Consider the following 57,671-nt stretch of genomic DNA (forward strand, 5'->3'; position numbering starts at 1 on the left):
ATCACAATCGTTCCCAGATCGCGGTTGTCAGAGTTGCTACCAGGAGAGATGGCACCCCCGGTGCCGGGATTCGCCGGGTACGCGGTAGCAGTGAGCGACATCTCCCACACACGAAGTTATCTCGAAGAGAACGGTTTACCGATAGCGGAGACGAACTCGGGTGACATCTTCGTACCGGCGGCCGCGGCGCTTGGTGCTGCTATCGTGTTCAGAAAAGCGTAGTCGCGAAAAGCAAACAATCCGTTTTAAATTGAAACAGAGGTAGATTAAGACTTAAAAAATACTAATTTCCTGTAAGTGTTTTAAAAGATACAAAACAACAGTTTACGGTATAAAAATAGTGCTATCACCAAGAGGAATTTTTCACTTTCCCTTAGGATAGCACTATACTACATTAATATAGCTTAAATATAATACCATGAAGTGTTCGCATAGTGGCTGCTTAATTCGATTCAGAAGTTGTGTAGTTTTTCTTAACGATATCTTTTATGTTGATAATTAAGGATATAAGAAATCCAGCAGCTAGGATGCCGTTAACCCAGTAATATGTATTCCCTGATGTGAATTTATTATAAAAGGAATCGACATTATAATATACTAATCCTGCTGAAAGGACGGTAGCAATTACTAACGTACCAAAACTTTTCATATTTTCCACTCCGTTTCTAAAGATTAAGATTCTTACAAAAATTATACAGGGAAATTTATAGATTTAAAATATTTTATGAAAGAATTACCATACGGAGGGGTTATGACGAATTTCTTCCTAAATCGAAGTAATATGCCGAGAGTAGAAGAAGATTGGAGATAATTCCAGTCTTCTTTTTGTTGGGACGCTGCCCCTATCCAATGAAAAGGAAAGACAAATCAAGTATCTATTGTATATTTTTAATCAAAGTGGATACCCCTTTAATAGGAGGTGTTTTCATGCGAGAGAAAGTAATTAAAATGTATGATTGCTCTTATTACATAAATGAGATCTCTGAAGAATTAGAAATTACACTTGATGATGTACTAAATGTTCTTGAAAAAAATATTAATGGTTTTCAATACAATGGAGCAAAAAGATTTTCTCAATCTCATTTAAAACGTATCTTAATTGAGTATGTAGACAAAAGGATAAGTTCTAAAATAATCTCCAAAAAATATGGACACTGTGCTAAAACCGTATTAAAAATACTACATGAAAACAAAATATCTTTAAGATCAGCAGGTACTAAGAAAATATTTATAGATGATGAGCCTGCTATCATAAAGAAGTACTTAGATGGAACGCCAACCAGAATTATCGCCTCACATTATAATGTTAGATCAGGTACGATACTACAAGTCTTACATAAAAATAATATTGTAATTGAAGAATACAAACCGACTTTAGAATCTAGACAAGCTTTTCGTAAATATAATTGCAACACTAGTTATTTTGAAAAACTTGATTCGGCTGACAAAGTATATTTTTTAGGATTGTTTGCAGCTGATGGTTTTTTTCGAAAAAACTCAAAAACAGGTGTATTAACAGGAATAAGTATATGTCTTAAAGAATCATCACATAACATTTTAGAATTGTTTTTAAAACATATCGATAGCACTGATGAACTACGAGATGGATCTTATAAGTATACCTATAAAGGAGTGACTAAACTTTTACTATGGAAAAAAGCAATTGTTCATTCGAAAATTATGGCCGAAGATGTTCGAAAACAATTAGAACTACCACTGATATTTCATAAAACGTTTGATATTAAATACCCGACAACCATTCCACCTGAATATGAACGCCATTTTTGTAGAGGGCTATTATGTGGGGACGGTAACATAAATCCTCAAAGTAAAAAAGTTACATTTTATGGGACAGCAAAAATTTTAGAAGGCGTACGTAAAGCGATTTGTAGAAATTGCTCCGTAAGTTATATGAAAATCAAACCTAAAGTTACAAAAACCTCTATTTCGGAAAATACCCTCTATGAGTTAGCTTGGAGTGGAAAAAGGCAAGTGTTGACTATTTTAGATTGGTTGTATGAAGATACAAATTTGTTCATCAAAGAAAAATATAATACATACCGTTCTATAGATAGACAGAAAGGGATATTGGATATTACAGAAGTAATTAGCATAGAAGAACTTATTTCACTTCGTAAAGATTTAGGTTTAAGTCAATTAGCTGTATCGCGAGCCATATCATGTTCTAATAATGTTATTAGTGAACTTGAAAGGAAGATTAGAACATCTATGAACACTCCCATAGCTAAAAGATTACTAGACCTTTATCAAGTAAAGTATGACCAAAACCTACTTTTTTATTAGCTATGAATAAAAAATACCAAGCGTCTAATCATAAGACGTTCTTTTTTTTGATTGGAAAACTCAAAATAACAGTAACAACCGTTTTTGATAATTTTAACAAGCATTAAATTTTTAATCATCAAGATCTTTACTTTATTTTTATGAAAAACACCTTATTGTTAGGTATAGTGAAGCAAAAATACAGGTTGTTGCCGTTTCTGTTCTGTTACTACACAAACCCCTACTTCTTCATCATGTGCTCTTATATCTTTTTTAAATTGATTCACAACATCTTTATTAAGATGGGGCTTTATGATTTCCTGTAATTTTTCATCTTTATCGAAACCAACTTCTTCTTTATTATTAACTTTTATTTTTTCTAACTCTGAGTTTTTTCTTTCAACTATATTTTTTAATGCTTTTTCAATTACAATTGCTTGTGCTGCGGAGAAGAATAAAGAATAGTCCTCTTTACCATTTCTCACAATAGAAAAATCTACACCTAATTTTTTAAATTCCTTTTGATAATCCTTTAATTGTTCCTTAGTTAAGTTTTTATCTAAAGCAATAACACCACCAGTGTTACTATGTTTTTTAATAAGCCCATTGAATTTTTGTTTACCATCTTTTGTGTTTCCATCAAGGATATAATCTTTTGGATCTTGTTCTTTATTTTCAAGTAACTTTGTCAATGCTTCTAAAATCCGTAATAAAGCTTGCTCCAATAATTTAAAGGTTTGTGCTACGACTTCGAATGCAACCTGTGTATGTTCATCTATATTCAGATACCAATCCCTTTATAAATTATTTAACTAAATTATACCATATTTCGGTTTAAGGTGTTATAATTTTCAGAAATATTTATTGAGGTTTTAGCAAAGGGCAAGCTACGGGATTACCATGGTAATCCCCAAAAACGTTGTTTTTGACTTGGTAGGAGATTCCTACGACCTTTACAAATATATATAAGCGATTTTTTACAAAATCACTTATATATTTGTTGTCGCTTCGCTCGATTAATTAAAAAATTGGTGGTGAAATTATGGGATTTATTCATAAAACATATTTACAAATAACGTTAGATGAAAAAGATAAAGAAATGATTAAAAATAAAGCTGTAGAGTTAGGATATAAGTCAACTTCAGCATTTATTATTGATTCAGCAAAAACACATTTTAAACTTAATGTTGATATGAAAGTTTATAGAGATTTAACTAAAGAAATTAACTATATTGGTAAGAATATAAATAGCTTAATTAGAAGGATCAATACAGACGGAATTTACACTGATAGTGATATTGATTTTCTAAGAGTTAATCAGAAAAAAATTGTAAATTTAATCAATACCGAATATGACCGACTAATTGATTTGAAAACCAAGTTTAATAGCGATAGCTTGAGTAAAAAACAAAAGGAAAAATTAATACAATCGTTAGCCGAAAACCAAATACAGATACCAAAAAAATTAGTGCTAGAAGAAGTGTATGAAAAGATAAAAGAAGATTTTGTTTATATCATAGAATGTATAGAAAACTCGCCTGAACAGAATAAAGAAGTAACAGAATATGTTTGGCAATATTTATATGGAGATACGCTATATAAGTTAGATGATAATCAATTAATAAAATTGGCCGATAGCATTTTTATTTTTGCGCAGAAATTAAAATTTAAGTTATCCAAACTTGATAATATTTTTTCAGATGATGATTGGTTTGAGCTGAAAGATATATTAGATGAATATGAAATTTATTAAGTAGGGATTGATTACAATGTCTATTGTGAAAATACAAAAAGTCAAAGACTTGAAAGCTGTCATTAATTACAGTATGCAACCTCATAAAACGAATGAGGAATTAGTTACATCTTATGAGTGTTCTATAGAAACAATAGATAGGGATTTTAAAAGTGTTTTAGTTGATTACAACGAAAAGAATAATAGTGATAAAAACATGAGCGCAAGAATGATAATTCAATCGTTTGATAGTAATGATAATTTAACGCCGGAACAAGTTCATCAATACGGCGTTGAATTTGCTGATAATTATCTAAAAGGCAATCACCAATATACAGTCATTACACATACAGAAACAGATAATTTACACAATCATATTATTTTCAATGATATTGATTTTAATAAATTAAAAATGTTTGATTCAAAGCGGGTAAATACTTTGGATCGATTACGTGAAGAAAATGATAAAATCTCTGAAAAATATGGTTTGTCCATAATCGAAGAAGGAAGAAAAGAAAGAAAAAAATATTTAGCTTTTACCGAATATGTAGCTAGATCAAAGAAGGAATCCTTCAAAGGAAAATTAGAAGAAACAATTGATAAAAACATATCAAAATCAAGTTCGTTTGATGAATTTTTAAGCTTGATGCGGAAAGAAGGATATGAGCATAAACAAGGGAAATATCTATCGTTTATGAATCCGAAGTCAGGGAAGCTTATGCGAACTAAAACAATGGGGTTTAATTACCTTGAATCCTCTATAAAATACAGAATAGAAAATAAAGGTTATTCACCGATCAAAACAAATGTAATTAACAGACAATGGATAGATAAGTCACAAGAGAAATTTAAAAATAATAAAGGGCTACAAAGATGGGCTACTAAACAAAATATTAATTACCTAAATGAATTAAGCTCTAAGCTATATAAACAGAATATTTCACTTTCGGAACTTAATGAAATTGAAGAAAATAAGGAAATGTTAATTAACAGCTTTGAAAAGCAACTTTTAGGTATTGATAATGAAATTTTCAAATTAAAGAAAATGAAGGGTTGTTTCCAAACTTATAAAAAGAGCTATCCTCTAATCGTGGCGTATAAAAAAGCTGAAAGTAAAATGGCGTTTAAACAAGAACATTATCATGAATTTAAACAGTATGATGTTGCCAAGCGTGATATGAACTATCTAAAAAAGAATTATGATATAACTGATGAATCTGAATTACATTATAAGTTGTCATTAATGACAAAAGAACGAAATTTACTTTATGGAAGTTTGGGAAAAGAAAAAGAAGTGGGAGTAAAAAGACAAGAGCAACAAAAACAGCAGCAACAGCGTAGGAAAGAAAATGAAAGATAAAAAACTATATGACATCAAAAAAGGATATTGTATAGTACCTTGTGAATGGATTGAACTACCCCCACTTAACAGTCTAACGAACAGTTTGAAGTGGGGGATTCCTACGAACACCAAGATATCACTCGACTTTATGCGTAGGCAATCCCCGTAGTCTCTACGGTTATAAGCCTTAAGGCCTCTTTTCTCAGATTCTACTTTTCTAAACCAATCACATCCTTTTTTAGAATACTAGTATCAGTATGGCCAAGTTTAGGAAATTACTTGCAAGAGCTTTAGAGTTTTTGCACCAGGACTCTTTTTTCGGTTCTGGTGCAAACATTTTTTGAAGATATAAAGAAGTAAAGAGATTCCTAACGGAATCCGCTTTTATGCTAGAATACCGAATATTTGATGAATGAGGTTCACTTGATTTTGGACAGACTTCTCTTGAGAGGTTTGTCCTTTTTTCATCATATGTATGGCTTCAATTCCAGCAAGTATCCATTTGGCAGTCCGAAAGGACTTTAAACTTAACATAGTACGTATGCGTTTCTTGATAAAGCGGTGATCCTGTTCCACAATGTTATTTAAATACCGAATTTGCCTCACCTTCACACCTATCGGCATGCTTTTTTCTTCATGTAATGCTTTGATAGCAACAGGATATGCTGGGTTCTTATCAACTGTAATCACTCGAGGTGTTACGGTATGACAGGAAGCCAAGGCTTTCTTCAAGAAGCGCTTGGCTGATTTAGCATTTCTATTCTTGCTCAGATAAAAATCAATGGTATTTCCTTCAGAATCCACAGCACGATACAGGTACATCCATTTTCCTTTGACTTTTACATATGTCTCATCGACTCTCCAAGAATCATTGGTTTTCTTTAAATAGCGTCGAACTCTTTTGCCTAACTCAGGGCTATATTGATGTACCCATCGCATGATGGTAGTGTGAGCAATGGACAGACCTCGCTCCTCCATCATTTCCACTAAATCACGAAAACTTAGATTGTACCGTAGATACCATCTTACTGTTAGCAAAATAGTATCAGGCTGATAGTGCTTCCATTTGAACGAATTTTGCTTATTCACACTGAACACCATCCCTTTTCTAGATTGATAGTATCAGTATGTTCAAGTTTAAGAGATTTTTTGCACCAGAACCCTTTTTTCTATATTCTAAAACATTTTTTAATAAGACAACTTTATTTCAAAGCAACAGCATAGCGTCATACCGGTTCTAATTGATGAAGAAGAGCAGCATAACGTTATGCTGCTCTTTTGTCTATTAATATGTATCATTTAACAATTGTTGAAATGGCTTGTTTATAGATTAATTGTTGTTGCCTATTAACCATCATTAGAACAGTATATTTATCCATTGCAAGGACTTGTCCACGTATTGGAACACCACTCTTTAAAAATATGGAGATTTCTCCCTTTTCCGATTTCAACTTTTCGTATAAATCTTTCTATAAATTCTGCATGTAACTCCCTCCCTTTTTATAATCGTATTTCTGTAGGTGTGTAAAAATTATATATTAAGTAATAGTTTTTCGTTTGTGAGTCCTTGTAACTTGTATCAGAGAGAGAGTATTGACGAATAATAAAAAAAATTCGAAATCTTTTTTATGGAGTGATTCCAAAAGATTATTTTCAGTGACCCTTTTTGATTGGTGCAGCCATTGAATAAAACTTTCCACATCGTATATATAGCGCTTAATCGTAGAGGGCTTTCTTCCTTTGTTTAATAAATAAGAAGAAAAGCCTTGTTTTGTATTTTGGTGTTCTCTTGTAATGATACTGATTTTTACCCCTCCCTATTTTCATATCTTTTTATAATATTAAACTGTCTTGTTTGCAAGGCATCTTAGGAGAAATAATCACTAATTTTCAAAAATATAAATCTAGACTGTAGAATTGCTTCTTTACAAGAAATACCATAAAATAATATAGTACAATTAATAATTATATTTTTATATGTACAGAATTCATAATATGAATGCAAGGTTTCAAAGGTCTGTTTGTTTTTTTCAGACCTTTTTCTATGTTTTAACGATGAATATTATAGTATGTAAGTCTGATCCATTCATAATTAATCTTTTGGAGGAAATACCATGCAAAATGAAACTAAGTTTTCTAGGGGACAAAAAAGTATAATTGCCTTTGTTTTTGTAGTGCCATTATTAATCAGTTTATTTGTTTGTTATATGATTTTTGGTGATTTAACTGAAGTTGTTTCAAAAATGTGGGGCTATAGAGGGAAGTCTAATATTACGGCTAGTTCTGTACCTGTAACATCCCTTTCATACATATTTACAATTTTGATTGCATTTTATGCTTTATGTGCCACATCATTGTTTAGTTGGTTAGTATGGAAGGTAAGTAAAGGAAGTTTAATAGTTTCTCAGCAATTACAGGAGTTAGAGAATAATCGTGATAAAGAAATAGTTAGAGAAAATGCACTTATTGTTTATTATGATCTTCAACGAGGTATTTCAAATTTACGAAATATATATATAAATTGTGTGTTAAACGGAACTGAAGCTAAACTAAATAGAATTTATTTTAGCACCGAATGGATTAAAAATGTAGCCAACTTAAGAGATGGACTTACAAATCAAGAGTTGAATAGGGTTTACAAATTGTATGAACAATTTTACGCTTTGCAAAATATATTGGAAGAATATAAAGTAAATGAATCAAATGATGAATTAATAGAATTTATTGAGGAACTATCCAAGGAAGTATTCGCTGATTTTATTCCAGTTGCATTAATGGATAAACTTAAGGTATCTTCAGTTGATGAATTAGTTGATATTGATTTGTATATTATATTACAAAAAATTTATAGTTTAACCTTTATATCTTCTGAAGAATCTAAGGAAAATGTAGTAAACGGAAAAACAGTTTATGAAACATATATAAATGAAGTGCTTTTCTTTGTAGGTGATAGCAAAAAAGCATTTGTAGGTAATGGAGAGCTTTATAATACTAATGGAGACATAAAATGTTCTGGTCATTTTAATTCAAAACAGTTTATTAAAGATACTATTTATGGATATTACGAATCTACAAAAAAATGTTATGAGATTACATATGAAGCACAATTAATAAAAAAGGGGTCTTTATATAAATTGACTGATGATGGTGGTAAAGAATATTTCTATAATGGTGAATTTAAAAATGGTAAAGTTTCTAATGGAATCGCAACCTTATTTCATAAAAATAAAAAAATTAGTTACCAGGGAGAAATCAAAGATGGTTATAGAGAGGGTCAAGGTACAGATTATAATGAGCTAGGTCAAAAAATATTTGAGGGTATTCGGAAAGGGCATGCTCATTATAATGGTATCCGCTTTGAAAATGGTAAAGAGATATTTAATGGTGAATTTAAAAATGGGCTACCATGGAATGGAACAGTTTATGGGCTAGATTTATCATACAAAGTTAAAAGATTTGAAGGAGAGATATATGAAGGTCAGCCTACAGATGGAAAAGGCATAATTTTCAACGGAGACAAGGAAGGTAGAAATTTAGTTGACATAGAAGCGTATGAAGAGTGGCTAGAGGAATCAGCGGAGGAACAAGTTAGAGTTCAAGAAGACCCAAAATATATGGAGTTTCAGGCTGAAAGTCATGCAAGTAGGGAAAATAGTAATCGACGTCGGACTTATGATTATTGGACTGAATATATTAACGCTGAATGGAATGAAGGTATTGTAACTAAAGCTGAGGATAAAGAGATGAATAAAACAGTATTATAAAATTGCATTTGACACATGTTGCATAAATAATATGATGATGTAATCATTTTCAATCTGAATTAGGGTGTTTTTGCCCATCTCCTCGAAAAGGGGGAATAAGAAAAAATAAAAATCTTTTTAAAAAATGAAAGTTAATAATTTTGTAAGAATTACTGCAAGAAATTTTGTTAATTAGGATTATTAAATTTATGGTTTTTCATGTTATGATTAAATCAACTGATATCGTTAGGGCGGTCGGATTGCTATCCTTTCTCAAGGAGAGGGGGTGCATATATGGAGATCGCTACATTGATTGTGCTAGAAATCTTAAAAACTTTCATTAAAGAAGTAGTTACTTTCGGATTTAATAAATTTACTTCTAAAAATAAAAAAAAGAAAACTTCCCGTCAGCCTGGTAAGCAAAGGAAGTCTTCTAAACGAAAATAATATTTAGCAACCGATCGATTTACGATAACAGTTACTAGAAGAGGTGTTGGCGCATCTCTTCTTTTATTATGGACAAACATATACTACTGTAGTACAAACATAAAATACTGTAGTTTAAACACAACAGCTATTATACTAAACATAATAACATACAAACAGACTTTTTTGTTACAAAAACAGGCTAAATACATGACAGACTGTAGAATACAAGCTTTAAACATAAAAGAGATGAAGCTCTTCTTAATACACAAATTCCCCTTGTAATAACGCTCGATTGATTTCCTCTAATGTTCTAATAGCGCGTGGACCACGTTCTTCGCTTTTTCTAAGATGATATGTAACTTTTCCCCCACAGTGATTTCTTTCTCCATTTGTAATTCCCTCTAGTTTATTGGTATATTTTGGTGGTTGTTTTTTAATCGTTAGATATTAAATCAGTCTTTCCCGAAAAGTAGGAAAGACGCTGCTAATGATTAGCAACTTCTTTCGAATCGATTGTATGTAGTTAATGAATATAGTATAGTAACTTATTAATTCGATCATTGAAACTTACTATTAATTATTGATATTAGTAAGTGTATTAACTTACTTTTATTATTACAAAGCTACATCTTTTTCAAGTAAGTGACTTCACATTTCAAATTAGATTCGGAATGTATCAAGTACATTATCTTTTTCTTCCGCGGTTAAGATTGGCCGAGTTACTTTGTTTTTCTCCTTGATGATTTCACGTATACCAGCAAACTGTTCAGGCATTGCTGCGAATGGAGACCATTTGACCATACCTCTTCCTTTTGGCATATTAGCGTTTTTCACGATTTATGTCCCCCTATTAGTGTGTTTCTATGTCTAGCTGTAGCGCTATGCGTGTAGGAAATCCCTCTTAAAATACTGTTCTTCCCAAATCTTGTGCGTATTTCATCCATTACTTTTGTTAACCTCACTTCTTGTTCTCTCTTTGGTACGTTATCGAAAAGAGAAATTTGTTCTTCTCCTTCTTTAAGTAAATTTGTTAAGGATATATTTATACTGCGAATGGGTTCACCAGTATATTGTTGATGTAAAAAGTATGTACAAATTTTATAAATATCCATTGTTAAGTTAGTTGGACGGCTTAAAGTATGTGTTTTGCTAATGCCACCGTTATAACTCTTGCTATAACCGACAGAAAAATGAACGGTTTGGGCAAGTTTATTTTGTCTTCTAAGCCGATAACAAACTTCTTCTATATGTTCCAGTAGAATAATTGGAAATTCTTCTATTGTGTAGTCACGCATTAAAAGTTGGCTTTTTCCAACAGAAGTTGTGGCAGGAACATATTTTTCTGAAATGCGACTAAAGTCGATTCCGTGGCTATGTAAGTGTAATTCTTCCCCAATCTTGCCAAAGCTCTGTTTTAAGTATTTAAGGGGATAATTGGCTAAATCTCCAATAGAGTATATTCCCTTTCTATTTAACTTTTCTTCTGTTTTATATGATATACCCCAAAATATATTAAGGGGTCGTATGCTCCATAGTTTGGTAGGTATATCCTCGTACTGCCAAAAAACAATTCCATCTTTGTTCTTCTTAGCTTCAATGTCTAGGGCAACCTTACTCATGAGTGGGTTAGGGGCAATTCCGATGGTACATTCAATTCGTGTATGATCGTATATTTCACGCTTGAATTTCATGGCGAATTCATATGGATCTTGGGAAAATAAATGAATACTATCCGTAATATCCATGAAGAATTCATCAATGGAATATTGGTGAAAATCCTCAATAGGAACGTATTGCAAAGCTAATTTTGTTATGTAATTGGAGCATTTAATGTAAGTACTCATAATTGGATTTACAACAAGAATGTCTTTTCTACGAGGAATCTCGTATAATCTTGCCATCTTCTTTACACCTAATGCTTTTAATGGTGGGGTTGCAGCTAGAACGATTGAACCATTTCTATTCACATCACCTACTACAGCCAATTTTGTATGCATAGGATCTAATCCCATTTTGATGCAACTAACTGAAGCGTAAAAACTCCGTAGATCCACACATAAAATGATTCTATTCGGTAAGATTGAATAGTCATACACTGTGACTCCTCCTTAAATAAAGAACGTCTGTTCCTATTATACACGAACTTACGTTCTTTTATGAAGGGGATTTGCAATATAATAGAAAAATTTATAAAAAAATTCATGATTAATTAATGGATGCATTAAACTTCTAAACAAGGTATGGTTTTGTCTGTATAGAAAAATAGTTATAAAATATATATTTAAAATGAATAGAAATTAAACAACTTTAAAGAGCCTTACTACAATAAAATGTAGTAAGGCTTTTATTTTTTTATAATAAAATTAAATAATTTTATTATTACTTTACAATTGGATTTATGTAAATGTGTAAATATTTTTTGGATAAGAGCTGTTAATTATTTGAGTATCCTCATTAGAAAAGATGAAAGGTCATTCTAAGAATAAAAGTTACAACAATAGTTGCAACTTTTATGTGAAATATTAATCTGCCTTAATCTCTTCCCAGCACTCATCACATACTTTGTCCGTGGAGGAATTCAATGTTTTTCCACATTTCTTACATTCCCCTACACGGTTAGGATGCTCACAATATAGGCAAGTGCCTATTTCAAATCCGTTATCTTCTGATAAATTGATACTGTATTTATTACATTGTTCACAAGGAAAAGATGCTATGTTATCTTCTTCTATTTCAGGCATAAAATTCTCCATAAAATAGCAAATCTCTGTTTCAATTTCTTCGATGTCGTCAATATCAAGCTCTGCCTCATTGTCTGGCATATATGTTCCTTGATCATCATCAAAGTATGAACTCCCGTTTGTGAATGTGATTTTAAAGGTGGTTTGCGGAGTGTTGTTATAAAATAATATAAAGTTCACTGTACTTACACCACATTCAGAACTATCAATTGTTACTTCTGTTGCCATGTGTAGTGTACGATCAAAATAACTATTGGTGATTTCGAACGATTTTTCATTATTTAATAAACTTTGTTCTTTAAATTCTACCTCGATATCACTACGGTAATAGAACATTTCTTGTAAATTTTCAAACGCTTCAGAGACTATCGCTTTAAACTTTTCTAGGATTTCATCTTCTTCTAGGATTTCTACTGCTGCTTCTTCACGTATTTTTCTACGATAATGGAGTTCTGCTTCATAATCTCCCATCATTTGCATAACTTCTTGTTCTTCTAGTTTTTCAAGATATTGTTCCATTTCCGAATCTAAATGGGTATTGAATTTTTTTTCGGCTTCTATAATAATTCCTAATAACTCTTCCATGTTTTTTCTGTATTTTTTAAACAGCTTTATATCAATTAATTTATTATGAGCTACGTGATTTCTATCCGCGCAAAATCCTTTCCACTTGCCTATAAAGTAATCTAAATTACAAGAAAACCATGGTTCAAAGAATTCTTTACCAAAGTCCTTATCTACTTCCAGTGTATCCTCTAAAATATCTGTTAATTTTTCTTTATGTATATCTAATTTTTGCCCATTTAATATATCACTCATAATATATTGAAAATCTTGAATACCCAGATTGTTTGTATTTGGAGAAGCGAATAAATTAACTTCTTTTACTTTATGTGTTTTAAATGTCAAAATACTTATTAGATCTCCGGTATCTATAGACATTAAACTTGTATGTATATTTTTGAAACTATGTGAACGATTTTTAAATTGTTCATCTCTCTTTTTATATCCATGTACAAGATTGGTAGGCATATATGTTTCCCACCAATTCCCACCTAAATTATAGAATAAAATTGTGTTAATTAATCTTCTTAATGCGTTCTCAACTTTATGAACCTTGCCGTATAATATATCTGAAAACTCTTCAGCTTGTATATCTTGTAGCCACAGACATTCTTCCCATTCAACTAGCATTAGATCTTTTAACTGGGTTTTTAAATTATGTAGATTCGAATCTAAGCGATTCAAATCATCTCCAGATATCTCCACTTTTAATTGTGAAATTGTATTTGATCTGATATAGGTGAAAGAGATAATAAATTCATATATATCATCTATCGTAATTGAGCATTTTTTAGTTTTAGTATTGCTCGAAAAAAAATTAAAATCATTTGTCCTCAAATCTTTTTTGATGTTTTCTAAAAGCTTTTTCGTATAACTTTCGAAATCAAACTCTGATCTTGAATTCTTTAAATTAATCATTACGAACTGTACTAATTCGCTCATCATGTAGTCCCCCAATAAATTTTTAAAAATAACATGCACTTAATGAAAGAATATAGAAACCTCTCATTCCCCTATCGGTTCTATTTTCTTTATTTGTATTTGGAAAATGTCGCTATCCGTTATGTCTAATACTCGCATTTCTTCCTTTAATGAACGCCAAGAATCAATTTTAATAGATTTGATGGTTTTGTCTCGCAAGGTGTATTCATGTTTATAATATGACTCCTTATTTTTCTTCATATTAATACCCCTTCTTCTTATGTAATATGACCTAGAAAAACTGTAGATATATATAAATTATATATTAAGTGCAGAGAAAGTCGTATCGTTTATATCAAAGATGTACCGTTTTAAATAAATTTTGATTATATGAAATTCAATATTTTCAATGAAACTTTGATATGTTCATATTTATATTTTCGGTATCTTTAATAATTATCCCTTTTTAGAAATTTTAAATGGGTATAGCGCTATGTCAGAAGCAGAGATAGTATATACCAGCAATGAGGTTTATAGTCGTTTAGGGGTAAGCGGCAGCACACTTAGAAAGTATTCGGATGTTCTTGAGCGTGAAGGTTATGATGTAAGAAAGAATAGTAGGGGGAGAAGAGAATATACAGAGTTTGATGTTGTACTTATTGAACAGTTAGTAGAGTTGAGTAAGCAGGATGGTATGACTTTAGAAAAAGCAGCGAAAATGATTGCGAAGCAGTTTGGAATCGCTGATAGGAAAGAAGTGCCCCAGGGTACAGATCCCGTTCCTTATCAAATGCAATATCAATTCCAACAACAATATAGCGCTATGATAGAAGAAATCAATAAGGTGCAGCAAGCAAATCTATTAGAAATGGAAAAGAGACTAGGGGATCGTATAGATCAAAAAAATAAATTAATCGAAGAGGATATTAAAGAGAGAAATAAATTAATAATGGAAGATATGAAGGATCGGAAGGAACGTGAAGAAAGGATAGAAAAGAGGTTGGAGCTAAGGGATGATAATCTTATGAAGATGGTCAGAGAGATTCAAGAAGCAAAACGTACTATTGTATCGGCCCAGGAAGAAATAGCGGTAGCAAAAAAGAAATCCTGGTGGAAGTTTTGGAAATGAGTACATTCGTTGCTGAATGTACTCATTTTTATTGAACAAAAGGGCCATTTTCTCGAATAAGAATTAACATGCGGATTGGTTAATTACACCAACCTATAGAGAAGATTTTAAAGATATTTATTTAGCACTTGTAAATATAAGAAGGGCTTAATTAACCTATTTTAGAAAAAGTTTTCTTTATATCTGCTTTTTAATGGTAAAATTGCACTACAAAAATATTATATGAAAGTAGGCACTCACTTGAAAAGTAAAAAGAAATTTTTGGCACTATTAATTATTCTAATCTCATTTGTTTTACTTCTTTTCATCACCACTAATGTATGGAATATTAAAGTTGATTGGAGTAAAATAATTGAATTGTTTTCAATACCTACAGCGGATATTGGAAGTTTAGCAACAATAATATTTGGTATTACTGGAGGAGTCTTAGCTCTAATAGGTTTAGTAGCAATATTTATTTCAATCAATAGTCAACATAAAGTTCAAAAATGTAGAGAATTGTACTGGAAGATAATAAATTTATCATTTAAAAAAGAGGATCCTTTTGATTTATCTGAGGAAATGATGAATTTATTATGGGAGTATTCTAAAATGTCTGCGTACGATGATGAAGAATTTGTAAATAACATAATAAAGGGTGCTCAAAAAACTATACTATATGTTTTGATTGTTTGGACGTTATTTACTCTATTTGCAATTTTTAGTTTTTTAATACCGGGTGCTATTATAATAGGAATTGGATATATTGGTGGTATCTTGGTATTAATTTTCTTCCATAACATTTTGGGTCGTTTAAAAAACTTGGTGGATATTGGGAATTTGAAAGGGACAGATAAAATTCTTGATTTAGCTGAAAATCAAGATTTTCAAGGCTTGTTTCTATTGGTAAACAATATTCATTTAGAAAGAGGAATTACAGGACGTAATGATTCAATAATTTGGCCTATACTAAAGTCTCCAATTCAAGGATTCAAAGTAACACTAACCGGTATTCGATATATAACTTGGGAAAGTGCACATGAAACTTTAGAAAAACAAATTAAACTTAAATCTGAGAGCCTAATCGAAAAAAACAAAACACATCGAACCATCAGAATTGATCAGTATGGTGATACTGATATACTAGATATTGAGTTGGATATTGAGGACCATAGTGATGCGATAAAAAACTGGATTCATAATGGAATGTTTTGGTCATTAGAATCGGAATCATTTCTAAATATCCATCGGATTAATGATAGATTAGGATTTACTAAAGACGATGGAGAACCTAGGTATGAAATAATTACGACTAAAGATAAATCAGGGACTGAATATAAGACTGTTCGAGCTGTTGTTCCAGATAATACATATGCTATAAGGCTTTCAACTTACATAACCCTAAAAAAGAGTGGTGGAAGTGACCAGTATTTGGAGATTATTTGGGAAATCCCAATGGATCTATCTGTTGATCCAAGGGTAGTTGCTGTCCGTATTGGTGGAAATGGAAGGGTGCTTGCTAACAACTATTGGGATGTTAATCAAATAGAAGAAGACATTAAAAATATTGAAAAAAAAGAAAAAGAAAAAGAAGCACGATGGTCTTGAAACTGATGAGTTAAAGGTAAAATTATTATCCTACTGTACTTAATCAACAAGACGCTTTATTCAAGAATCGGGCGCGATTGTTGAAGAAGACTTAGATTTTAAACGACTTTATTGTTATTCAATTTAAGCAATATAATTCACAATACAGAGATATTAAACAACTATTAAAAACACTGTCTAAGTTAGCTGGACGGTGTTTTGTGTGATTATAAGGGCAGAATTAAACATCTTTATTGGAACTGATCACTTTTTTCATTTTTGGAAACAACGAATTTTTTAAGTTAATGAGAATGTGGTGCGCCCCACTATCAAAAACGATAGAATTGTTGAGTTGTTATATTTTTAATAATTTCACATACCCTATCAAAAATTAATTTTAGTAATTGACACAATAATCTCTAGAGTGCTACGTTTTTAATGGTAATGTAATAAGAGGTTTGTTATTTAGATTCAACATATATAATGTGAAAGGTACTGGAATCCGTGTAGAGAAAGAGAAAATCCATCCTCACATCCATTAAAATTCAATATATAGATAATATAATGATATGAACCGTACATGTAGAGAGGAAGAAAGTAAGATGTTTAAAAAGGTTACATCGGTTGTTGCTTCTGTTTTATGTGCTAGTTTTTTACTAACAGCTTGTAGTAGTGGAGAGAAAGAAACTAAAAATACAGCAAAGGCAACGGATAGTGAATCAATGAATGTAATGCGTAATGTGTTTGAAGGCCTGTATACATTAGGAGAAGACAATAAATTAATTCCTGGCGTGCACAATCTTATGATGTGAGTGAAGATAAAAAAACGTACACGTTTCATTTGAGAGAATCGGAATGGTCAAATGGAACGCCTGTAATAGCTGAAGACTTCGTGTTTGCTTGGAAAAGAGCTGTGAATCCTGATACAGCAGCAGAATACTCATTTTTATTCTTTGATATAAAAAATGCAAAGAAGATTAATAGCAAAGAGTTACCTGTAGATCAGTTAGGGGTAAAGGCAGTAGATAATAAAACATTAGAAGTACAATTAGAAAACCCCGTTTCTTACTTTATAAATTTGACAACTTTTCCAACGTTTTTACCAATAAACGAGAAATATTTTGAATCAAAAGGTAAGCAATATGGTCTAGAAGCGGATCAGTTAATTTATAATTGAGCATTTACATTAGATAGTTGGAAGCATGAGCAAGGTTTTCAATTTAAGAAGAATAAAAGCTATTGGGATGCAAAAACAGTTAAATTAGACGAAATTAACTTTGTTAATCCACATTTTTGGGGCTCTACCCCTTATTAGCATATAGGCTACATAAATAAAATTATGTAGCCAAAGGGACCCCTTTTAAATAGTCAATTTTCTTCTCTATTCTTCCTGAATTATTTTCCTTTTCTATTATATCTAGTCCACTTCGATTAAAAGCAGCAATAATTTCCCGTTTCTTCTCTTCATCATGCCAGTTACTATTTATAAGATTCTTTACTGAGGAGCCATCCTCAATCCTCCCTATTGTTTTAGGAAGGTTAATTTTTTGTTTTTTAATTTTATTTGCAATGAAAGTAGCCTTTTTTTCAATGACCTGTCGGAATTTTGTCATACTCTCTACAGGGGAACGCTCAAATTCCACCTGATAATTTAACATTTTTAACAATTTATCTATGATATGATCGAAATTAGTAGCAATAAAAATATGTACTTTTTCATAGGATTCCCCTAATAAATTTCGTATATTACTTCGATAAATAATTTGAAATAACTCACTCAATAAACATTCCTGGTATATTTCTTCAATTCTTTTATCCGCAAACCACATTTCTTGTTTCTTTTCTTTTTGATTCATCGATAAGTTTAATGGGACTTCACTATTTTTATATAAACTCACTGCTATTGCTTTATAATGTACAGCTGGCCTGTTCGGTAAGGATGTCAAATACAAGCTTTTTTGATTGGCCAGATAATTTTTACCTATTGTGTTTAAGATATTTATGGGTAATACATTTTCTTCTAATGACGAAACGAAATATCGTTCGTAGTCTTGTTTGCTAATAACATTTAAATTCAGATACTCTTTAACTTCAAACTTATTCATTAATGGAAAAGGATTAATACCTTTACTTTGTATTTTTTTTATATCTTTTGCGATTAATCCTTGGATAGACAATCCCAGTTTTGTTTTTCTCCGTCGAGCTGATGTATTAATAGATCTTTGAGATATGAATAATCGCTCATATTTCGTATGATTAGATAAGGAAGTAATTATATATTCATTGTTATAAATCCGTTTTGTATGAACTGCAGTGCCGTCTAAAATTAGTATTGAGGAATTTAATTGGCGATAATCAATTCTTTGGCTACAGATAATTTTTTTATGATCTGAGTAATTATCCAAATAAAGTCCTGAATCAATGTACCCACTCTTTTCCTCATTAAATAGTTTCTTAAACCATCGATACATATTAAGACTGTCTATAGAAGTTATTTTATCAATATGATAATCTATATCATTAAAAAAAGTATTTAAAGTCTTAGCAAAACGTTGACTATCTAAATGTTTTTTTAGTGCGTTTGTTAATGGGCCTTTATTTTCGATTAATTCTGTAGCCATTAATATCTGTATGATACTGCGAATTCTAATTTTGTCTTCACTAGAAAATACATTCTTTGCTGCTAAAAAACAATCGTCTAACCAATCTAAGGATTTATCTAATTCAAAAATGGAGCTATCAACAAAAGGGGGAGCTTCATCTATAATGATTACCCTCTGTTGATCTTTCCACTTTGTAAAGTGGTGAAGTTTCTTGATGTTTTTTTTTTCTAAAGCAATATTCTTTAATCTTTCATGAGATATGATAATGAATTGATATTTAGGTATGTGTGCTTGAACCTCCTGGTAGTTTTCACTATCTATATATAACACACCGTACTTTTCATCAGATACAAATTGTTCCACTTCTCGCATTTGTTCCTTTTCTCGTAAAACGATTATCCCGCCCACTGAATGTTTATTTTCAATTAATTTTCTTATAAAAATCTTTAGAGCTGTTGTTTTACCATGACCGGGATAAGCATTTAAAATTTCATAAACAGTTTTTTCAGATTGCTTCTTTAAGAATACTTCAAAATAATCCATTATTTCTAAAACTGACGGTATGTGCAAGGTATCTAAATATTCATTTGAAAAAAAGGTTTCCCAGCCTTCATACCAATTTTTCTCTGTAGAAAGCATATGTTATCTCCCTCTTTTGATATAAAAAGTGAATTAATGTTCTCTATAACAATTATTTGTATAATCACTTTTTTATGTTTTTAATTTAAATTTGGTTTCCCCCATCCGGGGGGCTTATATGAAAGTATAACATTTAATTATTCATATATGTAAATTAAAATCATTAAATGTATATATTTTTTATTTATCTCGTTCAACGATGGATAAAGAACCCACTCGCTAGCGCGAGGTGTTATGTAAAAATTAACAGTCAAATTATTAGGAGGAATAACAATGTATCATTTACCTATTCAGTTTGCTCAGAAACTAGAAGGAAAAACTTGTTTCGTATCACGCGTTAAAAAAAATATCGAGTCGCATCAGGAATTCCCTCTTTTCACCTTGCATCAAATTGTTTATAAGATTTTACGAAAAGGAGAAAAAGCTAATTATTATACAAATAGATTAGCAGGCGAGACTACTTTCTCTAATGTTGAAAATGCAATATCCTCAGTTACCGGCCATATACCAAGCGACTCAGCAGTAAAAAAAATATATTATCAAATTCGCGCTCACAAAAATCAAAATATAAACCTTAAAGAGTTCAACAATGGATCAGAATATCTACAACAATACCAAGCTCACTTAGGAGATGAGCTAGATTGGGAAGATAGTATGCAAACAGCTACATGGTTACTTAACCACGGAAACGTCTCATCTTTGTATCGTTTTTTATATAAAAACATTATCTTGGTAAAGCCCGAATTATTGGATTTACCAACGAACAAAACAGCTAAAAAATTTTTTCTAGCATGGTGTGAATGGATTTCTAATTATACGAAGTGGAACATTTACGTAGTTGATCATCGGGGCCAAATAAAACAATACCAAAATGGAACTTTTGTAACTACTAAAAACAGCGATTCGAGAGAATCGCTGTTTTTATGTTAATCAAAAAATTAGGAGGACTTTTACTATGACTATTACAAAGCATGTAATCCAACGTTTTCAAGAACGCATTACCTTCGAATCACCAGAGTGGATTTGTTGTTTCATTCAGTCCGATTTAAAAGATAGTACATCCCTTTACCGTTTAAATAATATCGAAAAAAGAATAAACAATGGTGTTATTTATGTTTTAGATTACACAAAAGAGACAAATCCCAAAGTTGTTACATTATATCTTGCTCATTAAAAAATTAAAAAAGAAGGTTGTGTTCATTATGTTAATCAAGCCATTTAGAAAATATGTTGTTGTATGTAGAGGAGAGGATTCGGATATCTATCGTTGGCATTTAAAAGTTGAGCCTTGGTATAAAGCATGGAAAGTGGCCAATTACAGTATAAGTGTTGGAGATGTATTTAAAGGATACTTTATTTTATATATAGACGATGTAACGTATAAACCCTATGGAGAAAAATTTGATGATCTTAAATTATGGGGAAAAACTACATCAGAAAACGATTTTATTCTAGAAGATTCCAAGAAGGATCAAAAAAATAGTTTAGAATTTTGGGAAGTTCCTATATCTGAATATGAATTCGATTTTGCAGTAGAAACATCTAATATAGGGTTTGCAGCATATCCATCCTACAGTCAATCCTTTAGATGCCAAATATGTGGAGGCGTTGTTGCTAACGATATTTGTACAGATTGTATGTTTGATTGGGACAGTTAATTTATAATAGAGGTATCACCAGCAAATCAAAAAATACGTTAAGATTGTTTTGATGCAATACAATTAAAAATGCTGGTGTTACCCTTTTCTGTATTGTTTTCTAATGTATTAACAAGTGATATTTAATGATAAAGAAATGGATTTTAGATACATTTCAATTTCATGATTAATATTAAAAAGGCTAGGATAAATTAATAAGTCAGCTTTTTTACCTGTATTATCTATTCTTTTAATAGTGGGGTAGCAGCAAGGACTATTGAACCGTAGCTATTTACATCACCAACAACAGCAAGTTTTGTATGCGTTGGATCTAATCCACGTTTAACACAAGATACACTGGCATAAAAGCTTCGTAAATCCACACACAGAATGATTCGATTTGGACACATTGAATAGTCATACACCGTGATTACCCCTTCATATAAGAATGTATGTTCTTTTATGAAGGGGTTTTTTCAAAAAAATAAAAATAGCCACACTCATACAAGTGAAGGCTACATCCAAAATTCATCTTCATTTATGTTTTTACCTAACTTCTTTAATCCCCTTGCGATTTGGGATATAGTCGAAAATTTAGGTGTGTATTCTTTATCATTACATACTTTTGAAATCGTACCTCTGCTTAACTTAGCTGCCTTTTCTAATTCCCCTTGTGTGATCCCTTGTTTGTCTAGCCATTTACCAAATTTACTTCGTTTTTTGCCTAATCCAAACACCCCTATCACCTCAAATATAGCTTGCCCTTTTCGTCATTTTTTTAAACTCGAGAAAAAAACTGACATAAAGACCAAACAGTACAAAATACCTTTTACCATACCAAACAAATTACGATTATCACTTCCAATTTGATAGCCATTTAAAACTTCGTTTCACCTATTCCAAATAGAATTCGTTCACAGAATACTGCTTCAGACATTACAAGATTAGTATTTTCAATGATTCATAGCTGTTATTATCTCTTCTAATCTTCAGGGACTATTCTTGCAGAATACATAAAGAAGGGTGGTGTTTGAACATTGATATTTGAGTTAGTAAGTTCAGCTGCAGTCGGTGGTGTAGTCTTTTTATCAAAAATGCATCAAAAAGGAGCTACAAATGACGCTTCCAAGATTCAAAGAATTTGCGCGAACTGCGGATTAAAAGTAAAAGAAGGAAAAGAGACTAGGACTATACAGCTGCTCCGCAAAAAGAAAAATGATTGGGGACTTGAATATGCGTATAGGATCCCTCTTGGACTTAGCTTCTCCGATTTTGAACAAAAGATGCAACATTTAGAAGATGGATTAAATCATAAGAGCAAAGTTTATGATTTCAAACTGCAAGACTTCAAATCTCTTCGACTGCGAAAAGATATCTTAAAACAAATACGAAACATCATAAACAAGAAAAAACTCGTTAGAAAGGAAATTGAGCTGTCTTACGATGGGTTACTAAAAATACGTGTTTACGAGAAGGGGATTCCTGATTTCGTGAAGTTTGAAGAAGACATGATGAAGCAATGTAGAGGCTGGGAGGTTCCGATTGGTTATACGAGGGACGGATTGGTAAAACATGACTTCGATCAACTTGCACACATGATATCGGCTGGCATGACGGACATGGGTAAATCAAATGTATTAAAACTAATAATCACATCCCTGGTACGTAACCAATCAGAAAATATAAAGTTATTCCTTATCGATTTGAAGGGGGGGCTCTCTTTCAACCGATACAGGTTCCTAAATCAAGTCGAATCAATTGCGAAGAATCCAGAGGAAGCCCTAGAGACTCTAAAGGAATTGCAAGATAAACTGAATGCTAGAAACGAATATTTACTAGAAAAAGGATACGAAGATATAAAAGAAGCCGGGGATTCAACCAGGTACTTTGTGATCGTAGATGAAGCAGCCGACATAGCGCCATATCAGGAGTGCAAGGACATTATTGTTGATATAGGTCGTCGTGGCAGGGCAGCGGGATTCCGCTTGGTATACGCGACACAATACCCAACCAATGAAGCCGTGCCATCGCAGTTACGACAAAACATAGGTGCTCGAGTTTGCTTTAGATTACAGACAGAAGCAGGGAGCCGTGCAGTTTTAGATGAGGGAGGTGCAGAGAGTCTGCCCAACATAAAGGGAAGGGGTATATACCAAACGAATGAGAAGAAGGTCCTACAGACGGTTTATATCGATAATAAGCAGATTGATAACATTATAAAGCCACATATCAACATAAGAGCGAGGAAGGAGCATGAAGATGCAAAAAATAGCCATGAAGGAAGCGCGAACGGAAAGTATACTCTTGAGCTTGAAGAAACTCGGCTTTCTTAGTAGGAAGCAAATCCAGGTACTTCATGATCTTGGTGGTGACAGGAATGCTTCTCGTGTAATGAAGGGGCTTGAAGATTATGTATCTAGCTTTAGGGACGGGGAGAAAGTGTTCTATTTGAATAAAGAAGGGCGCGAACGTATTGGGAGTAAGAAAATACTCAAGCGTTCGAATCAATTTCGCCACTACATCATGCGAAATGATATCTACATCGCTTATGAATGCCCGAAGACGTGGAAGCAGGAAGTGAAGATGAATGTAAAAGGTATCGTTTCTATAATTGCGGACGCACTATTTACGGACAGTGGCCGTTACCACATTGTAGAGGTGGATCATGAGCAAAAAATGAGCGCGAACCGTATCAAGATGCAGCAGTATCGCAAATTGATGGAATGCAATGTATTCGAAAAGAAACCTAAGTTCATTTGGTACACCACGACTGAATATCGCAGGAAACAAATCCAGAAGCTTTGCGAGGGTTTGGATTGCAATATATTTACGGTTACTGATTTCCATTAAAAACAAGGAGATGGTCCATATGGCAACTGAGACGATGAGCATCAAAGATTTTATGGATGGTAACTATGGAGCGAAGAAAAAGTGGAGCTTGTTCAAAAAGAAAGCGAAAAAATACGCACCTGTCGCAGTGCGCGTTTCATTAGTAATCGGTAGTGCTATTATATTCAGTCAAATTATAGATATTCCGCATGTATTTGCTGATGGGAATAATCCAGATGTGAATGAAGTATTTAAAGATGTACAGTCCAACGATGGAGCAATAAAAAATTATATAGATGGGCAATTATACAATCGTATTGTAAATGCGTTTGAACCGGTTATCTTTTTGATTAAAGCAGTGTCATATCCAATTGCGTCCGTTGTGGCGCTATGCGGTGGATTGTTTATTATGGTGGGTAGTCAGGAACGGGGATTCTCGTTAATAAGTCGTGCAGGAATAGGTTATATTGTGGTTCAAATGATTCCATTGTTTATGAGATTACTTGTTGAGATCGCTAAGGCAATATAGTAGAAAATGGATGATATAAAAAAGTCTACTCAAATATGAGTAGACTTTAAAAAAATAATGTACTATTTACAGTGAATACAATATAAATTAACTGGTTAATCTGTTAGTGTTGCGCACCATATTCTTTCAGTATTCTATAAACACTTCTAGCTTCGTCACTGTTTCTACCGAAGTTCTCTAAACCCTCTATTCTATTTCCTATAAATCCTATAGTGCTAATATTATCATTTCCTCTTAAATTAGGATTAGCTCCATACTCAAGGAGTAATTTTGCTAAAGAATAGCTATTCCAAGTTAACATTAGGGTTGTTTCTTTCTCATAATTTCTTACGTTAGGATTCGCCCCAGCTTCTAACAACGCTTTAATAATTTCAGGTTTATTTTCCTTAGAAAACGATTCTACACCCATATCTCCTTCGATCGCTACGATTAATACTGGCACATTAAGTTCTAGAGTTTTTTTTGCATTTTCTGGTACGATATAGTTTACATCTGCGCCATTTAGAATCGCTTTTTGTGTAGCTTCAATATCTAGTTTTCTTACAGCATCAACCAATTGTTCATTAGGTTTCATAACTAACTCTCCCCTTAAATATCAATAAACTTCTTTACTATCAAATTTAATATAAAATGTTATTATTTTTATATTACAATTAATTGTTAAATGTGTAAAATTTATTAATTTATTTGAACTTGAATAAATTGCATGTTGAAATTTATAAAGCTATTAATTCCTGCATAAGTAGGTCTTTCTTTGCAGGGATTTTTAACCCATCATGGAATACTCTCACTAGGAGGTGTCGTGACGTTATGACGGACGAAATTGTTTATTCTGCTAGTGAAGTATATAAACGACTAGGAATAAGTGATAGCACCCTTAGAAAGTACATGGAAGTATTGCAACGCGAAGGATTCGCAGTGAAGAAGGATAATCGTGGCAGACGCCAATACACAAACAATGACATTATGGTAATTGAGAAGTTAATTGAACTCAGCAAGCATGACGGTATGACGCTAGAGAAAGCAGCGAAGATGATTGCGCAGCAAATAGAAAAAGTTAATCCGGATCTGATTCAAGAAGAGGCTGAGGAAACGGACTTAGTGCCATTCCACATTAAACAGCAATTACAGCAGCAATACAGCGTTATGGCGCAAGAAATGAATCAGAATATGTTGGCAATGGAGAAGCGATTAAGTGACCAGGCAAAGCAAAGTAATGAGGAAATTAAAGCGAGTGTAGAAGCGCATAACGAACGAGTGGAAAAACGATTGGAAGCGCGGGATGAGACGCTTATGAAAACACTACGTGAGATGCAGGAAACGAAGAGGTTAATGCAGGAGTTTCGGGATGAGGTTGCTGCTGCGAAAGAGAAGAAGCCGTGGTGGAGGTTCTGGTGAGAATTCGTTTATAAGCTATGAGAAAGGCAGAAAATTGTACATTTCTGCCTTTTTTATTTTGGTTTTTATAAATTTTACAAAATAGTGATAAAAAAAGATGAAAAAAGTAAAAAATGCTTTATCTTTATCAAAAGATATATTAATATAATGAAGTTGAGAGTTTAATCATATTAAAGAAAGGAGAGATTCCATTGAACTTTATTAAAAATATGCTAAATGGTGTGCAGACTCAATACTTAGTGAAATCATATATTATTTCTTTTATTCTTACAGGTTTTCTCTTTTATAATCCATCACCATTTCCCTATCCAGTAGTGATGACTATTCACTTTGTATTAGCATGTGTGTTATTTCCTTTTGCAACAATTGTGTGGGATGACCTTATTAACACTATGATGGGAAACACGGAAATAACTGTTTCTATTTGGCTTATGTTTACTTGGAAAATATTCAAAGTACTATTCTTGTATATTTTTAGCCCACTTATTGCTCCAATTGGCATGATCTATGTTTATTTAGCAAACGGTTATCATAAAAACTAATATTAAATCTTTATTTTTAGTCAGGAATTAATTATTTAAAAAAAGCGAAGGGATTATTCCCTTCGCTTTTTTTAATACACATATGAGGATGAGATTGCTACTGCAAAGGGTCGTGATGGAGGTTTAAAACGTGAAGCCTTACAAGGAGTAGAGCCTATTCTCTAGTAGAAAGGGAAAAGTAAAAAAGACAATGATGGGTTAAAGTCCCATAATTGTCTTTTTATTATTGAAAACATTTCGTATCAAGAACATACGCTGTAACATGTCCGTCTCGGACATCTGTTAGTGTGATAGTATAAGATCCAGCATTCATTTTAACTGAAACCCCGTCTCTCAATTGATACGGCTTTGTTTTACCATTATCATGTTTAACAACCATCGTATCGTTTGTTATGCTCTCGATCAGTAACTTATCAATTTTATCCCCAGCACGTAATGTAAATTCCTTATCATATCCATTACAGTCTATTTGTAAATTTTGAAGTACAATATTTTGCTTTTCAGAAGAGCTCTCTTCCTTTTGAGCAGGTTGACCGCTTGCCTCATTATTTTCTTCTTGTATCCCTTTTACTTCTTGAGCAGCATCCTGCTTATCTGATTGTTGAGTCTCTTTTGTTTCTTGTACGGCATCTTGCTTATCCGATTTTTGAGTCTCTTTTGTTTCTTGTACGGCATCTTGCTTATCCGATTTTTGAGCCTCTTTTGTTTCTTGTACGGCATCTTGCTTATCTGATTGCTGAGTCTCTTTTGTTTCTTGAGCAGTATCCTGCTTGTCCGATTTTTGAGTCTCTTTTGCTTCTTGTGATTCACTTGCTGTTTTTTCAACATTTCCACAAGCAGCTAACATTAAACAAGCAATCAGAAGAAATAATATCCCTGTCTTTTTCACACTTAACACCTCTTAAAAATTTTTTCAACTCACCTATTATATATAAAAACATTAAATCAATATATAAAATTAGATTCATTATATGAAAAAAACTTTATTTTTCTGTATGAAACACTCCCTACCACTTAATTTCCTTTACTTTACTGTCTACTCTGCGATTAGAGGTTGTATTGTATTTCTATTATTATATTTCAGTGTAACAATATACCTTGGTGGAAATTCTGGTGAGGATAAGAAGAACCCCCAGCCAGGGCAATACCTTACGAAAATTTGATTATATAAAAATGCGGATTTCTACTCTTACAAGGTATTCGTTTTTTTTCTTTCTATCGATAATGAGACGTTGTGTTAACCGAGTATGTATACAACCAAAATCAAACAACATATCACCTCTTTTAAATGGTAAAATAGGGAAGAGTATATGGAAGAAAAAAGAAAAAGTAAGGGAGGGGAATAAGTGAAATATATTAATGGATTGTACATATCACTTATATTAATGATATTTATTAATTTACTTAATACTACAATATTTGATAATGAATATTCAGGGATAACAATGTATATCTCTTCCGTTATATTCGCGATTGGGAGCGCATTTTTCATAAATGCAAAACGGCTTAAAATTAGTGAGAAAAAATAAAACAAAAAGTTTCAATAACGATAATTATGTAAATGAGCTAGTAGTGGTTCTGGAAAGAACTTAACTACTTAAAACGATAAGCCCTACTAAAAGTAGGGCTTATTTTTTATCAGAAACTATGTCATTTAGGATGTTTTGCTCATGTGCATTCAATTTATTAGTAATGTAGTAATCTAATATTTCATCAATAAGCTCATAATATTTAACAAAGAGAATGATGCAGGAGTTTCGGGATGAGGTTGCTGCTGAGAAGGAGAAGAAGAAGCCTTGGTGGAGGTTCTGGTGAGTGGTTTAGAACAAACTTCTCTTTTATTTCAATGAATCCCATTTAGTCAAAAAGTAAAGAAAATAAATAAAAAAAGACGATAGGGAATCCTGTCGTCTTTTCATTTTTGTATAAATAGTAATTGCTGCTTTTGTCATTGTAGGTGCTGGTTATGATGACTTTATAAATCTAAACTTGCAAATACTCCGGCGTGATCGGACGGCCAGAGACCTGTTGACGTTCTGTCATGCTGTTCTTCTCCTACTACATCCGCCACAATTGGGTTCCAACCGTTTTTAAACAAAATAAAATCTATTCTTCTGTTTAGAGAGGACACAGCATTCAATAGATCAGGATTCTGGCAGCATGTAAATCCCTGTCCTTTACCAACTTCAGTCCAAACATCTTGAAATCCAGCATTGATTAAATTCCCGTATGTTGGTGTGCCGGTTCCGGCAGCGTTTGAATTCAAATCTCCTAGAAGAATCAGAGGTAGATTTGTATTGGCTGGTCCAGCTAGTAATTCGTTTCCTTGGGCGACTTGGACTGGGGGGGAAAGTGGTTCTAAATGGGTATTGATTACCCGGAAGATACGTCCGTTTGCGCTAACGTCGATAAATGACCATCCATGAACAATCGTGAGTGGTTGTCCACCAATTGGTATCGTCAATTTTGCTTCATAATTGGCATTTTGACGCTGAATAATATTCAATCCAGAATTCTTTCGGATCAATATGACGTCCCTGTCTAAAAGACCAATAATATTCCCGTTGCTGCTGGGCAATTGTACGGAGTTATTATCGTTTTGAGCTGCTACTTCATAATGTAATCCGAATGTTCTTAACTCGTCTAGCAGCAATTCTACAAAATCGTATGTGACCGTTGGCAAACCCGGAATAAACAGTTGCCAGATTTCTGCTTCTTGTAATCCAATGATGTCAGGTTTTTTCAAAACGATTTGTCTGGCAATTGCTTCTACACGGACAGGAAAGTTAGTTGCAAGAAATTGTCGAAAAACTTCAGTTACCGCTTGGCGTAATTCTGCTGGCGTAGCAGTGAAAATCGGTGTTAAATCTGCACCTAAATAAATATTCCATGTCATGACCGTTAGTGGTCCTTGGGGTTCTGGAATCGGAGGGACAGCAGGTGGAAAAGCAGGATAAAGTCTACGACAGCATTTCTTTTGTTTAAAAAAACATGAGTTCAAAACAGTTCACCCCCTTTTTTTAAAACTAAATATAATTATTTATATTCAAATCAAATAAATTTGCTTGTATGCTTGTCCCTTATACACCACGTGAGATGCAGGAATTTCGTGATGAATTTGTGGCTGCAAAAGAGAAGAAAAAGCCGTGGTGGCGGTTCTGGTGAGGGTTTTTGATAAATTACGAAAAAGTAGAAAAGTATACACTTCCACTTTGATGAAGGATACATAGTGGGCTAGTTAACGTAAAATTCGTTATCAGGAGTCAATGTATTTAGGAGATTACCAAAAAACCTCCAATTAAGAAATTTGGAGGGCTTTTGTATTCACATAATTAAGGTTATTGGTAATTTGTTGTAAAATCCCTTTTTAGCCAAATACCGTAAAAATAGCAAATCCATTAGGAAAATCTAAATCTCCAGCACCAAACTCTCCAACACGCACAGGAACTGTAGGATTAGCAATATTATAAATTTCTATAGTGCTATCGCCTTGATTTGCGACATAAAGAGTAGTATCTGTAATAGCCAACACAGCAGGCTCATCTAAGTTTCCAGCACCAAACTCCCCAACACGCATAGGAACCGTAGGGTTGGTAATATTATAAATTTCCACAGTATTATCACCAGCATTTGCGACATAAAGAGTGGTACCTGTAGCAGCTAATCCAGCAGGAATATTTAAATCTCCAGCACCAAACTCTCCAACACGCACAGGAAACGTAGGAATGGTAATATTATAAATTTCTACGGTGTTATCTCCAGTGTTTGCGACATAAAGAGTGGAACCTATAGTAGTCAGTCCAGAAGGCACATTTAAATTTCCTGCATTAAATTCTCCCACGTGTACAGGAGTACTAGGAATGGTAATATCATAAATTTCTACGGTGTTATCACCACCATTTGAAATATAAAGAGTGGTACCTGTAATAGTTAATTGATCAGGAACATTTAAAACTCCTGTACCAAATTCTCCAACACGTATAGGAATGACAGGGTTAGTAATATTGTAAATTTCTACACCGTCTCCCAAATTTGCGACATAAAGAGTAGTACCTGTAATAGCCAATCCGGCAGGGCCTAAATTAGTTACTGACGTAAATTCTCCAATACGTACAGGCGCTGTAGGATTGATAATATTATAAATTTCTATCTTGTCATCATCGATGCCGCCGTCAGAACTAGATACATAAAGAAATTTAGCTAGTACAACAACAGGAGGGACAGCAGGAGGGAAAGCAGGATAAAGTCTACGACAGCATTTCTTTTGTTTTGAAAAATATGAGTTCAAAACAGTTCACCTCCTTTTTTGAAACTAAATATAATTATTTATATTCAAATCAAATAACTGTGCTTGTATGCTTGCCCCTTATACACTACGTGAGATGCAGGAATTTCGTGAAGAAGTTGCGGCGGCAAAAGAGAAGAAAAAGCCGTGGTGGCGGTTCTGGTGAGGATAAGAAGAGGAACGTATAAAAATAGAATTGTAGAAAAAGAGGATTCCTTGTGAGAATAGGGATCCACTTTTTTTCTTGTTACTGATAATGAGACACTATATCTAACTTACATAAATATCCTATTTGTTCAAATTAGCCCTTGCTGATGGTACAATTAGGATAACGGAGGAATATTATGGGATATCTTAATCAGCTTTATGTAATACTGTATTTTATAAGCGGCATTGCAGTATTCTCATTCTTCAATTCTGATTCACCAAAAACTAAGGATAAAAATCTAACATTCATAATGGTTAGTTTAGGGGCAAATCTATGCACAATTCCAGTGGCTTTATTTATAGGTGTGATGGCAACAGATTCTCCATATAGCACTGTACTTGATTTTTTGGGAGGATTTCTCTTTATTCAGGGAATACCGCTCCTCATACTAATTGTAGCTTTTTTGAAGTTTGCAATAGCAAAGAAAACAAAACAAGTATAGAAGCATACAATTAACGTGTGGAAAAGATATTGGAAGCACGGGATGGGGTTGCAGATTCGAAAGAGAAGAAGAAGCCGTGGTGGAAGTTCTGGTAAGGATAAGAAGGGGTACCGTCAGCATTTTGTTAAACCAACTTTAAATAAAACATTCGGGGGAATGTATTTATGTCTAATGAAGTTTTGCCTTTCACAGTAAGAGTAGCTACTTTAGAAGATTTTTGGGATATATCAAATATAAACAAGCAAGTTCAACAGTTGCATATAGAGGGAAGACCAGATATTTACTCTGATACTTCAGCTTCTTTGGATCACAATGCATACGAAGAATGGCTTAATGATAAAACCATAGAGATATTTGTAGTAGAGGACAATAATAAAGAGATTCTTGCTTACATAATTTTAGATATTAAAGAACCATCCGAAAATCCAAAGTTAGTTGAGCGAAAAGTACTCTTTATCCGCAATATTGGCGTAAGTGAAATATGTCGAGGAACAGGAATAGGAAAAATATTAATTCAAAAAGCATTTGAGTATGCTGAAGAAATACAAGCAACAAGTGTAGAATTAAATGTTTTAGAATTTAACAAGAAAGCTATACGATTCTACGAAAAGCTTGGATTTAAAACACAAAGTCGGCAAATGGAATTTGTGTTACCTGATGCTTAAAACTACTTCCTATATCGATAATCGTGTAAATGAGCTAGTGGTGGTTTTGGAAAGGTATATTGTAAACTACGCAAAAGTAGAAAAGTATACATTTCTACTTTTCTACTTAGTAGTAATAATGAAAAAAGCCCTGCGTATGCGGGGCTTAACCATTTACATAACACTTTGTGCGTCCTTTTTTATCTCTACAATAGGCTCTTGGAATTCAAAATCTTTTATTTCAAACTTTCCATTTTTATCTTTACCAAAAACCTTCATCTCAACATTGTTAATATTTTTAAGAGCGTTATATATTTTTTCTGAATAGTTTGGAGCAATTGTAATCATACGGATGTCCTCATTAAAACAAGATGGATAATAAGCTGATTGCCACGCTAATTTTTTATCATCTGCAACAACTTTTAATTCAATGATACATTTAGTTCCATTCTTATCTTTTGCGATAATGTCAATGATTCCATTCTCTACTTTGTACTGTCTTGTTATGAAAGTCATACCTTCTTCAATGGTTTCTATAAAATCACATAAGATATCTTCTAATAAAGATTCAGGTCCATTTATTACTTCTTCAGTTATTAATTGTTCCCATATAGCATCCATTACTTTTTGTTTTTCTTGAATTAAGTAATTATTCTTGTATTCCTCGTAATTCTTACAAGAATTCGAACATACTCCGAAGAGGGCGTAAGGCCCCTCATTAGTTATATGCTTTACCATAGACCAATCCATATCGTTTATAGAATATAAAATTTCATCTTGTAGTAATTTCTTAATATGATATGGAGTCTTGTTCCAGAAATCATGTCCCCAATAGGACGTTTCTTTGTTAGATAAATTTTTAATGTCCTTTTTTCTAAAACATTCTTTACAAAACAACTCGCCTACGTTTAAAGTCAAAATTCTCGATGATATCTCTTTTACTTTATCTTCATCGTGGGTAATTAGAATTAATTCTCCTTTATTAAAATCCCATTCAGGTAGATCGTTACGAAAAGCATATAAATAATATCTTTCGCCTTCATTCTGTTTAAAATCAACTTTGAGACAACCATATTTTCGGGTGAACAAATTGAAATCGATTAAACTGTCACCATTTTTAGAAATAACTCCCATGAAATTCATCTCCAATAACAGTATGATGGGAAACGCTAAGAATCATTGTATATAGAAGAAAAATTATATTTTCTATTTTTTTTCTAACATTTCATAAAGGTGCTTGTACATCCCTTTATAACCTTCAGATTGTCTCGTTGTAAGCTTAGTATTTACATAGCTTTCAAGAAGCATATCGATAATGCTGTTAATTGATGCTTTATCCATGCTTTCTGCTTCTTTTATAAATGGTTTAAGTGTATTTAGCTTTAATAAAACAGCTGGTGAAATTTTAGCAGTTTTAGATGGAACTAAACGTTGATCAGGCTTTTCAGGAGCTGTTACTTTTCCTTTATTGATAATAGGCTTAATAACTTGTTTCTTAACGGGCTCACTATTACGGCCAAAATCGTTAGTTCCTTTTATCTGAACACCTTTGTCATTTAAAGTGTTTCCAGGTTTTGTGACTATAGGCTGAAATGGTGCTTTAGACATTATGAACTTCCTCCTTAAGCGTTAATAGTAGCAAAATAATTTTCATGTTCATTAAGTTCGCTAAGAACATCGATGAATAGTTGATGAGCTTTTTCATCCCACATATCAATATTACCGCTAACGTTTACGTTTTTATGAATCCCTTCAATATCGTACACTTTTAGGCGCTCTTGATATCTCACGATTGTATTTAGAACGTTTCCGCCATACATTTCCTGGGCTTGTTGTAATACTTTATTATCCACTCGTTTTCCTTGATGCAACATCATTGGGATAATGCCTAAAACTTGTAGGTCTGCATCATATGTTTCTGCTAAGAACTGCATATAAGCGATGTATGTTTGAGCACCTTCTAAAGATAACTCTTGTGTTTGTAAAACGATGATACAATAATCAGCTGCAATCATAGCGTTATCTGAGTAGTCACTGATTGTTGGTGGTACATCAATGTAGATACGATCATATTTATCTTTTAATGGCTCGAGTAGTTTCTTTAAATAAGTAATTTGCGCAAGTTCATCCTCGGGGAACATATCAAAGAGGATTTTTGAAAGCTTTCTAAATGAAGTATTAGATGGAACGATATCCAAATTCTCGATAACTGGAATAATCTCATTCTCTAAATTTTGATTTAGAAATGCATCTGTAATAGACTTGTCTATTTGTTCAATGTCACCTGTTTTAGCGAGTACTCTTGTAGCATTACCCTGAGGGTCCATATCCACTAAAAGGCATTTCTCGTTAAATACAGTAGCTGCTTCATAAGCTAACATTGTAGCTGTTTTTGTTTTTCCAACTCCGCCTTTAAAGTTACCGATTACGTATGTAGTTGCTTGTCTAGTCATTTTCGACATTCCTCCATAAAACTCCGATTAAGTATACCTTTGAGTAAAATGTAACATCTACATACAATATTCGCAACAGTATACCGGAGAAAAGTTTATATTTTTTTAACGGATTTATCGAAAGAGTAGAAAAGTATACTAAAGCGTAAGATTTTTTAGTATACTTTTCTACTTTTCTACTTATTAGTAGTTTATAGAACAGGTGATTTTAAAGGTTTAAAAGTATACATTTACACTTGTGCGTAGTTTTGAAAGTGCTTCCCTATATACCGTTAATAAAGGTTTAATTGTAATTTTTAAGAAGGAATCAATTATAAATATGAGGTTATGAGTATACATTTCTACTTATGCGTAAGTTAGAAAAGGTATACCAAATTTAAAAGTATGGTAGAAAAGTATACATTTACACTTTTTCGTAAGTATACATTTACACTTATGCGTAGTTTTGAGTTGTCATTTCGCTGTTTACAAACAAAAAAGCTTGTTGTAACGTAGTACACAACAAGCATCATTCTACAAAACAAAACATAATTTGATATTTTACATAAACGAAGATCCATAGAACAATTGAATATGAACACAAAACAAAAAGCCACTCCCATATGCTAACGGCTACCAACCTTTAGCGGGAATGACTCTTCCAGCTAGTGTACCACCACTTAGCTAGAAACGAACTGTATTAACCTGCAGTGTTAACGTTTAAGTAGTGCACCAACACTATCCTTAAACAACTATGCCTTTTCACGAGGCTTCTTTGATATACCCATTTTATCGATAGTTTGGATAAATATCAACTAGTAAATACTAGTTTTGATTATTTAATAGTCCAATAGATATATAACGGGCATCTCTAAACCTAGAAGTCTTGTGAATGTACAGGCGATTTAGGTATTGGAGATGTCTTTTTGTTTTTTGTTCGCGTGGAATTGCCTGATACCACGTAAATAAAAACTGATAAGCCGTAATTCCGTGCTGCCATACATTTAGCGGGAACGTGTTACGGCGTGGCTAGTTGTTGGTCGTGCAGGGGGTACAGAGTATACGCCTACAAAAACAGCACCCCTCATTGGAATCCTGTTCTTCTGGTGAGGGAGGGCGAGAACTTGCCCAGGGACGATTCCCTAAAAGGTTCGGGTGGTTATCGTTAGCATTACGGTGCTAGGGAGTACATTCAGTTTGTCGTGTAGGGACGATATTACAAGGACAAGCCATAGAGAAAGGATGTATGCGGTGAAGATCGCTGAGTGAACAGGGTCTATACATACGGATACCTTATAAGTGACCGCATGGCGAAAACAAGACGCTTATCCATCTATTTTGATTGATTACCTTTTTTGTGATCTTTCAAAGTAGGGGATAAATCTGCCTTCCAGCCGTGTTCCATAATCGCTCCCACATGATAAAAACCTTCAAGACCTTCAGTCAACATTAAATTCGAAGAAAAGTAGAAAAATATTGGATTGTATAAGACCGGAGGGAACTACTTACTAAGATAGAGGAATAAATAAGGGAATTGTAGTTTACTTGGCTAGAGGATAAGGGGATGGATGATATAATAGGCCTTATTGTGGAATTTGGTTTTACATAATAGATATAGTACGTGAAATTTTATATAAGGAGATATTTTTATGCAGTTACATTTTGAAAGTTGGATTAATGAACAAAGACAAAATATTTCAGAGGATGCTTTGGTTTTATTTGAGGAATCTATAATTTGTTATAGGGTAGGAGCATATAGAGCTTCTTTTTTAATGTCTTATTTAGGTTTTATGAAAGCATTAAAGGATCGTTTATTACGAAGTGAAAAACCAGACTTAGTTGATGATGGTAAGTGGAAGAATATTAGAAAAACTTTAAATGATGATAATAAATGGGAAACTACTGTATTTATTACTACTCAAGAGAAGGAGAAAGACAGTAGTAAATATTATTTAATTTCTAGTGATTTAATGGAAGAAATCCCATATTGGAAAAAGAAAAGAAATGAATGCGCTCATGCTAAGGACACCATTATTAGTCATAGCCATATTGAAACGTTTTGGCTATTTTTAGAATCCAATTATGCAAAATTCGTTGTTAATGGTGGAAAAGAAGCATTGTTAAATAAAATAAAACAGCATTTTGATTCTGATTTTACAAGACCTGGTTCAGATTCAACATATTTAATTAAAGAAATTCCATTGGTAGTAAAAGAATATGAGTTGCCAACATTATTGCAAGAGATATACAGTGATTATGTATATTTTGATGAAATTTTTTTACAGGAAGATAAGTATTCTTTTTGGGAGAAAGTAGCTTATTCTTCTGATAATAGATTAAGTAGGGCGTTTTTAAAATTTATAGAAATGAAAGATGATGTATTTACTCCTCTTATTTTTGTATTTCCTGATAAACTTATTGAATTTAGTGATAATACAATTTTAATACGTAAATTTTGGAAAAAACTACTATTTGACCATATAAAATATATTCCTGATAACGCTTGGGAAGTTATCACTATTATATTAAGACAGGGCTGGATTCCTAAAGAAGAATTAACTGGATTTATAAATAAACTTTATAGTGCTTTTTCAATTTTAGATATACCAACATTAGAACAAGCAAAAATTTTAAACGAAAATGGTTTATTAGAAATTATTAAAAAAAATATCTTCGCGAGCGGAAGGCTAAACGAATATGGTGGATATAATTTAGCAAATGAGAAATCTAGTACGATTGTATACTATTTAACACACGAATTACTTGATGATGATGTCGTTAAGCAATTGAATAAATTATTCGGAAATTTAAGTCGAGGTCCATTTCTCTCAGCTATGGAAAATTATATCAAGGAAAGTCCGAGGTTTATACTTGAATTTAGAAGGTTGGCAGAGGAAAATTCTATTGTCTTAACAGAATTTTTTAAGCCGGAAACAGTAGAGGTTGTTTCCAAATAATATTTTTCCCTGCACATTGTGTGGGGATTTTTTCATAAAGAAAAGACACCCTAAGGTGCCTTCCTCCGACTTGAACCACTTTAATTTTAATAATATGTATTGGACTTCCATCCAAATCTTATTTTACCATTAGTTTATTCCGTAAAAAATAGTATTAAACAAGAGTTAGCTTCTTTATTTGCATTCAAAATAATTCTTAAATCTCTATATTATATTTATTGAATAATAATGCGGTCATTGATATAATAGGAAATTGTTGGGTTTTTTATTATATATAGAAATACTTAACAAATATAAAGAATTAAGGAATGTGGGTACATGAAAAAAATGTGGAAAGTAATGTCATTTTGTTTGGCAGCTAGTATGCTCGTTATAACAGGTTGTGAAAACAGTAATAACAAGGTTCAAGCGAATGAAAAAATTGAGCAGCATAATGAAGCGCCAGAAGTGACGGAAAAAGAAGCAAAGAAAATTGTAAGAAAGAGTGTAGATGGAATAGCAAACTCTTTTAGCGAAATGGAAAAAGAAAATGGATGGAGCCGAACTAATCCTGGAGATTTGAACACAGCGAAAAAAGGAGTTAAGGGATTAGTTACAGATAAGTTTGTAGAGGATCAACTTCCTGAATCGCTTAAAACATTTAATAGATCTAGAGATACTGATATGTGGCCATTTCCTATCAATATTGAACCGGAAATGAGATTAACATATTCGCAGAAAAATGATATTTTAACGATTGAGACAATCATACCTGCAAATGATATGGGAAATGCAGCGGAGATATGGGAATTTATTTTAGTTTATAAAGACGGAAAATGGTTAATAGATAAATGGTCATCACATACACCGAGCGACTTAAAACTTACAAGGGAAGAAGCTAATGAGTTTCTTAAAATTCGTAACTTTAAGAATGTAGTCTTTGTTAGAGAAGAGAACAGTGGTGATAAAAAATATATTTTTAAAGACGATACTAGTTTAGTTGCTGTGGATGCAAAAACCTCGGTTCTTACAATCAATTCTGATAACCAAAAAGAAGAAAAGGTAGCGAATAAAACTAGTAGTCAAGAACACGGAAATATTAAGGAAAACAACGTGAGTAAGCATGTTATTTCCAAAGAAGAGAAGCAAAATCAAAAAGAAACTTCTTCAGCAGTAGGTAAAACTAAGGTTTTAAATGAATTAGCTGCTTTAGAAAAACAAGAAACACATGGAAATGTTGCGTCAGATTTTGAAATACTAAATCAAATAGATGGCAATTATCAATTGTGGGATGATAAATTAAATGAAATTTATAATACATTAAAAAATAATATGTCAGCTGACGCGTTTCAGTCGTTGAAAACGGAACAAATTGCATGGATTAAAGAGAAGGAAAGTCAAGTTAAAACGATTCTTACGAATCCAATGGATGGATCGATGAAACGTATAGATGCTTTTGAAGCAGGATACAACATGACAAAAGAAAGATGTTATGAATTAGTTAATAAATATATGAATTAACTAGTTTATATCCATAGATAAATAGAGAAGAAGCGTATGTGCTTGATACGAAATGTTTTCAATAGTAAAAAGAGAATGATGGAACTTTAACCCATCATTCTCTTTTTTCATCTCAATTGATAAGCCCCCAAGTGTATGAATGCTTGGGGATTTTTATAATGAAAATAAGACACCCTAAGGTGCCTTCCTCCGACTTGAACCACTTTAATTTTAATAATATGTATTGGACTCCCATCCAAATATTATTTTACCATGTTAAATTATATTGTTTATTGAGGGAGAACGCCACATGCCCATCAACTTAAGAATTTTATAACATCCCAAAACAAAAAAATTGTACATTTTCACATGAAGATGTACAATTTTTTTGTTTGGTATTTGTATTTCTTAACTTGATAGCGATGTGGCTGTACCCCTATAAAAACTATGACAAAATTTATCCGGTTTTCCTTTTTGTCTACTTGCTAAATTCAGCAAGTAAAATATTTTTAAAAGGATCAGGACTATCAGCTTTAAGGCTGTTCAAATTGACGGCCAATGTATGCTTGCCTCCTAGTGTGCCCCCAGCAAAAGTTAAAAATCCAAGAATGGTTCCTCCATGCCCCCATATCGATACACCGTTTGAAAGCTTCATTTTGAAAATTCCAAGCCCGGAATCGCCAAGTTCATCTATTCCTGTAGGGACTGTTGTAAGCATTTGCTTTAGTTGCTGTTCTTTCAGTAATTTACCCCCAAGTAAATAAGAGAAGAATTTGTTTAAATCATCAGCTGTAGAAATCATATCTCCGGCCGAGCTCCCCATACTTGGGTTATAATAAGTAACATCTTTTGGCTCACTTGCTCCGTCTAATTGGATATATCCACGGGCATGCTTGGTTCCTGGAATGACGCTTGAATTTCCAGGTAAGAATGTATTCGCTAATTCAAGTGGTTCAATAATTCGATTTTCAATCTCTTCCGCATAGCTGTTCCCAGTTACTTTTTCAATAAGAATTCCTAGTAATACATATCCTGTATTTGAATACGACCAGCTCTTTCCTGGAGCAAAATCTGGAGGCATGGATATTCCCATCTTTACTAATCCTTCAGCAGTATAAGATTTTTTTGTATCCATCATATTAAAATCCTTTGAACTTGTGTAATTAGCGATACCACTTGTGTGGTTCAATAATTGCCGGATAGTAATCTGTTTATCATCATATCCATTTCCTTGAATGACACCAGGCAACCATTTTTCAATAGAATCGTCTAGATTTAGGCGGTTTTCTCCTGCTAATTGAAGTACAACTGTTGCAGTGAACGTCTTCGTCACGCTGCCGATGCGAAAGCGGAAATCTGTTTCCATTGGTTTCTTGGTTTTCAGGTCCGCTAACCCGGCCACATAACTCCACGTTTTCCCATCCTCGGAAGTTTTAGCAAGTATCCCCGGGATTCCAAATTTCAAGATATCACGCATTGCTTGTTTGACGGAATTACGATCTCGTTGAGTGCTTGTGTGTGACGAACTAGATACATTTTCAGTGGGCTCTGCTTTTACAAATGTAATTTGACTACGTGTTTTCATAAGGCATTCCTCTCCTCTATTCATATTGTATGAGTGGTTGCTTGTTGTTTCGTATTAATTGCACAGCTATCATCTCCATCAATGACAAAAGGACAACATGGAATTTGTAATTATCTTCATAGTGATTATTTTTGTCCTAACAAACGGTAAATCCCTCTTTTTTTACAAGTATGTTAACCCCAAAAATTACTTCTTTTCCTTACAACACTCTTATTCATTGTAGTAGTAAGATTATTTTTTTAATATTGAATTGCCTTACATTTTACTTACACACTTGTAATATTTCTGAAAATACAGTTTATAATGTTCGAAGCAATAATTCTTTTTTGGGGAAGATAGCAAAGAGGGATTTTTCATATGAACTTTACTATACTGAACTAGATTTCCGTATAGTTTTTATTTTCAACTCATTGTTTTTTTACCAAACACGTATAAAAATCAATAGTATGAAAGTAAACTACTGGGTAAAAGTTTACTTTCATACTATTGATTTTTGGAATTATTTATGGTCAAACTCTCAATATAGATATAATTGTTAAATGAGTTTTGTATATGGAAATTCAACTTTTAATATAATATTATAAATAATAAAATAGTTTTTAACATTTTTCTCCTTGGGAAAAAGATAAGATCCTACTCTCCGATCTTATCTTTTTTATTTATTAATTTGTAATACAAAAAAGAGAACCCTTATACTAAGGATTCTGCAACAGGAAATAACAAAATATAAATCCTAATGTATTTAATGTTTTTATTTTTTTAAACAAGGTTTAATAAATAAGAATTTCATATATTTTTAGCTTTTTCTTTTTTAAAACACATACCCCTTAAAGAATATAAAATTCTGTGCCATCACGATCAGTACCTTGTACCCGCTAGGTATGCCACTCTACTATCTCATGGCGGAAAGAGTTGACCCTCCAGGTATCATACCGATCGGATTGGTCATTATTTTCGCCTCTTGTTTCATAAAAAGGACCTCGTTAATTAAGTTAATTAAATTTTACCGAAACGTTAATCATTTTTTGGTTTTAATTCTAGGATGTTTTTTATTGGCTTTTGAAGTGCGTCCACAATGGCTACGATGATACATGTTGCTAAAATACCCATTAGACTTAGTGATATAGGACCTGCTGGGTCGTCTCCTGTAATTTTAGAAATCACCTTTAAGCTTATTATCATTAACACAATGAAGAAAATGGCTGTAAAAGCACATCTTTTTATAACCTTCAAAGATTCAAGAGATAACTCGGAGAAAGCGTTGTTCCTTTCGATATAGGTTAATAGTTTATATACTTGATACAGCGTAAAAGAAAATGTAATACAGATTCCATACGCACATACTAAAAGGGGATATAGCGAGTAATCCCCACCTGGATGTGCTTTTACATCTCTAATGGTTAACACAGGCATCCAATAAATACACAAAGTAAGCACTGCAATTCCAGCCAGAAAAATAATTACCTTTAAGAAAGTGGTTGAACCACGTTTACCATTCATTTAAAACACCTCACTTATTTAATGACAACGTGATTTTACCACGCTATTTATTGTTTTGCAATAAATTATTATTGTTTTTTATTATGTTATTATTGTTAACAATTACCTATTTTTATTTTAAACAAAGATAAAAAGCATTCCTCATTACAAGGAAATGCTCTATAACTTTAAACTATTGAATTTATAACTTCTTGTGGGGTAGCACGCCATACCCATCAAGCTAAGATTTTGAGACATCTCCATTACGAGAAATTTACTTTTTCACATTTATTTATGAGAATTTGACTCATTTTTTTCGTTTTGGAGCACAATCAATTTTTTAAGTTGATGGCAATGGGGTAGCACTAACAAAATGTTATTTTTTCTTTAAAGCTTTTATTGCTTCACCTAAATAAATAGTATTCCACATACTAATTGCATTAATTAAGAGGTTTAGTGCACTACTTCTTGGAAGTTGATCTTGTAGCGCTCTTTCTCGTAATTCACTATGTTTTCCAAAGAGAATAGTGAAAGGCAAGGCGGTGAATACATTTACAAAATGACAAAACTGTAAGAATACACGAATGTTTGTAAGAAAGTTCGATGTTTTCCTTTTTCTTTTTTTATTATAGTGAAAAAGAAGAACGAAACATTCTCTTATGTAGGAAAGGAAGATAATAATGATTGATCTATTAAATAAATGGATGTTAGAAAGTACAGGCAATTTCAATATCGTTGTAGGACTTACAGCACTTCTATTTTTGGGTTCAGTAATTGCACTTATTATTATTTACAAAAAAATTGGTAAACCAGATGCAAGAACAAATCCTATTTATTTTAAAATTATTTCTTGTATGTTTACTACTCAACTTCTAATGAATTGCATATTTATTTCTTTAGTTGGTAAAGATATCGAGAATTTCCGTCAAATCTTTATATTATTTGAAGCCTTTGTATTCTTCGTTGGAGCTATTTATTCGTTTAAATTATATAGACAAGAATTTAAATAATTTACTTGCAAGAAACAATAAAAAACAGTAGTGATTTTATACACTACTGTTTTTATTGTTCATTTTCAAATGTAAACTTTTTATTTTTAGTTAACTGTATATTCTATACATGCTCAGATAACATAACGCATCATTATCGGGATTCAACGTATTTAGAAAACTATTAAAAGTCCTCCAGATTGTTTAACTGGAAGACTTTAGTGTTCACATAATTCTTGTTCTCAAAAGTTCTACACTTTATGTTCAGGATGGAAATCTAATGGGTTAGTTCAAATTACGAGGGTCAGGTGTAGTGTTTAATATAGAGTTGGAGTCGGAGGAGAACAATGGAAGGAAACAATATCGTTTATAGCAACCGAATAATGATTCCATCTTCCGCCGAAAAACCTATAGCCATAAACTCTTTCGTGTCCAACAGTCGTCAAAAAAAACCAGAAATTGTCGCCGTTTCTAAGCGACAGATACGTGAACCGAAATAAACAATTTTGAAGACCCCAAGGACTCTGGGCATAGAGTGGCATTTGTCGTATATATACCATGATTCCAGGTTCACTCCTTATTGAAATTAGACTTATAACTAATTTTATGCTCAGGGTCAAAACTTAGATTGGATGTATGCCTAGTAGCCTACTTAAATTCAATTTTGAATGTATATAGTATATATGTGAGGTTAACATAACGTCTCATTATCAGTGGTAACCAAATCCCGGAAATTCATTCATATCAATAGTTTTCTAGCTTTCCGTTCTCTTCTTTGTATGCAAGATTTCATGCATGCCTGTCACAACAGTATTTGGCAGCTCCAACGATGAATAATAAAATAAATAATACAACTACTAAAGAAAATCCTCCAGCAAAGCCGCCACAACTACTACCAAAGCTCATAATAGTTCCTCCTTTAGGTAAGAGGTGGGCTTTTTATTTATTATTAATGATGATATTTAGCACTATAAATTTTAGTTAAGCATATATTGTATGATTGGAATAGGTTTCACTCACTTATTCCATTTTATTTTTATTTTATAGTTTTCCTTTTAAGGACACCAACGGGCATTGGTGTTCTTTTTAAATAGGTTGGTTTTGAAAAAACAAGAAATTTTCTTTGCTTTATACTTGTACTTGTTGTACTTGTAAAACTTTTAAAGTAAGGTCTAGTACAATTTTTTCACGAAGAGTATCAAATGGCTCGTTTAATTCTGTTGGACAAGGGGAAAAGTCTAACTCGAAAAATTGAACGCTGACTAATTCGCAATATGGTTGTTCGTTGTAAAAAACTGTATTTTCAAAGAAGTATTTGTCTAAGCGTGGTAAATCACCGTTTTTAGGATTAATAAAGTGAGATGTAGTGTCTGAAGAGGAAGCTACTAAAGCTAGTGATAGAAAATCAGCTTCTGTTAAATCTGCAAAACCAGAGAATGGAACATTTGCAATACGATCAAATAGTACTGAATTACATGCACTACCTGCATATTCAATGTTTTTACGAATATATCCTTGTACAAATAACTTTGCTCTTGTAACTCGGCGATAATTTGTACCTGGTACTGGAGTAAATGCTACAGGAACTAACTTGCATTGTGTTAAAAATACATTTTTTAAAATACGTTTAATTTCCACTGCTGCAGGTGCTAATGAGATATCTGATTCTACAACAATTTGAATTGTTCTTTCAGCTAATACAACTGGTATTTTTACAATTGGTGCTCCTGGAGTAAGGATTGGTGTTGCAGCTGCATCACTTAATGGTGTTTGAGTTTGTCCTTCTACCTGGCATGGTACATTAATTGGACATTGTTCGCTCATATTATTTAATCCCCTTTTTGAAATTACTTTAGATTTTTAAAACAGTTCAATGTCAATATATTCGTTTTTTTCATTTATGTATGAGCATGTATACTAGTTTTTAAAATTTACTTATCGAAGTTTATTAATGAACTACAGACAATAATCTATGATTATCAGTACCTTATTACTAGGAAATGCTTTTATGAGGTATATTCCTCTGTTAGATTTAATTATCTTTATATAAAAACAAAAGAAATTTCATGCTAATAAGATTTATAGAAAGAGCAATATGAGTTTTTTATTTTTGAGTCTTTCGATTTCTTTTATGATGAAATCGAATCATATTACATCTTTGTTGTTTTGTAGCGTTTTCAAGTACAATGAAAATACGACCTTGTTGACGTCTATCTTGCTGATCAAAAGCCTGTTAAATAGATTTACTAAATATGCAATTTCTTACCGATTTTAAAAAGAAAATATTGATGTATTGCCGTAAAAAAAGACACCCTAAGGTGCCTTCCTCCGACTTGAACCATCTTAATTTTAATAATATGTATTGGACTCCCATCCAAACATTATTTTACCATGTTAAGTAATATTGGTCATTGAGAAAAAAGAAAAAGCCCTATATAAGGGTATCACCACATGACCAGCCAGCACTCACATCCAAAAACAGGAGGGAATGATAAAATGTAGTTTAAGGAGGGGGGAAGAATGAAAAATGTGCATAGATGGTTAAATTATTTTGGTTTTATATGTGTGTGCATGTCTAGCTTCGGCTTTTTTTTACCAAAATACTTGGGGGTATTTCAAGATCTCAAGTTGATGGGCATGTGACGGTGCCTCATACTCACCAAGCTAGTTAGTGTATGTTAAGTAGACCTTATTGATTTGTATATCTCATCCATCCACCTTCAGATTGTTTCGCTTTATACTTCCCATAAGAAAGAAGCTTCATTGCCGAGCGATTGGCCGCATGAAAAACCAAGTTCAGCTTCCATTCTTCCTCCATTTCACTGGGATAGGTGGTGGATTCATAAACATAATAACCCGCCATGATACAGGGGATTACTTGCTCCGGTTCAAATCCATAAGCTGTTGCATCATCCACAACCAAATCAATGATGCATCGGTTTCCATCTTTAACTTTTTTCTGGAGTAATTTTTTTACCGATTCTGGTACTAATTCTAATATTTTATCCTTCATGTCAGTCACCTCATCTTTTATCATGTCCAGATAGCCTGGGGATATGTGTCAAACAGAATGAAATTGCAACCGTAGTTGCACAGGTTTAACAAGATCTTAAGGACTATATCACCCTAAAAGGGAAAATGGCTTTAAATTCAAGAAATCTGGTGAGACAGGGAGAAACGTATTCGTTCATTTTGCATTCGATTGGAACGAAACAATTTAAATGTAGGAACACGTGTCGTGTCTAAAGTGGATAACCTATGTTTCTATGATTCTCCATATTGGCAGGATAATAATGTTGTAGGCATCTGTAGATGCAAGATTAGGATTTACTATAGACGCAAAAGTAACTGTCAATGGATCCACAATATAAAATACACAACAGCAAAGGCAAAACTAAAAGGCATGAGTCCGGTACAATATCGGACCCATGCCCAAGAAGCTGCTTCACTCGGAGGAAAGACCTCGATAACGATGTGGGAAACTAAGACATCAATGTTGTAGTCATTATTTTTAAGAAAAAACAAGTCTAGAATTCCCTTTTTTATAGGAAGCTCGAGCATTCAACCCACTGATAAAAGGAAACCCAAAGGGCATACTAAGATTATATTAAAAATGGGAGGATATAAATTTGAGTACAATAGAAAATACAGTATCTATCTTCGCTTTAGGCGGCTTGAATGAAATCGGGAAAAATATGTATGCAATCGAATATTCAAACGATATCGTGATTATCGACTGTGGCAATAAGTTTCCAGATGAAAGTTTATTAGGAATTGATTTGATTATCCCTGATATAGCTTACTTAGTAGAAAATAAAGATAAAGTCAGGGCTTTAATTGTGACACATGGACATGAAGATCATATCGGGGGGATCCCGTTCTTCTTAAAAAAGTTGAATGTACCCGTTTATGCCACACGCTTCACACTAGGATTAATTGAAATCAAATTAAAAGAACATAAACTTCTAGGAGAAAGTGAACTTATTGAAATCAACTCAAACTCAAACTTGACAATCGGAGGAATAAGTGTAAGTTTTTTCAAAGTGACCCATAGTATTCCTGATTGCTTGGGGATAGTCTTTCACACACCAGAGGGTAATATTGTACATACGGGGGATTTCAAGTTCGATTTAACCCCTGCGAATAATGAGAATTCGGATATTCATAAAATGGCTGAAATCGGCAAAAACGGGGTCTTGCTTCTATTGTCTGAGAGTACCAATGCAGAGCGTCCTGGTTTGACCCCATCGGAACAAATGGTAGGTGAACATGTAGAAGCAGTTTTCATGAAAGCTGAACGAAAAGTTATTGTTTCTACCTTTGCTTCAAATATTAGTCGCGTTCAGCAAGTCGTGAATGCAGCGCAAAAAACAAATCGAAAACTTGCGTTGCTTGGACGAAGTATGGTTAATGTCGTAGAGGTTGCTATGGAACGTGGTTATTTAACAGTTCCAGATGGAATGTTAATTGCCCCACATGAAATCAATGAAATGGCTCCTGAAAGGGTGGCCATTTTATGCACGGGAAGTCAAGGAGAACCATTGGCTGCTCTTGCTCGCCTGTCCACTGGAAACTTTCGCGGTGTCGACATTTTACCTGAAGATACGGTTATCTTTGCAGCAGGTCCAATACCCGGAAATGAACGAAATATCACGAGTATCGTAGACAACTTATTTGCACTTGGAGCCAAAGTGATTTATGGATCAGGAAGTACATCCGGAATGCATGTTTCTGGCCATGGTTATCAAGAAGATTTAAAACTAATGCTTACATTAATGAAACCAAAATATTTTATTCCCATTCACGGTGAATTTAGAATGCTACACCATCACCGTTTGTTAGCTGAATCTGTTGGAGTGGAGCAAGGAAACACGTTTATCATCAATAATGGGGATGTCGTCGATATTGAACATACCATTGCCCGTCAGACCCGGAAAATACCGGTGGGGAATACATACATAGACGGGGGAGATGTCGATAATATTGGGGAAATTGTGTTACGAGACCGCAAACAACTTTCAGAGGATGGGATGCTCATGATTATTTTAACTATGAGCAAAACGGAAGGAACGTTGATTTCTGACCCCGATACCATTTCTCGTGGATTTGTGGATAGAGATTTCTCAGAACTCCGAAGAGACGTTAATGGACTTACTATAAAAACTGTTAACGAGCTACAAGAAGCAAATAGAAACTCATGGAATGTAATGAAAAAACAAATAAAAAAATCAATACGACAATATGTATATACACATACTAAGAAAAAGCCAATGATTGTTCCTATACTTATTGAAATTTAATAGGGGGAAGTTTAAAAAAAATGAATTAATTGATCTTCAACAATTGGGCGCTTTAATGGAGGAATAATCACAAAAATTATCAAACTTTTTTATAAAAGGATGATTTAATTGAATATAGAAAAAGCGTGTTTTGAACAATCTTTTTTCGAACCGCGCTTTTTTTATTTGCTCTTTTATCAAGGTTTATTAAGTTAATTTAATCAAACTTTATTTCAAGGATACACTTAGTTCTAAGTTTAAATTAAAAAGAAAAGAGGAGTAATGCTTTACCGTAAAAAAAGACACCCAAAGGTGCCTTCCTCCGACCTGATAACTAAATTGTATATTTTGGAATGTTGTGTTAAACCCGCATGGATATAATGTGTATTGCAACCAATTATTTAATAATCATGGATAAACATACAAGAACAAAGGCTCACTTTACATTATATATAATGAATATAGTAAGTGGAGGAGTCTGATTGTTTATGTCATCAAAAAATAGATTTAATCCTTGTGATATTTCTTGTGCGTTTCCGGTTCCTATTCCAGGAGAACAGGGAATTCCAGGTCCGACTGGAGCAACAGGTCCAACAGGAGCAACCGGGGTAACAGGTCCGACTGGAGCAACAGGTCCAACAGGAGTAACCGGGGTAACAGGTCCGACTGGAGCAACAGGTCCAACGGGTCCAACAGGAGCAACCGGGGTAACAGGTCTGACAGGAGCAACAGGAGTAACAGGTCCAACAGGAGCAACTGAGGGCTGTCTTTGTGATTGCTGTGTTTTCCCTATGCAGAACGTTTTACAACAACTTATTGGGCAGACTGTGATTCTTGCCACTATTGCAGACGCACCAAATGTAGCCCCTCGTTTCCTTTTATTCAATATTACTTCCGTGAATGATTTTTTAGTTACAGTCAAAGATCCAGTTAGCCCCACAACTTTCGTGGTCAATATTTCTGATGTAATAGGGGTAGGATTTTCACTAACAGTACCCCCACTAACATTACTTCCACCTGCCGATTTAGGATGTGAGTGTGATTGTCGTGAACGACCAATTCGACAATTACTGGATACGTATATCGGATCTATAGTGAATCTTTTAGTAAGTAATGGTTCTATTGCAACAGGTTTTAATGTGGAACAAACAGCTCTTGGCATAGTGATAGGTACTTTACCAATACCTTTAAATCCAACTACACTCTTTAGATTCGCTATTTCCACCTGTCAAATTACAGCTGTGGATATAACTCCTACTGTGACGTAGTTCATTTCTATCAAGAGATCAGGAAGTCTTTGTAGAATTTGCTTCAAACCAAAATGGAAAGCTTGCTTAATGGTCATTTTTATATATTGTTGGAACGATATTGTGTTAATAGATTAAGTAAAAAAAGAAGAGATCCAATCGGCGCTCTTCTTATTTTTGGTGAAATTTCACTTCTTTGTTTTGGAAATGCTTTCTTTTATGATGAAATCAAATCATAGTATATCTAGCGTTTTCAAGTACAATGGAACTACGACCTTGTTGACGTCCATCGTACTTCTCAAAAGCTCATTAGATATCGTTACATACCAATTGTAAAAAGAAAATATTGATGTATTTTCTTAAAAAAGACACCCAAAGGTGCCTTCATTGATTTGTTAATCTAGTTTGATTGTATTACTTATTAGAATTGTATATGTATGTTAATGCGACTATAATAGCAGAAATAATGAATACTGTAGCTTTGAAATAAAGTTTGATCATTTTGTGATCTTTCCGCCATTAAAGCGTCCGATTGCGGAAGATCAAGAAAATGATTATGATTGCTGCTTATAGCTTGTTGAACTAACGCACCCGTTACTTTAAGTGAATTGATTCACAATTTTACTGGGAATTTACCTAAAAAAGTTGAATTAACTTAAGAAAAAAGGACTCCCTTTTTGGGAATCCAATGCATTCAGTGTCACTTTGGTTAAAGTCTAATCTTCTCGTTTCGCAACACTGTCATTAGCCTCATCGGCACCTTCGCCGACTGTGTTACCTATCGCTCCTCCTGCAACAGCTCCTGCAACGGTACCAAGTGGACCAAGAACAGAACCCAAAGCAGCTCCAGCGACAGCACCGACACCAGTTCCTACCGCTTCGCCAGCATCATTATCGACACGGTTACGTTCGTTTTTATCAGCCATTCATCTCACTCCTTATTTAGAATAGGAAAGTGCTTTCCAGCACAATACCTTACATATTTTTCCCTATAAGGACAGATGTATGCGAAGTTTAAATCTGTCCTTAAAACTTTGCAATCCCCAAAATTGCCTCTCCCTACTTGATTCACACAAGCTTTTTCTTACAGCACAAATATATCTGGGTCCCCACCCGATTCTATTTTAATACATCTATTTATAAAGTTTAATTAATTTAATGTAAATTTTATAAAGAAAAGACACTCATATAAGAGTGTCTTTTCCGATAGTTTTTTAGCAGAAGCAAGCAGCTCCAACTATGATTAATAATATAAAGAGGACAACGACTAAAGCAAATCCTCCAGCAAAGCCACCACAGCTACCACCAAAGCCCATAATAATGCCTCCTTTAGATAAGAGGAGAAAACAAAGAGTTATTTGTGTGTTTTAATGGATTCAATTTACTTTATGTTTTTACGCATTAATTGAGCAGGTCCTCCTGAAAATAAAGAAAAGACACCCTAAGGTGCCATCCTCCGACTTGATAACCACGTTGATTTACATAATTATCGTTCCCGGAAGTAAAGTTCTAAAAGTAATTTATCCATAGTGATATTAAAATTACTACTAACAGGGGTAGCACCACATCACCATCAAGCTAAGATTTTAAAGTACTCCCAAAATAAAATTGTTATCTCTCTACAGTTATTTATGTGAATTTAGCTCGTTTTTTCTTTTTTACTATTCTCCTTTTGCATTGAGCATAGACGTGTTCCCATGCTTTTCAAGATGACATTCTCCCCCAAGTACATAAAGAGTCTAGTATAGCATTTAGAGAACAGCCATACTCAGTTAAAGAATATTCTACTTTAGGAGGTACTTGGTCATATACTTTTCTTTGAATTACACCATCTTCTTCTAGCTCACGTAACTGTTGCGTGAGCATTTTTTGTGTAATACCAGGCATTAAACGTTTTAATTCACTCGTTCTTTTTTTTGTCTTTTTTTAAATGACAAAGTATAACAACTTTCTGTGTGCCACTGATAATTTCTACAGTTATCTCCACAAGAATAGTGGATTTTGTTAAATAAAATCATTTTTAATAATTTTATTTTGGAGCTACAGACGTTGAAACATAAAATTGTTACTTATTAGTATCTATAACACTTTAAAGTGCGTACTTTTTATTGTGTTGCTGATAAGACATAATTACATACGTGAGAGGGAAATGAGTAGTGCGAAATTAAAAAGCATCTATATTATTTTTAATAATTGTCGTGCTTTGAAGTGTATATTTTTTGACAGTTCGAATCCCTTATAGTGCATTTGATCGGTCATCCCTTTTCACATTATTTACATCCATTCATCATTTTTAAATAGATTTTAGGAGGAGATTTTAAATGAAAGATTTATTAAAAGGTACACTTGGTTTTGGTACGGCACCACTAGGTAATATGTACCGTAATATTCCAGAGGAAGAAGCAATCGCAACAGTGGATGCTGCTTGGGATAATGGTGTTCGTTACTTTGATACAGCTCCACTTTATGGATCTGGTTTAGCAGAGATTCGTCTTGGTGAAGCACTATCGAAAAGAAATCGTGATGATTACTTCTTAAGTACAAAAGTAGGTCGAATTATTTCAGATGAATTGGAAGATCCATCTACACGTGATTTAGGTGAAAAAGGCGTACTTTTCGAATTTGGTCGTAAAAATAAAATCATCAACGACTACAGTGCGGATGCAACTCTTCGTTCTATTGAGGATAGCTTAAAACGTTTAAAAACAGACCGTCTAGATTTTGTTTATATTCATGATGTAGCACAAGATTTTTATGGAGATGAGTGGATTTCACAATTTGAAATTGCTCGAACAGGAGCATTTCGTGCACTTACTCAATTACGTGATGAAGGTGTAATTAAAGGCTGGGGCCTTGGAGTAAATAAAGTAGAATCAATTGAACTTATGTTGGATTTAGAAGAAGCAAAACCAAATGTTTCTTTACTAGCTGGTCGCTATTCATTATTAGACCACGAGCGTGCGTTAGAACGCGTAATGCCTGCGGCTGTAAAAAACAATATGGACATTGTTGTTGGTGGACCATATAGCTCAGGTGTACTTGCTGGAGGTGCTCACTTCGAATACCAAAAAGCGTCACCAGAAATCATTGCAAAAGTTAATAAAATGAAAAACCTTGCAGAACGTCATGGAATCAGTATTAAAGCTGCTGCTTTACAATTTGCATTGGCTAATCCAGCAGTTGCTGCTGTTATTCCTGGTGCAAGTAAACCGGAACGAATTGCAGAAGACCAAGCTGCATTGAAAACAGTGATTCCAGCAGCGTTCTGGGAAGAAATGCGTGAACAAAAATTAGTTGCAGTTAATGCACCACTACCAATTAACGTTAAATAAAAAGGAGAGTAATTAAAATGGCAAATACTATTACATCTATTGAAATTCCAGCTTCACCTGACCAAGTATGGCAATTAATTGGAGGTTTTGATGCACTTCCAGATTGGTTACCATATATCCCTAGCAGTAAAGTAACTGAAGGCGGACGTGTACGTCATTTAGCTAATCCTGATGGAGCTGCGATCGTAGAGCGTTTAGAAGCATTTAACGAGAAAGAGCGCTACTACACATATTCAATTATGCAAGCACCATTCCCTGTGACGAATTATTTATCTACAATCCGTGTTAAAGAAGGTAAAGATGCTAACACATCATTAGTTGAATGGTCTGGTAGTTTCACTCCTGTAGAAGTAAGTGATGAAGAGGCAATTAATCTGTTCCATGAAATTTATAAAGATGGTCTAGAGGCATTGCAAAAAGCATATCTAGGTTAATTAGAGGATAGATTAAAAAACGGATTAAATATTTGAAAGGCTGCAGTGTAACAACTGCAGTCTTTTTATGATTATAAGCGTTGATGTATGTCAGGGACTAAACTTTAACTGTAGAGGATTTTTGTAAAGTAATGTTGTTCATGAAACGAATACATCTGGATAAATAAAAAGGCTATCAGGGATCACCATACATGCCCATCAACTTAAGAATTCAGAATTACCCCAAAACGAAAAAAAGAGCTTTTTTGCTACAAGTTAGCACAAAATTTCGTTCTGGGGGCATTTACTTTTCTTAGCTTGATTTTGATGGGGTGCGCTGTGATTTGAACCATAACTTTGCCATTCTGGCAAGGTAACATTTTGTCTCCTAAAAAGCTACGTGAGAAGTTCGATCAACTAACTATTCAAATGAATTCTAAAAAAGGAGCGAAAAACAATGCAGAGAGCGGCGGCAGCAATACCAACCGATATAGCCAAAAAGGTGAATATGACTATGGATTCTGATGTGTGCGATACACACGGCATGAATAAGATGAAGTTCGGTGGACAAGTTGTTTGCCCTCGATGCTTCCTGGAAACCGATAGTAAGAAGCTTCAGCAACAAGAGCAAGCGAAATACGATGCGGATAAAGAAAACGAGAAAAAATTCTTATTCCATCAACAAAGCATGATTGCCGATAGCAACATTAAGAAAGCTAATTTTGATAACTATAAACTTACTAGCGATGAAGGAGGGAGGAACCTTGAACTTGCAAAGGTCATCGCAACGGATTATCTCAATGGAAAAGTGTTTAACACGATTATGGCAGGGAATTGTGGCGCAGGGAAAACGCATCTTGCCTACGCTATAGCGGATCAGCTTGCAGGAGCAGGGAAATCAGTTGTATTCGTTACAGTTGGTGAGTTACTACGGAAGATTAAAAGTACATTCAGTAAAGATTCCGCATTAACTGAAGATGCAATTATAAGAAGCTTAGTAAGAGCGGAAGTATTAATAGTCGATGATTTAGGAGCGGAGTTAGGCGCATTAGATGCCAATACAAAAGCAACAAACTTTATTAATAGGGTGTTATTCGATGTTTTCGATGGAAGGCAAGGTAAATCTACTATCTTCACAACGAACCTTACAGGAGAGCGTTTAGAGGGTGCATATGATGAGCGGATTGTATCACGTATCTTCAATAAATTCAGGGCGTTAGTTTTCAAAGATACAAAGGATTACAGAAGGAAAGCACTACCATTCTAAGGGGGAGTTAAGATGTGTGCATGTAACGGAACGGGAGTAATTCAGAACGACATTGGAATGGGTATGTATCAATTCGCACCATGTATTTGCGAAGCAGGGAATCACAGTCCTGAAGAAGTGGATAGAAGACGTCATGCCGTTATGGCGGAACTAAGAGAAATTCATCAATTACAACTGGAGGGGAAATGGGATGCCACGACTTGGAACGGATTTGGAAAAGGAAAATTACACAATGGCATTGCAGCAGAGAAAGTACATGAAGAAATCGCGTCGTAACTTGTATATCGCTTTAGAAGAGTTGGACCTGGTATTTGATGAAAGTGAAGTTACTCGATTGCAAGAAATGTGGAAGGAAGACAAAGGAATCCTTGAAATTGCGAAAGAGTTGGGGAGACATCAATTAGAAATCGCAGCATTGATTATGGATCAGGCCGATAAGAATAAAATCAAATCCCGTCTAATGGGGTTAGGGGCATGAAGCAATTAACACTGGAGGATGTAGTCGGCAGTTTTGATTATACGGCAACAAGCACGGCTGATAGGTTCTTACAGCATAGCGTCATAACGTATGAAGTTCACTTTTATGACCAGGACGAGCGACAAAAAATAGACTGGTTCGATGTTGAAACAGAAGACGAAGCATGGAGCATGACAGTGAAAGAACATGGTAAAGGTGTTCAGAATATTAGGGTAACTGTTTCTAATCGTACACGAGAAGAAATAATGGCATTGGATTAGGAGGGAGCTAATGGAGAAGCCAACATTAAAAGATTATGTAAAAGCCGCTGAAATAGGCATTAGCAAGAAGAATGTAGGCCAACGAATGGATGAGCTGAATTGGAGTTTAGAACGCGCTATAACGACACCAGTAGGTACGAGTTGGGAAGGGAAAGAGAAGAATACAAAGTTACTGAAATTAGCGGAGAAACACGGTATTAGCGAATCTACCTTCTACAGACGAAAGCGTAACGGCATGACGCCATACCGGGCAGCTACTGCACCAAAAGGATTCGAAGAGTACATTCCTTTAGCGGAATCGAATGGAATTAGTAATAAAACATTTTATCAAAGAGTTAAAAGGAATATGGATCCGTATGAAGCAGCGACAAAACCACCATGCAAGTACAAAAAGAAACAAATCAGCTAGGAGGCAGCATGAGCGAGCAAGACAGGTTAATAGAACGGTTGATTGATAGGCATGTATTTAAATTACCTGATGGCCGTGATTTATATGAGGGGTCATGTGAGGAACTAAAAAAGCTATTGAAAGGAGATGAAGAATAATGGGAGCAGTGGGAAATTTAGTTTTCGAAATCACTAAGTTAATTAGCGATGCAAAGGGAGGTAAGTAATGAAAAAAGAAACTGTGGTGCAGGTGCAAAGTGAACTCGAAGTAGTGGAGAGCGAGATTCGATTGTATGTATGTTTTTTCTAACTGTGCAATTTTTAAATACAATCGTTATTAGAAAGGGGAAATAACGATAAAAACGATGTTTGTAAATTAATTTTTAACATTTTATACAATGTATCATCTAATAAATATTAGAGGGAAGGAGGTATTGATGTGGACCGATTTAGAAGAATATTTGATACTCAAAGGTTTATAGATCCATCAACTATAGGGCCGACGTTCCCGCCACTCCCAACTATTACTTTTCCAACAGGTCCAACCGGAGTAACGGGTCCAACCGGAGTAACAGGTCCAATCGGAGTAACAGGTTCAACTGGAATAACAGGTTCAACTGGGGTAACAGGTCCAACTGGAATAACGGGTCCAACCGGAGTAACAGGTCCAACTGGAGTGACGGGTCCAACCGGAGTAACAGGTCCAACTGGAATAACGGGTCCAACTGGAGTAACGGGTCCAACCGGAGTAACGGGTCCAACTGGAATAACAGGTCCAACTGGAATAACAGGTTCAACTGGAATAACAGGTCCAACTGGAATAACGGGTCCAACTGGAGTAACGGGTCCAACTGGAATAACAGGTTCAACTGGAATAACAGGTTCAACTGGGGTAACAGGTCCAACTGGAATAACGGGTCCAGTTGGAGCAATACAAACGACAAATGTATTGTATTTTACTTTTTCAGACGGACAAAAACTTGTCTATACAAATGCTGATGGCTTCCCTCAATATGGGACAACACAGATATTGTCACCAAGTGATGTTTCCTATATTAATTTATTTATAAACGGAATTCTTCAGCCACTATCTTCGTACCAGGTTGTAACTGGACAGTTAACTTTATTAGCCCCTGAGGCTCCAGTGCAGGGAGCTTCAATTATTCTGCAATTCATTACTATTAGTTAAAAAAGGACAGATTTCCTAATAAAGAAATCTGTCCAAAAACAAAAGATGTTGATTAAGTTACGATAAACTCAACAGTGATTGGAATTCCCGAATCTAATGTGTCTCCGCCTGGGATTGTGATAGCTCCAGTTGGCCCCGTAGTAACACTAGAATTCGAACCTGGCTGTAATACACCGTTTACATAGAGATTATAATACGTAAAAGTAGGGAATGCTGTAGCAGCAACACCAGCATCATTTAGACAAGCTGTAGCAGCAATCGCAAACGCAGCACCTGTCCCTGTTCCTGCGCCTAGTGTAGATGTAAATCTTCTAGAAGCGATAAATGGAGGTACGATAGCCATTTGGTATTCACCTCCTTTTCAATTTTATTAGGACTAGATTGTGAGAAAACTTGTCCTATAGTGTATTTTATGACGTGCTTAAATACTAGAAACGGCTTATGTACTGGTATTTAAATATAATTATAGATTTATATATATTAATGTTGAAAGAAAACGCAATTGGGTAAAAAAACTTTCATAAAAAAAATCGTATACATATGCTCTTTGTACACGATCCATTAAAAACTATGTCTTGTACATTTATTCTATGTTTGTCCTATATGGAAGGTGAACACATTTAAATAAAAATTTCATTTTGTATTAATTTAGAACACCAAAAAGAGCACCTTTGAAAGATGCCCTTTAAGAA

The 57,671-nt window shown here is 33.6% G+C and carries 56 protein-coding genes and 12 pseudogenes; 40 read left to right on the forward strand and 28 right to left on the reverse strand.

The features are described 5' to 3' along the window. Positions 1 to 222 (forward strand): annotated as a pseudogene (locus BAQ48_RS28075) (VOC family protein); the annotation flags it as partial. Positions 223 to 442: 220 nt separating this feature from the next. Here BAQ48_RS28075 and BAQ48_RS03340 read toward each other — a convergent pair. Next, positions 443 to 649, reverse strand: a complete 207-nt coding sequence (locus BAQ48_RS03340; protein WP_071709970.1) for a hypothetical protein — start codon at positions 647 to 649, stop codon at positions 443 to 445. 278 nt (positions 650 to 927) lie between these two features. On the opposite strand from BAQ48_RS03340, the gene BAQ48_RS03345 reads away from it, so the two are divergent. Further along, positions 928 to 2,304, forward strand: a complete 1,377-nt coding sequence (locus BAQ48_RS03345; RefSeq protein ID WP_071709971.1) for a helix-turn-helix domain-containing protein — start codon at positions 928 to 930, stop codon at positions 2,302 to 2,304. A gap of 158 nt (positions 2,305 to 2,462) precedes the next feature. On the opposite strand, the gene BAQ48_RS03350 is transcribed toward BAQ48_RS03345, so the two are convergent. After that, the gene (locus BAQ48_RS03350; RefSeq protein ID WP_242660429.1) at positions 2,463 to 3,008 is read right to left on the reverse strand and encodes a DUF3801 domain-containing protein; all 546 of its coding nucleotides are present in this window, start codon (positions 3,006 to 3,008) and stop codon (positions 2,463 to 2,465) included. Positions 3,009 to 3,325: 317 nt separating this feature from the next. Here BAQ48_RS03350 and BAQ48_RS03355 point away from each other — a divergent pair, with 317 nt between their 5' ends. After that, entirely contained in the window at positions 3,326 to 4,036 is a 711-nt protein-coding gene (locus tag BAQ48_RS03355; RefSeq protein WP_062922883.1) for a hypothetical protein, read from the forward strand. Positions 4,037 to 4,052: 16 nt separating this feature from the next. Then, positions 4,053 to 5,375: a relaxase/mobilization nuclease domain-containing protein gene (locus BAQ48_RS03360; protein ID WP_071709972.1), complete on the forward strand. Its 1,323-nt coding sequence runs from the start codon at positions 4,053 to 4,055 to the stop codon at positions 5,373 to 5,375. 366 nt (positions 5,376 to 5,741) lie between these two features. On the opposite strand, the gene BAQ48_RS03365 is transcribed toward BAQ48_RS03360, so the two are convergent. Further along, positions 5,742 to 6,446 carry an IS6 family transposase gene (locus BAQ48_RS03365; protein ID WP_071709973.1) on the reverse strand — a complete coding sequence of 235 codons (705 nt, stop codon included), beginning with the start codon at positions 6,444 to 6,446 and terminating at the stop codon, positions 5,742 to 5,744. Positions 6,447 to 6,652: 206 nt separating this feature from the next. Further along, a pseudogene (hfq, locus tag BAQ48_RS03370) lies at positions 6,653 to 6,826 on the reverse strand (RNA chaperone Hfq); the annotation flags it as partial. A 645-nt stretch (positions 6,827 to 7,471) separates the two neighbouring features. On the opposite strand from hfq, the gene BAQ48_RS03380 reads away from it, so the two are divergent. After that, positions 7,472 to 9,121, forward strand: a complete 1,650-nt coding sequence (locus BAQ48_RS03380; protein WP_071709974.1) for a hypothetical protein — start codon at positions 7,472 to 7,474, stop codon at positions 9,119 to 9,121. A 273-nt stretch (positions 9,122 to 9,394) separates the two neighbouring features. Continuing rightward, positions 9,395 to 9,547 (forward strand): hypothetical protein, encoded by a 153-nt coding sequence (locus tag BAQ48_RS27820; RefSeq protein ID WP_084064381.1) that lies wholly within the window; start codon positions 9,395 to 9,397, stop codon positions 9,545 to 9,547. Between the two features lie 669 nt (positions 9,548 to 10,216). On the opposite strand, the pseudogene BAQ48_RS27440 reads toward BAQ48_RS27820, so the two are convergent. The 4 genes and pseudogenes from BAQ48_RS27440 to BAQ48_RS27825 form a co-directional block, all read right to left on the reverse strand. Further along, positions 10,217 to 10,363, reverse strand: a pseudogene (locus BAQ48_RS27440) (YolD-like family protein); the annotation flags it as partial. Then, on the reverse strand, positions 10,360 to 11,625 hold the full coding sequence (locus tag BAQ48_RS03390; RefSeq protein ID WP_071709975.1) for a Y-family DNA polymerase: 1,266 nt from the start codon (positions 11,623 to 11,625) through the stop codon (positions 10,360 to 10,362). The pseudogene BAQ48_RS27440 and the gene BAQ48_RS03390, both read right to left, overlap by 4 nt. A 426-nt stretch (positions 11,626 to 12,051) precedes the next feature. Further along, a complete protein-coding gene (locus tag BAQ48_RS03395) occupies positions 12,052 to 13,779 on the reverse strand; it encodes a hypothetical protein (protein ID WP_084064382.1) in 1,728 nt (575 codons plus the stop codon). Between the two features lie 60 nt (positions 13,780 to 13,839). Continuing rightward, positions 13,840 to 14,016: a hypothetical protein gene (locus tag BAQ48_RS27825; RefSeq protein ID WP_165613772.1), complete on the reverse strand. Its 177-nt coding sequence runs from the start codon at positions 14,014 to 14,016 to the stop codon at positions 13,840 to 13,842. A 232-nt stretch (positions 14,017 to 14,248) separates the two neighbouring features. Between BAQ48_RS27825 and BAQ48_RS03400 the strand changes: the two genes are divergently transcribed. From BAQ48_RS03400 to BAQ48_RS03410, 3 genes and pseudogenes are all read left to right on the forward strand, one after another. After that, complete coding sequence (locus BAQ48_RS03400; RefSeq protein ID WP_071709977.1) at positions 14,249 to 14,884, forward strand: DUF3967 domain-containing protein; 636 nt, start codon at positions 14,249 to 14,251, stop codon at positions 14,882 to 14,884. Positions 14,885 to 15,106: 222 nt separating this feature from the next. Beyond that, positions 15,107 to 16,471 carry a hypothetical protein gene (locus BAQ48_RS03405; protein WP_165613773.1) on the forward strand — a complete coding sequence of 455 codons (1,365 nt, stop codon included), beginning with the start codon at positions 15,107 to 15,109 and terminating at the stop codon, positions 16,469 to 16,471. A 581-nt stretch (positions 16,472 to 17,052) separates the two neighbouring features. After that, positions 17,053 to 17,729, forward strand: a pseudogene (locus BAQ48_RS03410) (peptide ABC transporter substrate-binding protein); the annotation flags it as partial. A 58-nt stretch (positions 17,730 to 17,787) separates the two neighbouring features. On the opposite strand, the gene BAQ48_RS28080 reads toward BAQ48_RS03410, so the two are convergent. Then, positions 17,788 to 19,692, reverse strand: a complete 1,905-nt coding sequence (locus tag BAQ48_RS28080) for a DEAD/DEAH box helicase family protein (RefSeq protein ID WP_071709979.1) — start codon at positions 19,690 to 19,692, stop codon at positions 17,788 to 17,790. A gap of 273 nt (positions 19,693 to 19,965) precedes the next feature. On the opposite strand from BAQ48_RS28080, the gene BAQ48_RS03420 reads away from it, so the two are divergent. From BAQ48_RS03420 to BAQ48_RS03430, 3 genes are read left to right on the forward strand one after another with little or no spacing between them, the layout of a single operon-like run. Continuing rightward, on the forward strand, positions 19,966 to 20,622 hold the full coding sequence (locus BAQ48_RS03420; RefSeq protein WP_071709980.1) for a hypothetical protein: 657 nt from the start codon (positions 19,966 to 19,968) through the stop codon (positions 20,620 to 20,622). A gap of 25 nt (positions 20,623 to 20,647) precedes the next feature. Continuing rightward, positions 20,648 to 20,866 carry a hypothetical protein gene (locus BAQ48_RS03425; protein WP_071709981.1) on the forward strand — a complete coding sequence of 73 codons (219 nt, stop codon included), beginning with the start codon at positions 20,648 to 20,650 and terminating at the stop codon, positions 20,864 to 20,866. A gap of 28 nt (positions 20,867 to 20,894) precedes the next feature. Further along, positions 20,895 to 21,350, forward strand: coding sequence for a hypothetical protein (locus BAQ48_RS03430; protein ID WP_071709982.1), 456 nt, complete (start codon positions 20,895 to 20,897; stop codon positions 21,348 to 21,350). Positions 21,351 to 21,577: 227 nt separating this feature from the next. Here the strand turns inward: BAQ48_RS03430 and BAQ48_RS03435 are convergent. Together BAQ48_RS03435 and BAQ48_RS03440 are read right to left on the reverse strand one after the other, a co-directional pair. Next, positions 21,578 to 21,754 (reverse strand): annotated as a pseudogene (locus BAQ48_RS03435) (Y-family DNA polymerase); the annotation flags it as partial. Positions 21,755 to 21,844: 90 nt separating this feature from the next. Next, on the reverse strand, positions 21,845 to 22,066 hold the full coding sequence (locus tag BAQ48_RS03440; RefSeq protein ID WP_071709983.1) for a helix-turn-helix domain-containing protein: 222 nt from the start codon (positions 22,064 to 22,066) through the stop codon (positions 21,845 to 21,847). Positions 22,067 to 22,366: 300 nt separating this feature from the next. Here BAQ48_RS03440 and BAQ48_RS03445 point away from each other — a divergent pair, with 300 nt between their 5' ends. From BAQ48_RS03445 to BAQ48_RS03455, 3 genes are read left to right on the forward strand one after another with little or no spacing between them, the layout of a single operon-like run. Then, positions 22,367 to 23,662: an FtsK/SpoIIIE domain-containing protein gene (locus tag BAQ48_RS03445; RefSeq protein WP_071709984.1), complete on the forward strand. Its 1,296-nt coding sequence runs from the start codon at positions 22,367 to 22,369 to the stop codon at positions 23,660 to 23,662. Then, positions 23,634 to 24,179, forward strand: a complete 546-nt coding sequence (locus BAQ48_RS03450; RefSeq protein WP_242660431.1) for a replication-relaxation family protein — start codon at positions 23,634 to 23,636, stop codon at positions 24,177 to 24,179. The genes BAQ48_RS03445 and BAQ48_RS03450 overlap by 29 nt, the downstream gene beginning before the upstream one ends. A gap of 19 nt (positions 24,180 to 24,198) precedes the next feature. Further along, a complete protein-coding gene (locus tag BAQ48_RS03455) occupies positions 24,199 to 24,687 on the forward strand; it encodes a hypothetical protein (protein ID WP_071709986.1) in 489 nt (162 codons plus the stop codon). Positions 24,688 to 24,790: 103 nt separating this feature from the next. Here BAQ48_RS03455 and BAQ48_RS03460 read toward each other — a convergent pair whose 3' ends face one another. Continuing rightward, a complete protein-coding gene (locus BAQ48_RS03460; RefSeq protein ID WP_071709987.1) occupies positions 24,791 to 25,261 on the reverse strand; it encodes an ankyrin repeat domain-containing protein in 471 nt (156 codons plus the stop codon). Between the two features lie 236 nt (positions 25,262 to 25,497). On the opposite strand from BAQ48_RS03460, the gene BAQ48_RS03465 reads away from it, so the two are divergent. Both BAQ48_RS03465 and BAQ48_RS03470 read left to right on the forward strand, forming a co-directional pair. Then, positions 25,498 to 26,085, forward strand: coding sequence for a DUF3967 domain-containing protein (locus BAQ48_RS03465; protein ID WP_071709988.1), 588 nt, complete (start codon positions 25,498 to 25,500; stop codon positions 26,083 to 26,085). 191 nt (positions 26,086 to 26,276) lie between these two features. Then, a complete protein-coding gene (locus BAQ48_RS03470) occupies positions 26,277 to 26,627 on the forward strand; it encodes a hypothetical protein (protein ID WP_242660432.1) in 351 nt (116 codons plus the stop codon). Positions 26,628 to 26,850: 223 nt separating this feature from the next. On the opposite strand, the gene BAQ48_RS03475 is transcribed toward BAQ48_RS03470, so the two are convergent. Continuing rightward, on the reverse strand, positions 26,851 to 27,516 hold the full coding sequence (locus BAQ48_RS03475) for a hypothetical protein (RefSeq protein ID WP_071709989.1): 666 nt from the start codon (positions 27,514 to 27,516) through the stop codon (positions 26,851 to 26,853). A gap of 457 nt (positions 27,517 to 27,973) precedes the next feature. On the opposite strand from BAQ48_RS03475, the gene BAQ48_RS03480 reads away from it, so the two are divergent. Next, positions 27,974 to 28,156, forward strand: coding sequence for a hypothetical protein (locus tag BAQ48_RS03480; RefSeq protein ID WP_071709990.1), 183 nt, complete (start codon positions 27,974 to 27,976; stop codon positions 28,154 to 28,156). A gap of 205 nt (positions 28,157 to 28,361) precedes the next feature. Next, positions 28,362 to 28,442: pseudogene (locus tag BAQ48_RS28600) on the forward strand (DUF3967 domain-containing protein); the annotation flags it as partial. Positions 28,443 to 28,602: 160 nt separating this feature from the next. Here BAQ48_RS28600 and BAQ48_RS03485 read toward each other — a convergent pair. Together BAQ48_RS03485 and BAQ48_RS03490 are read right to left on the reverse strand one after the other, a co-directional pair. Further along, positions 28,603 to 29,628: an endonuclease/exonuclease/phosphatase family protein gene (locus tag BAQ48_RS03485; protein ID WP_207544829.1), complete on the reverse strand. Its 1,026-nt coding sequence runs from the start codon at positions 29,626 to 29,628 to the stop codon at positions 28,603 to 28,605. 366 nt (positions 29,629 to 29,994) lie between these two features. Next, positions 29,995 to 30,915, reverse strand: a complete 921-nt coding sequence (locus BAQ48_RS03490) for an LVIVD repeat-containing protein (RefSeq protein WP_071709992.1) — start codon at positions 30,913 to 30,915, stop codon at positions 29,995 to 29,997. An 82-nt stretch (positions 30,916 to 30,997) separates the two neighbouring features. Between BAQ48_RS03490 and BAQ48_RS27445 the strand changes: the two are divergent. From BAQ48_RS27445 to BAQ48_RS03500, 3 genes and pseudogenes are all read left to right on the forward strand, one after another. After that, a pseudogene (locus tag BAQ48_RS27445) lies at positions 30,998 to 31,078 on the forward strand (DUF3967 domain-containing protein); the annotation flags it as partial. A gap of 178 nt (positions 31,079 to 31,256) precedes the next feature. Continuing rightward, entirely contained in the window at positions 31,257 to 31,562 is a 306-nt protein-coding gene (locus BAQ48_RS03495) for a hypothetical protein (protein ID WP_071709993.1), read from the forward strand. Positions 31,563 to 31,726: 164 nt separating this feature from the next. Beyond that, positions 31,727 to 32,227: a GNAT family N-acetyltransferase gene (locus BAQ48_RS03500; protein WP_071709994.1), complete on the forward strand. Its 501-nt coding sequence runs from the start codon at positions 31,727 to 31,729 to the stop codon at positions 32,225 to 32,227. Between the two features lie 153 nt (positions 32,228 to 32,380). On the opposite strand, the gene BAQ48_RS03505 is transcribed toward BAQ48_RS03500, so the two are convergent. From BAQ48_RS03505 to BAQ48_RS03515, 3 genes are all read right to left on the reverse strand, one after another. Next, positions 32,381 to 33,340, reverse strand: a complete 960-nt coding sequence (locus BAQ48_RS03505) for an endonuclease NucS domain-containing protein (protein ID WP_071709995.1) — start codon at positions 33,338 to 33,340, stop codon at positions 32,381 to 32,383. Between the two features lie 72 nt (positions 33,341 to 33,412). After that, positions 33,413 to 33,814, reverse strand: a complete 402-nt coding sequence (locus BAQ48_RS03510) for a hypothetical protein (protein ID WP_071709996.1) — start codon at positions 33,812 to 33,814, stop codon at positions 33,413 to 33,415. Positions 33,815 to 33,828: 14 nt separating this feature from the next. Further along, the gene (locus BAQ48_RS03515) at positions 33,829 to 34,659 is read right to left on the reverse strand and encodes a ParA family protein (protein ID WP_000198084.1); all 831 of its coding nucleotides are present in this window, start codon (positions 34,657 to 34,659) and stop codon (positions 33,829 to 33,831) included. Between the two features lie 1,628 nt (positions 34,660 to 36,287). Between BAQ48_RS03515 and BAQ48_RS03520 the strand changes: the two genes are divergently transcribed. Both BAQ48_RS03520 and BAQ48_RS03525 read left to right on the forward strand, forming a co-directional pair. Next, positions 36,288 to 37,595 (forward strand): hypothetical protein, encoded by a 1,308-nt coding sequence (locus BAQ48_RS03520; protein ID WP_071709997.1) that lies wholly within the window; start codon positions 36,288 to 36,290, stop codon positions 37,593 to 37,595. A 318-nt stretch (positions 37,596 to 37,913) separates the two neighbouring features. Further along, entirely contained in the window at positions 37,914 to 39,095 is a 1,182-nt protein-coding gene (locus tag BAQ48_RS03525) for a lysozyme inhibitor LprI family protein (protein ID WP_071709998.1), read from the forward strand. 457 nt (positions 39,096 to 39,552) lie between these two features. Here the strand turns inward: BAQ48_RS03525 and BAQ48_RS03530 are convergent, their stop codons facing one another. After that, positions 39,553 to 40,659, reverse strand: a complete 1,107-nt coding sequence (locus BAQ48_RS03530; RefSeq protein WP_415783947.1) for a serine hydrolase domain-containing protein — start codon at positions 40,657 to 40,659, stop codon at positions 39,553 to 39,555. A gap of 827 nt (positions 40,660 to 41,486) precedes the next feature. On the opposite strand from BAQ48_RS03530, the pseudogene BAQ48_RS03535 reads away from it, so the two are divergent. Then, positions 41,487 to 41,630, forward strand: a pseudogene (locus BAQ48_RS03535) (DUF2975 domain-containing protein); the annotation flags it as partial. A 43-nt stretch (positions 41,631 to 41,673) separates the two neighbouring features. Here the strand turns inward: BAQ48_RS03535 and BAQ48_RS03540 are convergent. Further along, positions 41,674 to 42,159 carry a DUF2975 domain-containing protein gene (locus BAQ48_RS03540; RefSeq protein WP_016089111.1) on the reverse strand — a complete coding sequence of 162 codons (486 nt, stop codon included), beginning with the start codon at positions 42,157 to 42,159 and terminating at the stop codon, positions 41,674 to 41,676. 358 nt (positions 42,160 to 42,517) lie between these two features. Beyond that, positions 42,518 to 42,679 (reverse strand): annotated as a pseudogene (locus BAQ48_RS28170) (Tn3 family transposase); the annotation flags it as partial. A 139-nt stretch (positions 42,680 to 42,818) separates the two neighbouring features. Here BAQ48_RS28170 and BAQ48_RS03550 point away from each other — a divergent pair. After that, the gene (locus BAQ48_RS03550; RefSeq protein WP_071710001.1) at positions 42,819 to 43,148 is read left to right on the forward strand and encodes a 6-aminohexanoate hydrolase; all 330 of its coding nucleotides are present in this window, start codon (positions 42,819 to 42,821) and stop codon (positions 43,146 to 43,148) included. Between the two features lie 768 nt (positions 43,149 to 43,916). On the opposite strand, the gene BAQ48_RS03555 is transcribed toward BAQ48_RS03550, so the two are convergent. The 3 genes from BAQ48_RS03555 to BAQ48_RS03565 form a co-directional block, all read right to left on the reverse strand. Then, positions 43,917 to 44,033, reverse strand: coding sequence for a YjcZ family sporulation protein (locus tag BAQ48_RS03555; RefSeq protein ID WP_071710002.1), 117 nt, complete (start codon positions 44,031 to 44,033; stop codon positions 43,917 to 43,919). Between the two features lie 222 nt (positions 44,034 to 44,255). Beyond that, complete coding sequence (locus tag BAQ48_RS03560) at positions 44,256 to 44,951, reverse strand: CsxC family protein (protein WP_071710003.1); 696 nt, start codon at positions 44,949 to 44,951, stop codon at positions 44,256 to 44,258. Positions 44,952 to 45,816: 865 nt separating this feature from the next. Next, a complete protein-coding gene (locus BAQ48_RS03565) occupies positions 45,817 to 46,140 on the reverse strand; it encodes a hypothetical protein (RefSeq protein WP_071710004.1) in 324 nt (107 codons plus the stop codon). 210 nt (positions 46,141 to 46,350) lie between these two features. On the opposite strand from BAQ48_RS03565, the pseudogene BAQ48_RS28175 reads away from it, so the two are divergent. The 4 genes and pseudogenes from BAQ48_RS28175 to BAQ48_RS28085 all read left to right on the forward strand — a co-directional run. Further along, a pseudogene (locus BAQ48_RS28175) lies at positions 46,351 to 46,613 on the forward strand (hypothetical protein); the annotation flags it as partial. 143 nt (positions 46,614 to 46,756) lie between these two features. Next, positions 46,757 to 48,427 (forward strand): ribonuclease J, encoded by a 1,671-nt coding sequence (locus BAQ48_RS03575; RefSeq protein WP_071710005.1) that lies wholly within the window; start codon positions 46,757 to 46,759, stop codon positions 48,425 to 48,427. 467 nt (positions 48,428 to 48,894) lie between these two features. Beyond that, entirely contained in the window at positions 48,895 to 49,674 is a 780-nt protein-coding gene (locus BAQ48_RS03580; RefSeq protein ID WP_116758460.1) for a collagen-like protein, read from the forward strand. A gap of 53 nt (positions 49,675 to 49,727) precedes the next feature. Then, positions 49,728 to 49,892: a hypothetical protein gene (locus BAQ48_RS28085; RefSeq protein ID WP_207544830.1), complete on the forward strand. Its 165-nt coding sequence runs from the start codon at positions 49,728 to 49,730 to the stop codon at positions 49,890 to 49,892. Between the two features lie 477 nt (positions 49,893 to 50,369). Here the strand turns inward: BAQ48_RS28085 and BAQ48_RS03590 are convergent, their stop codons facing one another. The 3 genes and pseudogenes from BAQ48_RS03590 to BAQ48_RS03600 all read right to left on the reverse strand — a co-directional run bounded on the left by BAQ48_RS03590 (position 50,370) and on the right by BAQ48_RS03600 (position 51,646). Beyond that, positions 50,370 to 50,579, reverse strand: coding sequence for a glycine zipper domain-containing protein (locus BAQ48_RS03590; RefSeq protein ID WP_071710007.1), 210 nt, complete (start codon positions 50,577 to 50,579; stop codon positions 50,370 to 50,372). Positions 50,580 to 50,867: 288 nt separating this feature from the next. Further along, entirely contained in the window at positions 50,868 to 50,969 is a 102-nt protein-coding gene (locus tag BAQ48_RS03595; protein ID WP_000505675.1) for a YjcZ family sporulation protein, read from the reverse strand. Positions 50,970 to 51,314: 345 nt separating this feature from the next. After that, positions 51,315 to 51,646: pseudogene (locus BAQ48_RS03600) on the reverse strand (winged helix-turn-helix transcriptional regulator). A 328-nt stretch (positions 51,647 to 51,974) separates the two neighbouring features. On the opposite strand from BAQ48_RS03600, the gene BAQ48_RS03605 reads away from it, so the two are divergent. From BAQ48_RS03605 to BAQ48_RS03645, 10 genes and pseudogenes are all read left to right on the forward strand, one after another. After that, positions 51,975 to 52,985 carry an aldo/keto reductase gene (locus BAQ48_RS03605; protein ID WP_071710009.1) on the forward strand — a complete coding sequence of 337 codons (1,011 nt, stop codon included), beginning with the start codon at positions 51,975 to 51,977 and terminating at the stop codon, positions 52,983 to 52,985. A 17-nt stretch (positions 52,986 to 53,002) separates the two neighbouring features. Beyond that, entirely contained in the window at positions 53,003 to 53,419 is a 417-nt protein-coding gene (locus BAQ48_RS03610) for an SRPBCC family protein (RefSeq protein ID WP_071710010.1), read from the forward strand. 339 nt (positions 53,420 to 53,758) lie between these two features. Then, positions 53,759 to 53,923: pseudogene (locus tag BAQ48_RS28090) on the forward strand (phage replisome organizer N-terminal domain-containing protein); the annotation flags it as partial. After that, positions 53,907 to 54,665 (forward strand): ATP-binding protein, encoded by a 759-nt coding sequence (locus BAQ48_RS03615; RefSeq protein WP_071710011.1) that lies wholly within the window; start codon positions 53,907 to 53,909, stop codon positions 54,663 to 54,665. The pseudogene BAQ48_RS28090 and the gene BAQ48_RS03615, both read left to right, overlap by 17 nt. Positions 54,666 to 54,677: 12 nt before the next feature. Further along, on the forward strand, positions 54,678 to 54,941 hold the full coding sequence (locus BAQ48_RS03620) for a hypothetical protein (RefSeq protein WP_071710012.1): 264 nt from the start codon (positions 54,678 to 54,680) through the stop codon (positions 54,939 to 54,941). Next, complete coding sequence (locus tag BAQ48_RS03625; RefSeq protein WP_116758462.1) at positions 54,898 to 55,143, forward strand: helix-turn-helix domain containing protein; 246 nt, start codon at positions 54,898 to 54,900, stop codon at positions 55,141 to 55,143. The genes BAQ48_RS03620 and BAQ48_RS03625 overlap by 44 nt, the downstream gene beginning before the upstream one ends. Continuing rightward, positions 55,140 to 55,403, forward strand: coding sequence for a hypothetical protein (locus BAQ48_RS03630; RefSeq protein ID WP_071710014.1), 264 nt, complete (start codon positions 55,140 to 55,142; stop codon positions 55,401 to 55,403). Before BAQ48_RS03625 ends, BAQ48_RS03630 begins: the two co-directional genes overlap by 4 nt. Before the next feature lie 10 nt (positions 55,404 to 55,413). Further along, a complete protein-coding gene (locus BAQ48_RS03635) occupies positions 55,414 to 55,812 on the forward strand; it encodes a hypothetical protein (RefSeq protein WP_071710015.1) in 399 nt (132 codons plus the stop codon). A gap of 8 nt (positions 55,813 to 55,820) precedes the next feature. Next, entirely contained in the window at positions 55,821 to 55,949 is a 129-nt protein-coding gene (gene fbpA / locus BAQ48_RS03640) for a Fur-regulated basic protein FbpA (RefSeq protein WP_071710016.1), read from the forward strand. Between the two features lie 280 nt (positions 55,950 to 56,229). Further along, the gene (locus BAQ48_RS03645; RefSeq protein ID WP_071710017.1) at positions 56,230 to 56,979 is read left to right on the forward strand and encodes a DUF4183 domain-containing protein; all 750 of its coding nucleotides are present in this window, start codon (positions 56,230 to 56,232) and stop codon (positions 56,977 to 56,979) included. A gap of 52 nt (positions 56,980 to 57,031) precedes the next feature. Here BAQ48_RS03645 and BAQ48_RS03650 read toward each other — a convergent pair whose 3' ends face one another. Continuing rightward, positions 57,032 to 57,322, reverse strand: coding sequence for a DUF4183 domain-containing protein (locus BAQ48_RS03650; protein WP_071710018.1), 291 nt, complete (start codon positions 57,320 to 57,322; stop codon positions 57,032 to 57,034). Positions 57,323 to 57,671: the final 349 nt, after the last annotated feature.

Source organism: Bacillus luti (genome assembly GCF_001884105.1).
Lineage (GTDB): Bacteria > Bacillota > Bacilli > Bacillales > Bacillaceae_G > Bacillus_A > Bacillus_A luti.

Bases quoted from the DNA above. Each gene is read 5' to 3' on its own strand.
- BAQ48_RS03340 (WP_071709970.1), bottom strand. From the start codon at position 649: ATGAAAAGTTTTGGTACGTTAGTAATTGCTACCGTCCTTTCAGCAGGA.
- BAQ48_RS03345 (WP_071709971.1), top strand. From the start codon at position 928: ATGCGAGAGAAAGTAATTAAAATGTATGATTGCTCTTATTACATAAAT.
- BAQ48_RS03355 (WP_062922883.1), top strand. From the start codon at position 3,326: ATGGGATTTATTCATAAAACATATTTACAAATAACGTTAGATGAAAAA.
- BAQ48_RS03360 (WP_071709972.1), top strand. From the start codon at position 4,053: ATGTCTATTGTGAAAATACAAAAAGTCAAAGACTTGAAAGCTGTCATT.
- BAQ48_RS03380 (WP_071709974.1), top strand. From the start codon at position 7,472: ATGCAAAATGAAACTAAGTTTTCTAGGGGACAAAAAAGTATAATTGCC.
- BAQ48_RS27820 (WP_084064381.1), top strand. From the start codon at position 9,395: ATGGAGATCGCTACATTGATTGTGCTAGAAATCTTAAAAACTTTCATT.
- BAQ48_RS03395 (WP_084064382.1), bottom strand. From the start codon at position 13,779: ATGATGAGCGAATTAGTACAGTTCGTAATGATTAATTTAAAGAATTCA.
- BAQ48_RS27825 (WP_165613772.1), bottom strand. From the start codon at position 14,016: ATGAAGAAAAATAAGGAGTCATATTATAAACATGAATACACCTTGCGA.
- BAQ48_RS03400 (WP_071709977.1), top strand. From the start codon at position 14,249: ATGTCAGAAGCAGAGATAGTATATACCAGCAATGAGGTTTATAGTCGT.
- BAQ48_RS03405 (WP_165613773.1), top strand. From the start codon at position 15,107: ATGAAAGTAGGCACTCACTTGAAAAGTAAAAAGAAATTTTTGGCACTA.
- BAQ48_RS28080 (WP_071709979.1), bottom strand. From the start codon at position 19,692: ATGCTTTCTACAGAGAAAAATTGGTATGAAGGCTGGGAAACCTTTTTT.
- BAQ48_RS03420 (WP_071709980.1), top strand. From the start codon at position 19,966: ATGTATCATTTACCTATTCAGTTTGCTCAGAAACTAGAAGGAAAAACT.
- BAQ48_RS03425 (WP_071709981.1), top strand. From the start codon at position 20,648: ATGACTATTACAAAGCATGTAATCCAACGTTTTCAAGAACGCATTACC.
- BAQ48_RS03430 (WP_071709982.1), top strand. From the start codon at position 20,895: ATGTTAATCAAGCCATTTAGAAAATATGTTGTTGTATGTAGAGGAGAG.
- BAQ48_RS03455 (WP_071709986.1), top strand. From the start codon at position 24,199: ATGGCAACTGAGACGATGAGCATCAAAGATTTTATGGATGGTAACTAT.
- BAQ48_RS03460 (WP_071709987.1), bottom strand. From the start codon at position 25,261: ATGAAACCTAATGAACAATTGGTTGATGCTGTAAGAAAACTAGATATT.
- BAQ48_RS03465 (WP_071709988.1), top strand. From the start codon at position 25,498: ATGACGGACGAAATTGTTTATTCTGCTAGTGAAGTATATAAACGACTA.
- BAQ48_RS03495 (WP_071709993.1), top strand. From the start codon at position 31,257: ATGGGATATCTTAATCAGCTTTATGTAATACTGTATTTTATAAGCGGC.
- BAQ48_RS03500 (WP_071709994.1), top strand. From the start codon at position 31,727: ATGTCTAATGAAGTTTTGCCTTTCACAGTAAGAGTAGCTACTTTAGAA.
- BAQ48_RS03505 (WP_071709995.1), bottom strand. From the start codon at position 33,340: ATGGGAGTTATTTCTAAAAATGGTGACAGTTTAATCGATTTCAATTTG.
- BAQ48_RS03510 (WP_071709996.1), bottom strand. From the start codon at position 33,814: ATGTCTAAAGCACCATTTCAGCCTATAGTCACAAAACCTGGAAACACT.
- BAQ48_RS03515 (WP_000198084.1), bottom strand. From the start codon at position 34,659: ATGACTAGACAAGCAACTACATACGTAATCGGTAACTTTAAAGGCGGA.
- BAQ48_RS03520 (WP_071709997.1), top strand. From the start codon at position 36,288: ATGCAGTTACATTTTGAAAGTTGGATTAATGAACAAAGACAAAATATT.
- BAQ48_RS03525 (WP_071709998.1), top strand. From the start codon at position 37,914: ATGAAAAAAATGTGGAAAGTAATGTCATTTTGTTTGGCAGCTAGTATG.
- BAQ48_RS03530 (WP_415783947.1), bottom strand. From the start codon at position 40,659: ATGAAAACACGTAGTCAAATTACATTTGTAAAAGCAGAGCCCACTGAA.
- BAQ48_RS03540 (WP_016089111.1), bottom strand. From the start codon at position 42,159: ATGAATGGTAAACGTGGTTCAACCACTTTCTTAAAGGTAATTATTTTT.
- BAQ48_RS03550 (WP_071710001.1), top strand. From the start codon at position 42,819: ATGATTGATCTATTAAATAAATGGATGTTAGAAAGTACAGGCAATTTC.
- BAQ48_RS03555 (WP_071710002.1), bottom strand. From the start codon at position 44,033: ATGAGCTTTGGTAGTAGTTGTGGCGGCTTTGCTGGAGGATTTTCTTTA.
- BAQ48_RS03560 (WP_071710003.1), bottom strand. From the start codon at position 44,951: ATGAGCGAACAATGTCCAATTAATGTACCATGCCAGGTAGAAGGACAA.
- BAQ48_RS03565 (WP_071710004.1), bottom strand. From the start codon at position 46,140: ATGAAGGATAAAATATTAGAATTAGTACCAGAATCGGTAAAAAAATTA.
- BAQ48_RS03580 (WP_116758460.1), top strand. From the start codon at position 48,895: ATGTCATCAAAAAATAGATTTAATCCTTGTGATATTTCTTGTGCGTTT.
- BAQ48_RS28085 (WP_207544830.1), top strand. From the start codon at position 49,728: ATGGAAAGCTTGCTTAATGGTCATTTTTATATATTGTTGGAACGATAT.
- BAQ48_RS03590 (WP_071710007.1), bottom strand. From the start codon at position 50,579: ATGGCTGATAAAAACGAACGTAACCGTGTCGATAATGATGCTGGCGAA.
- BAQ48_RS03595 (WP_000505675.1), bottom strand. From the start codon at position 50,969: ATGGGCTTTGGTGGTAGCTGTGGTGGCTTTGCTGGAGGATTTGCTTTA.
- BAQ48_RS03605 (WP_071710009.1), top strand. From the start codon at position 51,975: ATGAAAGATTTATTAAAAGGTACACTTGGTTTTGGTACGGCACCACTA.
- BAQ48_RS03610 (WP_071710010.1), top strand. From the start codon at position 53,003: ATGGCAAATACTATTACATCTATTGAAATTCCAGCTTCACCTGACCAA.
- BAQ48_RS03615 (WP_071710011.1), top strand. From the start codon at position 53,907: ATGACTATGGATTCTGATGTGTGCGATACACACGGCATGAATAAGATG.
- BAQ48_RS03620 (WP_071710012.1), top strand. From the start codon at position 54,678: ATGTGTGCATGTAACGGAACGGGAGTAATTCAGAACGACATTGGAATG.
- BAQ48_RS03625 (WP_116758462.1), top strand. From the start codon at position 54,898: ATGGCATTGCAGCAGAGAAAGTACATGAAGAAATCGCGTCGTAACTTG.
- BAQ48_RS03630 (WP_071710014.1), top strand. From the start codon at position 55,140: ATGAAGCAATTAACACTGGAGGATGTAGTCGGCAGTTTTGATTATACG.
- BAQ48_RS03635 (WP_071710015.1), top strand. From the start codon at position 55,414: ATGGAGAAGCCAACATTAAAAGATTATGTAAAAGCCGCTGAAATAGGC.
- fbpA (WP_071710016.1), top strand. From the start codon at position 55,821: ATGAGCGAGCAAGACAGGTTAATAGAACGGTTGATTGATAGGCATGTA.
- BAQ48_RS03650 (WP_071710018.1), bottom strand. From the start codon at position 57,322: ATGGCTATCGTACCTCCATTTATCGCTTCTAGAAGATTTACATCTACA.